At 59.0% G+C, this 57,671-nt stretch carries 48 protein-coding genes, 1 pseudogene and 1 riboswitch (1 of these 50 running past the window's edge); of the genes and pseudogenes, 20 read left to right on the top strand and 29 right to left on the bottom strand.

The annotated features are described in order from the left end of the window. Both PHU01S_RS14165 and PHU01S_RS14160 read left to right on the top strand, forming a co-directional pair. A protein-coding gene (locus PHU01S_RS14165; protein WP_246029231.1) for a S8 family serine peptidase crosses the window boundary here: on the top strand, window positions 1-3,313 show its 3' portion. It extends 809 nt beyond the left edge of the window; the window shows 3,313 of its 4,122 coding nt (coding positions 810-4,122); its start codon lies beyond the left edge, outside the window; it ends in the stop codon at window positions 3,311-3,313. Window positions 3,314-3,384: 71 nt separating this feature from the next. Further along, a pseudogene (locus PHU01S_RS14160) lies at window positions 3,385-4,068 on the top strand (amino acid permease); the annotation flags it as partial. A 347-nt stretch (window positions 4,069-4,415) separates the two neighbouring features. Here the strand turns inward: PHU01S_RS14160 and queF are convergent. Beyond that, the gene (gene queF / locus PHU01S_RS14155; protein WP_021880380.1) at window positions 4,416-4,922 is read right to left on the bottom strand and encodes a preQ(1) synthase; all 507 of its coding nucleotides are present in this window, start codon (window positions 4,920-4,922) and stop codon (window positions 4,416-4,418) included. Window positions 4,923-5,347: 425 nt separating this feature from the next. On the opposite strand from queF, the gene PHU01S_RS14150 reads away from it, so the two are divergent. Next, the gene (locus tag PHU01S_RS14150) at window positions 5,348-6,832 is read left to right on the top strand and encodes a hypothetical protein (protein ID WP_127508080.1); all 1,485 of its coding nucleotides are present in this window, start codon (window positions 5,348-5,350) and stop codon (window positions 6,830-6,832) included. Between the two features lie 239 nt (window positions 6,833-7,071). Here PHU01S_RS14150 and queE read toward each other — a convergent pair whose 3' ends face one another. The 3 genes from queE to queC form a co-directional block, all read right to left on the bottom strand. Then, the gene (gene queE / locus PHU01S_RS14145; protein WP_127508108.1) at window positions 7,072-7,896 is read right to left on the bottom strand and encodes a 7-carboxy-7-deazaguanine synthase QueE; all 825 of its coding nucleotides are present in this window, start codon (window positions 7,894-7,896) and stop codon (window positions 7,072-7,074) included. Window positions 7,897-8,054: 158 nt separating this feature from the next. Continuing rightward, complete coding sequence (locus PHU01S_RS14140; protein WP_307721805.1) at window positions 8,055-8,492, bottom strand: 6-pyruvoyl trahydropterin synthase family protein; 438 nt, start codon at window positions 8,490-8,492, stop codon at window positions 8,055-8,057. Beyond that, on the bottom strand, window positions 8,492-9,256 hold the full coding sequence (queC, locus tag PHU01S_RS14135) for a 7-cyano-7-deazaguanine synthase QueC (RefSeq protein ID WP_127508078.1): 765 nt from the start codon (window positions 9,254-9,256) through the stop codon (window positions 8,492-8,494). The genes PHU01S_RS14140 and queC overlap by 1 nt, the downstream gene beginning before the upstream one ends. A 204-nt stretch (window positions 9,257-9,460) precedes the next feature. Beyond that, window positions 9,461-9,504: riboswitch (PreQ1 riboswitch) on the bottom strand. Window positions 9,505-9,735: 231 nt separating this feature from the next. Here queC and PHU01S_RS14130 point away from each other — a divergent pair. From PHU01S_RS14130 to PHU01S_RS14115, 4 genes are all read left to right on the top strand, one after another. Continuing rightward, window positions 9,736-11,559 carry a sensor histidine kinase gene (locus PHU01S_RS14130; protein WP_232313086.1) on the top strand — a complete coding sequence of 608 codons (1,824 nt, stop codon included), beginning with the start codon at window positions 9,736-9,738 and terminating at the stop codon, window positions 11,557-11,559. After that, window positions 11,559-13,088 (top strand): response regulator transcription factor, encoded by a 1,530-nt coding sequence (locus PHU01S_RS14125; protein ID WP_049868816.1) that lies wholly within the window; start codon window positions 11,559-11,561, stop codon window positions 13,086-13,088. The genes PHU01S_RS14130 and PHU01S_RS14125 overlap by 1 nt, the downstream gene beginning before the upstream one ends. 124 nt (window positions 13,089-13,212) lie before the next feature. After that, complete coding sequence (locus tag PHU01S_RS14120; protein WP_048746815.1) at window positions 13,213-14,679, top strand: ABC transporter substrate-binding protein; 1,467 nt, start codon at window positions 13,213-13,215, stop codon at window positions 14,677-14,679. An 84-nt stretch (window positions 14,680-14,763) separates the two neighbouring features. Beyond that, window positions 14,764-15,702 (top strand): ABC transporter permease, encoded by a 939-nt coding sequence (locus PHU01S_RS14115; RefSeq protein ID WP_021880223.1) that lies wholly within the window; start codon window positions 14,764-14,766, stop codon window positions 15,700-15,702. A gap of 489 nt (window positions 15,703-16,191) precedes the next feature. Here the strand turns inward: PHU01S_RS14115 and PHU01S_RS26340 are convergent, their stop codons facing one another. Further along, a complete protein-coding gene (locus PHU01S_RS26340; RefSeq protein ID WP_218032453.1) occupies window positions 16,192-16,356 on the bottom strand; it encodes a hypothetical protein in 165 nt (54 codons plus the stop codon). Between the two features lie 478 nt (window positions 16,357-16,834). Between PHU01S_RS26340 and PHU01S_RS14110 the strand changes: the two genes are divergently transcribed. From PHU01S_RS14110 to PHU01S_RS14100, 3 genes are all read left to right on the top strand, one after another. After that, entirely contained in the window at window positions 16,835-17,758 is a 924-nt protein-coding gene (locus PHU01S_RS14110) for a carbohydrate ABC transporter permease (protein WP_048746819.1), read from the top strand. A gap of 78 nt (window positions 17,759-17,836) precedes the next feature. Next, window positions 17,837-19,162: a glycoside hydrolase family 125 protein gene (locus PHU01S_RS14105; RefSeq protein WP_127508076.1), complete on the top strand. Its 1,326-nt coding sequence runs from the start codon at window positions 17,837-17,839 to the stop codon at window positions 19,160-19,162. Window positions 19,163-19,239: 77 nt separating this feature from the next. After that, entirely contained in the window at window positions 19,240-21,993 is a 2,754-nt protein-coding gene (locus PHU01S_RS14100) for an alpha-mannosidase (protein ID WP_049868815.1), read from the top strand. A 76-nt stretch (window positions 21,994-22,069) separates the two neighbouring features. Here PHU01S_RS14100 and PHU01S_RS14095 read toward each other — a convergent pair whose 3' ends face one another. The 4 genes from PHU01S_RS14095 to PHU01S_RS14080 all read right to left on the bottom strand — a co-directional run bounded on the left by PHU01S_RS14095 (window position 22,070) and on the right by PHU01S_RS14080 (window position 26,412). After that, on the bottom strand, window positions 22,070-22,621 hold the full coding sequence (locus PHU01S_RS14095; RefSeq protein WP_048746823.1) for a GNAT family N-acetyltransferase: 552 nt from the start codon (window positions 22,619-22,621) through the stop codon (window positions 22,070-22,072). 1 nt (window position 22,622) lies between these two features. Next, a complete protein-coding gene (locus PHU01S_RS14090) occupies window positions 22,623-23,462 on the bottom strand; it encodes a DUF2785 domain-containing protein (RefSeq protein WP_049868814.1) in 840 nt (279 codons plus the stop codon). A gap of 110 nt (window positions 23,463-23,572) precedes the next feature. Then, on the bottom strand, window positions 23,573-24,853 hold the full coding sequence (locus tag PHU01S_RS14085; protein WP_048746827.1) for an ArsB/NhaD family transporter: 1,281 nt from the start codon (window positions 24,851-24,853) through the stop codon (window positions 23,573-23,575). Window positions 24,854-25,041: 188 nt separating this feature from the next. Then, entirely contained in the window at window positions 25,042-26,412 is a 1,371-nt protein-coding gene (locus PHU01S_RS14080) for an MATE family efflux transporter (protein WP_021881909.1), read from the bottom strand. A 245-nt stretch (window positions 26,413-26,657) separates the two neighbouring features. Here PHU01S_RS14080 and PHU01S_RS14075 point away from each other — a divergent pair, with 245 nt between their 5' ends. Continuing rightward, entirely contained in the window at window positions 26,658-27,548 is an 891-nt protein-coding gene (locus PHU01S_RS14075; protein WP_021881908.1) for a helix-turn-helix transcriptional regulator, read from the top strand. A gap of 995 nt (window positions 27,549-28,543) precedes the next feature. Here the strand turns inward: PHU01S_RS14075 and infC are convergent. From infC to PHU01S_RS14050, 5 genes are all read right to left on the bottom strand, one after another. After that, the gene (gene infC / locus PHU01S_RS14070; protein WP_127508074.1) at window positions 28,544-29,065 is read right to left on the bottom strand and encodes a translation initiation factor IF-3; all 522 of its coding nucleotides are present in this window, start codon (window positions 29,063-29,065) and stop codon (window positions 28,544-28,546) included. A gap of 75 nt (window positions 29,066-29,140) precedes the next feature. Continuing rightward, a complete protein-coding gene (locus tag PHU01S_RS26685; protein WP_246029230.1) occupies window positions 29,141-29,986 on the bottom strand; it encodes a GNAT family N-acetyltransferase in 846 nt (281 codons plus the stop codon). Next, a complete protein-coding gene (locus PHU01S_RS14060; protein ID WP_049868810.1) occupies window positions 29,961-30,257 on the bottom strand; it encodes a putative quinol monooxygenase in 297 nt (98 codons plus the stop codon). Before PHU01S_RS14060 ends, PHU01S_RS26685 begins: the two co-directional genes overlap by 26 nt. A 120-nt stretch (window positions 30,258-30,377) precedes the next feature. Continuing rightward, window positions 30,378-31,016 carry a nitroreductase family protein gene (locus tag PHU01S_RS14055; protein WP_048746836.1) on the bottom strand — a complete coding sequence of 213 codons (639 nt, stop codon included), beginning with the start codon at window positions 31,014-31,016 and terminating at the stop codon, window positions 30,378-30,380. 105 nt (window positions 31,017-31,121) lie between these two features. Further along, window positions 31,122-31,553, bottom strand: a complete 432-nt coding sequence (locus PHU01S_RS14050) for a MarR family winged helix-turn-helix transcriptional regulator (RefSeq protein ID WP_232316998.1) — start codon at window positions 31,551-31,553, stop codon at window positions 31,122-31,124. Between the two features lie 215 nt (window positions 31,554-31,768). Between PHU01S_RS14050 and PHU01S_RS14045 the strand changes: the two genes are divergently transcribed. Next, a complete protein-coding gene (locus tag PHU01S_RS14045) occupies window positions 31,769-34,006 on the top strand; it encodes an ATP-dependent helicase (protein WP_049868808.1) in 2,238 nt (745 codons plus the stop codon). A gap of 149 nt (window positions 34,007-34,155) precedes the next feature. On the opposite strand, the gene PHU01S_RS25795 is transcribed toward PHU01S_RS14045, so the two are convergent. Beyond that, window positions 34,156-34,308, bottom strand: coding sequence for a hypothetical protein (locus PHU01S_RS25795; protein ID WP_021879041.1), 153 nt, complete (start codon window positions 34,306-34,308; stop codon window positions 34,156-34,158). Window positions 34,309-34,538: 230 nt separating this feature from the next. On the opposite strand from PHU01S_RS25795, the gene PHU01S_RS14040 reads away from it, so the two are divergent. Together PHU01S_RS14040 and PHU01S_RS14035 are read left to right on the top strand one after the other, a co-directional pair. Then, on the top strand, window positions 34,539-34,772 hold the full coding sequence (locus tag PHU01S_RS14040) for a PspC domain-containing protein (protein WP_232313100.1): 234 nt from the start codon (window positions 34,539-34,541) through the stop codon (window positions 34,770-34,772). Between the two features lie 59 nt (window positions 34,773-34,831). Then, window positions 34,832-35,524, top strand: a complete 693-nt coding sequence (locus PHU01S_RS14035) for a PspA/IM30 family protein (RefSeq protein WP_049868807.1) — start codon at window positions 34,832-34,834, stop codon at window positions 35,522-35,524. Between the two features lie 606 nt (window positions 35,525-36,130). Here the strand turns inward: PHU01S_RS14035 and PHU01S_RS14030 are convergent. From PHU01S_RS14030 to PHU01S_RS13985, 10 genes are all read right to left on the bottom strand, one after another. After that, window positions 36,131-37,102: an ABC transporter ATP-binding protein gene (locus PHU01S_RS14030; RefSeq protein WP_048747126.1), complete on the bottom strand. Its 972-nt coding sequence runs from the start codon at window positions 37,100-37,102 to the stop codon at window positions 36,131-36,133. A gap of 14 nt (window positions 37,103-37,116) precedes the next feature. Next, window positions 37,117-38,094 carry an ABC transporter ATP-binding protein gene (locus tag PHU01S_RS14025; RefSeq protein ID WP_048747125.1) on the bottom strand — a complete coding sequence of 326 codons (978 nt, stop codon included), beginning with the start codon at window positions 38,092-38,094 and terminating at the stop codon, window positions 37,117-37,119. A gap of 294 nt (window positions 38,095-38,388) precedes the next feature. Continuing rightward, window positions 38,389-39,330 (bottom strand): ABC transporter permease, encoded by a 942-nt coding sequence (locus tag PHU01S_RS14020; RefSeq protein ID WP_021879047.1) that lies wholly within the window; start codon window positions 39,328-39,330, stop codon window positions 38,389-38,391. Window positions 39,331-39,337: 7 nt separating this feature from the next. Beyond that, entirely contained in the window at window positions 39,338-40,261 is a 924-nt protein-coding gene (locus PHU01S_RS14015; RefSeq protein ID WP_048747123.1) for an ABC transporter permease, read from the bottom strand. A gap of 135 nt (window positions 40,262-40,396) precedes the next feature. After that, window positions 40,397-42,124 carry a peptide ABC transporter substrate-binding protein gene (locus PHU01S_RS14010; RefSeq protein ID WP_307721804.1) on the bottom strand — a complete coding sequence of 576 codons (1,728 nt, stop codon included), beginning with the start codon at window positions 42,122-42,124 and terminating at the stop codon, window positions 40,397-40,399. A 602-nt stretch (window positions 42,125-42,726) separates the two neighbouring features. Further along, window positions 42,727-43,926, bottom strand: a complete 1,200-nt coding sequence (locus tag PHU01S_RS14005; protein ID WP_021879051.1) for a response regulator — start codon at window positions 43,924-43,926, stop codon at window positions 42,727-42,729. 3 nt (window positions 43,927-43,929) lie between these two features. Further along, window positions 43,930-45,690 (bottom strand): cache domain-containing sensor histidine kinase, encoded by a 1,761-nt coding sequence (locus tag PHU01S_RS14000; protein ID WP_174806369.1) that lies wholly within the window; start codon window positions 45,688-45,690, stop codon window positions 43,930-43,932. Window positions 45,691-45,946: 256 nt separating this feature from the next. Next, the gene (locus PHU01S_RS13995; RefSeq protein ID WP_021879053.1) at window positions 45,947-46,774 is read right to left on the bottom strand and encodes a carbohydrate ABC transporter permease; all 828 of its coding nucleotides are present in this window, start codon (window positions 46,772-46,774) and stop codon (window positions 45,947-45,949) included. A 16-nt stretch (window positions 46,775-46,790) separates the two neighbouring features. After that, entirely contained in the window at window positions 46,791-47,684 is an 894-nt protein-coding gene (locus tag PHU01S_RS13990; protein ID WP_021879054.1) for a carbohydrate ABC transporter permease, read from the bottom strand. Window positions 47,685-47,805: 121 nt separating this feature from the next. Beyond that, complete coding sequence (locus PHU01S_RS13985) at window positions 47,806-49,197, bottom strand: sugar ABC transporter substrate-binding protein (protein WP_232313099.1); 1,392 nt, start codon at window positions 49,195-49,197, stop codon at window positions 47,806-47,808. 260 nt (window positions 49,198-49,457) lie between these two features. Here PHU01S_RS13985 and PHU01S_RS13980 point away from each other — a divergent pair, with 260 nt between their 5' ends. The 3 genes from PHU01S_RS13980 to PHU01S_RS13970 are packed head-to-tail and all read left to right on the top strand — an operon-like array spanning window position 49,458 to window position 51,219. Continuing rightward, window positions 49,458-49,778: a PadR family transcriptional regulator gene (locus PHU01S_RS13980; protein ID WP_021879056.1), complete on the top strand. Its 321-nt coding sequence runs from the start codon at window positions 49,458-49,460 to the stop codon at window positions 49,776-49,778. Further along, window positions 49,775-50,332 carry an HAAS signaling domain-containing protein gene (locus PHU01S_RS13975; RefSeq protein WP_048747119.1) on the top strand — a complete coding sequence of 186 codons (558 nt, stop codon included), beginning with the start codon at window positions 49,775-49,777 and terminating at the stop codon, window positions 50,330-50,332. Before PHU01S_RS13980 ends, PHU01S_RS13975 begins: the two co-directional genes overlap by 4 nt. Then, window positions 50,332-51,219: a DUF4097 family beta strand repeat-containing protein gene (locus tag PHU01S_RS13970; RefSeq protein ID WP_127508064.1), complete on the top strand. Its 888-nt coding sequence runs from the start codon at window positions 50,332-50,334 to the stop codon at window positions 51,217-51,219. Before PHU01S_RS13975 ends, PHU01S_RS13970 begins: the two co-directional genes overlap by 1 nt. A 137-nt stretch (window positions 51,220-51,356) precedes the next feature. On the opposite strand, the gene PHU01S_RS13965 is transcribed toward PHU01S_RS13970, so the two are convergent. From PHU01S_RS13965 to ku, 4 genes are read right to left on the bottom strand one after another with little or no spacing between them, the layout of a single operon-like run. Further along, the gene (locus PHU01S_RS13965; protein WP_021879060.1) at window positions 51,357-51,587 is read right to left on the bottom strand and encodes a DUF2188 domain-containing protein; all 231 of its coding nucleotides are present in this window, start codon (window positions 51,585-51,587) and stop codon (window positions 51,357-51,359) included. Between the two features lie 50 nt (window positions 51,588-51,637). Next, complete coding sequence (ligD, locus tag PHU01S_RS13960) at window positions 51,638-52,528, bottom strand: non-homologous end-joining DNA ligase (RefSeq protein ID WP_232313097.1); 891 nt, start codon at window positions 52,526-52,528, stop codon at window positions 51,638-51,640. Then, complete coding sequence (locus tag PHU01S_RS13955; protein ID WP_246029229.1) at window positions 52,525-53,427, bottom strand: ATP-dependent DNA ligase; 903 nt, start codon at window positions 53,425-53,427, stop codon at window positions 52,525-52,527. The genes ligD and PHU01S_RS13955 overlap by 4 nt, the downstream gene beginning before the upstream one ends. A gap of 21 nt (window positions 53,428-53,448) precedes the next feature. Beyond that, window positions 53,449-54,411, bottom strand: a complete 963-nt coding sequence (gene ku / locus PHU01S_RS13950) for a non-homologous end joining protein Ku (protein WP_048747113.1) — start codon at window positions 54,409-54,411, stop codon at window positions 53,449-53,451. 263 nt (window positions 54,412-54,674) lie between these two features. On the opposite strand from ku, the gene PHU01S_RS13945 reads away from it, so the two are divergent. The 3 genes from PHU01S_RS13945 (at window position 54,675) to PHU01S_RS13935 (ending at window position 57,289) form a co-directional block, all read left to right on the top strand. Continuing rightward, entirely contained in the window at window positions 54,675-55,304 is a 630-nt protein-coding gene (locus PHU01S_RS13945) for a D-glycero-alpha-D-manno-heptose-1,7-bisphosphate 7-phosphatase (RefSeq protein WP_083436472.1), read from the top strand. Window positions 55,305-55,472: 168 nt separating this feature from the next. Further along, window positions 55,473-56,204 (top strand): futalosine hydrolase, encoded by a 732-nt coding sequence (locus PHU01S_RS13940; protein WP_049868805.1) that lies wholly within the window; start codon window positions 55,473-55,475, stop codon window positions 56,202-56,204. Further along, a complete protein-coding gene (locus PHU01S_RS13935; RefSeq protein ID WP_049868804.1) occupies window positions 56,201-57,289 on the top strand; it encodes a 1,4-dihydroxy-6-naphtoate synthase in 1,089 nt (362 codons plus the stop codon). The genes PHU01S_RS13940 and PHU01S_RS13935 overlap by 4 nt, the downstream gene beginning before the upstream one ends. Window positions 57,290-57,671 lie beyond the last annotated feature (382 nt).

The following is a 57,671-nucleotide window of genomic DNA, read 5'->3' as shown; positions in this document are numbered from 1 at the left end:
CTACGAGTCGGATCTGTATGTCTACAAGGTACTCGGCTTCAACAAAGAAACCGGCCGCTCTTCCGGCTCCTCGGCGCAGGTCATCGACGGAATCGAGCATGCCGTGCAGGACGGAATGGATGTCATCAACCTGTCTCTAGGTTCCGATGATGCCAAGGACGCATTTACTCCCGACTCTATCGCAATCAACAACGCGGTCCTGGCCGGCGTCGTAGCTGTCGTGGCTAACGGCAACAATGCCGTTGAATCAGAGCAATACTACTACTCCATGGGCTCCCCCGCTTCCAGCCAGCTGGCTATTTCCGTTGGAGCAGCCACCAGCCCAAGCAACCATTACGGAGCATCGGTCAGCGCTTCGGTCTACAACTCCGCCGGCACGGTTGCGGGCAGCGTGTATACCAACAACGCCCTGAACGTCATGGGCTGGTATACCGGCAAAGAAGACTTCGCCTCCTTGATTGGAAGCGAGGAGCAGGCAGCCGTTTACGCCAATCTCGGAGCCGAGGCGGATTACAAAGGCCTCGACGTAAAAGATAAAATCGTCTTCGTTTCCCGTGGCACGCTGGCGTTTGTCGACAAAATTGCCATCGCCAAGGAGCATCAAGCCAAGGCTATCGTCATCTTCAACGGCAATGCGCTGACAACCGATGCGAATACGGCCAATCTGAGCGAAAGCATTGCGGGACGCGATTCCTGGATCGGCCCGACGGCTTATCTGGGCGACAGCCTGCAATTCATTCCTGCTTTTGATCTCGAAGGATCCAAAGGACGCGCGCTGGCTCGCTTCTTGAAAGCCAACCAAGGCGCCAGCCTCAAGCTCGCATTTGATTCCATCTATCCAAAAACGGTGGATCAAGGCGACCATATGGCCGACTTCAGCTCGCGCGGCCCGAACTCGGACGGCATTCTCGGCATCAAGCCGGACTTCTCCGCCCCGGGCGTGAACATCTTGTCCACTTGGCCGGCATACGGCAAGACGAATCCTGAAGCCAGCTATGCGGAAGCCTACAATCGCATCAGCGGCACCAGCATGGCGACGCCGCATGTTGCCGGGCTCGCTGCCCTGCTCCAGCAGGAGCATCCGGATTGGACTCCATTCGAAATCCGCGCGGCACTCGCCAATACGGCTGATCCGATCTCCGACGCGGAAGGTACCTTGTACGATGTGTATTCCCAAGGAGCAGGACGCGTGAACATCGCGGAAGCGATCAAAACTCCTGCCGTTCTGCAAACGGTGGAGCAGCTTGTTCTCTATGACAAAGAGATGAACCCTGTTCCGACGACGAACTACGGCGACAACGCCAGCTTTGGAGTCATGAAGGCAGGCAGCGATTTCAAGACGATCAATCTGCAGGTCAACAACACCTCCGATGCAGCGGTTACTTACAACGCCACCTACTCGCTTAATAGCGAAGTAACTGGCGATCCTTATTCGGATAAACCGGTCAATACTCCGGACAACAGCAAAATCAAAGTGTCGCTGGATGGTCTCGTCAATGGCACCATTTCCGCCAGCGCAGGAAGCAAATCCGCTTTCTCTCTGAGCGTAGCTCCTCAAGACGATGCGCCCGAAGGCGTCTACGAGGGACAAGTTGTCCTGACGGCTGCAGGCCTGCCGACACTTCATATCCCGTTCGTCGTCCATGTCGGCGATCAGAAGCCGGATACCGGCTACGGCATCCAGGATCTGACGCTGTCGACTCGCCAGCTCTCCCCTAACGGAGACGGCATCAACGACTTCATGGACATCTCGTTCCGCCTTGCTGCGCAAGGCATGAACTATTACGAAATCACCATCAACGACATCAATGACGATACAGTCGGTTATGTTACGTATACCGACGCTTATTCATCCGGTTCCGTCCTCGACTCCAAGGTCTATACAAGCCGCTTCGACGGCACGTACAAGATCGATGACGAGAAAGGAAACACAACGACCGCACAGCTGAAGGACGGCCAGTACGGCATCAACGTTGCCGCATACAAGATCGTCAAAGGCAAAATCGCTGCCCAAACGATCGGCTACCTTCCGTTCTCCGTAGCCCGTACGTCGACCGGCCCGATCTTCTTCCCGGGCACAGGAGCTGCTCCCGCTCCATCGCCAACCCCTGCTCCATCGGATGCAACGGCTTCCCTGAAGGCTGTCGTTGGTCAAGGCCAACAGCAGGTCGCCGTTAAATCCGCGACCGCGTCCGAAGCTTCCGCAACGGTGACTGCAGTAACCTACGCGGATCTGCAAGCCGCAATCGGTACCGGTACGACCAAGCTGGCTCTTGTCGTCAGCGCAGCTGCCGAAGCCGGCAAAGCTTCCAAGCTGAGCCTGCCTGCCGATCAAGTTCAACTGCTGTCCACTGCTCCAGCAGGCAGCTCGCTCTACTTGACGACAGGCACAGAGACGCTTGAGCTTCCGCTCTCGCTCCTGAAATCGGTACCGGCAGGAAGCGGCCTTGAGCTTATCATCCAAAAGGCTGCCGACTCCAAATTTGCAACAGCTAGCGTCGTTGGCACTCCGGTTACGTTCCAAGTGAACGTTGTAACCGGTTCTGTATCCAAAGAAATTAGCGTACCTGCTTCGACCTTCATCAAACGCTCGTTCACGCTGGACAAAGGCGTATCGGCTGACAAAGCCGGCGTCCTGTTCCTCGAGAACGGCAAGGAAGCACCGGCTCCAGCCGTATTCGCTGCCAATGAAGACGGAACGACGACTGTTGTCGTGAACCGCCCTGGCTTCTCCACCTATGCCGTGGCCAAGAAAGCCGTCGCGTTCAACGACATCTCGGCTTCGTGGGCTCAGAGCCGCATCCAGGCTCTGGCTGAGAAGCTGCTGATCAACGGCACGTCTGCGACGAAGTTCTCGCCGAAGTCCTCCGTCACACGCGCTGAATTCGCTGCAATGCTGACGCGCGGCCTCGGCCTCAGCACGACGTCCTCTGCTCCATTCACCGACCTCAAATCCGGCGCATGGTACAGTGATGCTGTAAATGCTGCTTATGCAGCCGGCCTGATTAACGGCTACAACGACGGCACCTTCCGTCCGGACGGCATCATCAGCCGCCAGGAACTGTCCGTCATGCTGGCCAAAGCCTCCACTCTGCTTGATATCAAAGCAACCGGCGGCAAAATCAGCACCTATGGCGACGCTGCAAGCTTCGGCGCCTTTGCGAAGGACAGCATTGCCTTTGTAACGGCGGCAGGTCTCATGGAAGGCTCCTCGGCGAACGGTTCCACCGTGTTCCAGCCGGCAGCTCCTACGACCCGCGAAGCGGCCGCAACCGTCATCTACAAGCTGCTTCAAGGCGGCAAGCTGATCTAAATCCAGCTCTTCCCGGCACCTGATCCCCCACGGGATCAGGTGTTTTTTTCTGTCCGGAAATAAATTCCTTCGTCATCGGCCTGCTCATTCCTTACACCGCTCCCGAGTTGGCCAGCGACGAAGTCCGCATGAGTCCGTTCACGATCGTATTCGAGAAGGCAGGCCTCAGCATCGCAGCATCCGTCATGAACGCTGTCATCCTGACCTCGGTGCTCTCGGCCGGCAACTCCGGCCTGTACGCCTCGACCCGCATGCTGTGGGTGCTTGCCAAGGAGGGCAAAGCTCTTCGCTGGCTGGCTCGCCTTAACCGTCGCGGCGTCCCCTTCGCCGCTCTGCTTGTGACGAGCGCCTTCGGCCTACTCGCGTTCCTCGCATCCCTGTTCGGCGACGGCGTCGTCTACGTCTGGCTGCTCAACGCATCGGGCATGTCCGGGTTCATCGTCTGGCTCGGCATCGCGGTGAGCCATTACCGCTTTCGGCGCGCCTGGAAGGCCCAAAGCCGCTCGCTCGACGAGCTGCCTTACCGGGCCAAATGGTATCCATTCGGCCCGGTTCTCGCCATGATTCTCTGCATCGCCGTCATCGGCGGCCAATTCGTCGGCGGCATCGAGGACGGGAAAGTCGACTGGGCGTTCATCGCCGCCTCCTACTTCGGCTTGCCGCTGTTCCTAGCCATCTGGCTGGGGCATAAGTGGAAACATAAGACCAAGCTCCTCAAGCTGGAGGAATGCGACCTGACACCAAGGCAGGAATAAACGAAGAGAGCGCCCCATCATGGAGCGCTCTCTTTCATTTTGTCCTATAATAAGAAATCAAATTATACGTCAATCCGAATCCAAACCAAGAGATATAAATGAGGCTATTGCCGGCGAGTGGATGAAAGTCGGGGTCCTGTACAAAATGAATTGTCCTGTAATAGAAGGAAAGATAGAAACCGTAGAGCAGAACAGGCGTCACCCACAAACTCAACGAAGTCCAGGTGAAGAATCGTTTCCTTTTCATTTCTTTCCTCCAGGGAAAGCTGTAATCCAAGCATTCCGCCCTCATCTATTCCTTCTATATCCGTATCATCCTGCACCCGCTATTTTTGGCTGTCGATTCCCTACCGGTTGTCTACTTTCTCCGGATACAGATCCAGGTTCATCATGCGGTATTCCGCCATCTGCTCGTATTTCGTGCCCGGCTTGCCCCAGTTGCAGTAGGGATCGATGGAAATGCCGCCGCGCGGAGTGAACTTGCCCCATACTTCGATGTAGCGAGGCTCCATCAGCTTGATGAGGTCGTTCATGATGATGTTCATGCAATCCTCGTGGAAGTCGCCGTGATTGCGGAAGCTGAACAGATACAGCTTGAGCGATTTGCTCTCGACCATCAGCTTGTCGGGAATGTAGGCGATATAGATCGTAGCAAAATCCGGCTGTCCCGTCATCGGGCATAGGCTCGTGAACTCGGGGCAGTTGAATTTGACGCGGTAATCCCGGTCCGGATGTTTGTTGACGAAGCTCTCCAGCACCTCCGGGGCATACGTGGAAGGGTACTTCGTCCCTTGGTTGCCCAGCAGCGTGACGCCGTCCAATTCGGCTTGCGAGCGTCCTTGTTGTTCGTTCATGGATTATCTTCCTTTCTGGATTTCAATTGATCTGCTATGTCTGTGCGGTCTGCTATGGCGGCCTTCTAGTCTTCTTGTCTGCTTGAGGCCATGCTGTTGTGTGCATAGATGCTGCGTTGCTGTGTGCATAGATGCTGCGTTGCTGTGTGCATAGATGCTGCGCTGTTGTGACGCAGGTGCTGCATTGTTGTACACATCGCTGCCGCGTTGTTCCGTACATGGATGTTTCCTTGCCGCTTGCAAAGGACTTCAACCCGTCTCCGCAATTCCTGCTGCCCGCCCTCAGCCCCGCGTACCTGCAACCTCTCTCTTCCCCAACGTTGAAAGGAGGATCCGGAGAGCTCCATTGCCGGAGCATTCCTGCGCCCCTATAATGAAGGGAACTGATTGTCCATTCCAAGACCATACCGGCAAGGAGCATCCCCATGAAAATCCGTATCGCCGCTGCGGCGGTCATCGCCGCGCTCGTTCTATCGGTCATCGTGTTTCTGATGCCGCCGTCCGAATCGTACAACGACCCGGATACGTTCTGGCATATCGAGGTCGGCAAGTCCATGCTGGAGGCCGGCAAGGTTCCGCATACCGCCATCCATACCTTTTACGGCGACGACAAGCTCCCTTATGTTCCGCATGAGGTCGGGTTCCAGGCCGTCATCGCGCTGCTGTACGATGCCTTCGGCTGGGCCGGCACCTACCTGCTTACCGCCGCCTGCATGATTCTGCTCGTGCTCGGCCTCTACCGCATGATGCTCGTCTCGCGCAAGGAGCTCGGCCTGCCGTCCCGGGGCCGCGAGCCGATCCTGATGCTGCTCCTGCTGCCTGTCATGTGGGGCATCTACGACATTTACTTCACGACCCGGCCGCAAATGATCTCCGCGTTTCTCATCGTCTGGTTCTTCGTTTTCCTGCGCGAATTCCAGATCAAGCCGGCTGCCCGCTACATGGTACTGCTCCCGCTCATCTCGCTGCTGATCGCCAATTTCCACTCCGGCGTCTGGCCGGTCATCATCGTGTTCATGGGAATGGCGCTGCTGGAAAGCCTCGTTACCCGCAAGCTGCTGAACCGGCGCATCGGCTGGCGTTGGCTGGTCGTTGCGGTCACGGTCATCGGCGCCGGCTTCCTGAATGCGGCAGGACCGAAAAGCATCTTCTTCATCCTCACGGTGACGCACGGCAACTTCAACCTGCTCATCAACGAGTGGAAGGCCATCCAGTTCAACAGCATGGGCAATCTGGCCGCGACCTGCATGCTGCTGGCATTCGTCGCGCTGCTGCCGTTCTCGATCCACAAGCGGTTTTTCCGCTTCATCTTCATGATGGGCATCTTTTTCCTCGGCGTGTCCAACTACAAGTATCATTTCTTCATGTGGCTGTTCGTCCTGTACTTTGCCGCGGCCGTCATCGAGTCGGTTCCCGGGCTGCGCCGTTTCCGGCTCAGCCTCAGCGTGAAGCCGCTGATCATCGGTCTCGTACTGGGGCTCGGCGTGAACGTCGTCTACAACTTCCAGCATACGCCGCAGCCGAACTCCTACAAGTACCCGGTGAAGGAAATGGACTACATCCTGGAGCATTTCCAAGGCCCTGCGAGGCCCAAGGTCATGACGCTGTACGGCTCCTCCGGTTATGTCATGTTCCGCGGCGGCGACGTGCTGGCGGACGGGCGGCAGGATCCGTTCATTACGGACGCGACCAAAACCGTCTTCGGCTGGACCGCCTTCGAGCAGTCCATGTACGGCTTCCCGGTATACGTCACCGATCTTGTGGACGCCAACCATCCCGACTACGTCATCGTCACACGCAAAAACGCCTCCAGCCGCTTCTACACGACCTGGCTGAGCAAATACGGATCGCCGATCTATTCCGGCGACTACGGCTCCGTGTTCCAGGTGAACGGGAAAAAGCCGACCTGATGCCCGGCCGGCCGAATGTGACTGCCGGCAAAGCCTGAATTTCCCGCATATCGCTTTGGGAGCTATGGCCTCGTCTTGCCGGAATGCCATCCTGCGGAATGAGCTCGACCCGGATTGAATCTGCAGTCTTTTCATGCCGCATCCCATGAACGAAAGCAACCCGAAAGCATCCATGCCCCCCTATCCTGGGGAGGGCATTTTTGCTCTGCCGGGGAGAAGGCTTCCTTCACTCCCTACCGCTAAACGCCCCGCTTGTTGCCCCAAAGCCACGCATGCAACTGAGGCAGCACGCGTACCCGGCTCCACTCCGGATCGTCCATGACCATATCCACCAGCCGCTCGTATCGATCAGCCAAATAATTGCGGAGCGCCGCCGCATCCGGCTCCTCGAGCCGATCGTTGCCGGCTTGCAGGAACATCGGAATCTCCGGGAAGCGCCGATGAACCTCCTTCGCATAAGCGAGGTCCTCCGCGCTCATGACGACGACCTTCAACGACGGCAGCCGGCCGGCCTCCGCCAGTCTCGCCGCGATAGTCTCCAGTACCGTCCAATCCGTGTCCATCCCGGAACTAGGCGGCTTCGGCGACAGGGTGAGCTCGTCAATGTCCGCGAACCAGTCCTGCCAGCGGCTTCCTTGCGTCTCGAGGGCCACAAGCGCTCCGCGCGAATGCAAGAGGTCGATCAACCCGCCGAGAGGACGGAGCAGCGCCGGATTGCCGCCCGAGAGCGTGACGTGGCCGGGCGTCCTGCCGCCTGCCAGCCGTTCGAGCTCCCCGGCGATTTCTTCCGGCTCCATCCAGCGGATCTCGTCCTTCGCCGATCCGTCCCACGTAAAGGCGGAATCGCACCAGGAGCAGCTGTAGTCGCAGCCAGCCGTCCGGACGAACATCGTCTTGACGCCGATGACCATGCCCTCGCCCTGCACGGTAGGGCCGAAAATCTCCAGCACCGGAATTCGTCCGCGAACGGAAGGCTTTCCCGCAGCGCTGGATGCTGCCAAGGCGGGCACCTGCGCCGCGATGCCTGAACCGGAAGGAGGCGCGGATGCAGCCTGCTCCTCCATGCCCGAACCGGCGTCCACGTCGGTTACACCCTGCTCCGCAATTCCCGAACCAGCGGCAGCTGCGGATGCTGCCTGCTCCTCGATGCCCGAACCGGCGCCAGGCGCAAATGCGCCCTGCCCCGCCGCTTCCTCTCGGCCGGCTCCGATCTGAGCCCCGCTCATCGGACGGCCTCGGGACGGTAGATGACGTAGCTGGACGGCGTTTCCCGCAGGAACACCTGCAGGCAGCGGGCGCCGTTGCCGCGCCGGTCCAGCTCTTCCTGCACCAGCTGCCATACCGTTCGCGCCACGACTTCGGTCGTCGGGAACGTCTCCGGATCGTCGGCAGCCTCCGAGCCGAACCGCTCGTCGTCGTTGAGCAGACGGTGGTCGAACCGGTCGCGGACAAGCCGTTTGACCTCGGAGAAATTGACAAGGAAGCCGCAGCCGTCCAGTTTGTCGCCGGCAACCGTCACATCGGCGTAATAGGTATGGCCGTGCACGCGGCTGCAGCTGCCCGCCTCTTCGGCGGGAATATAATGGGCCGCTGCAAAATGAAACTCCTTATGCAGCTCATATCGGAACGAATGGGGCGGAGACGGATAAAGGGTTTGCATTATCGGAGCTCACCGCCAGCATCCGTTCTTGCTTCATCCCGCATGCCTGCAGCGTTTGCTGCTCCGGCTTGCGCGCCAACGCCTGCTGCCGCTGCTGCGCGCCGAGTCAGATAACGCTCCAGGCCATTGCGGCGCAGCTTGCACGCCGGGCACTCCCCGCAGCCGTCGGCAGGCACGCCGTTGTAGCAGGTCAGCGTTTTTTCCCGGACGAATTCAAAGGCTCCCAGCTGATCCGACAGCTCCCATACCTGTTCCTTGTCCAGCCACATGAGCGGCGTCTCGATGACGAAATTCTCCTCCATCGCCAGATTGAGCGTCACGTTCAGCGACTGGATGAAGATGTTCCGGCAATCCGGATATCCGCTGAAGTCCGTCTCGCACACTCCGGTGACAAGCGTGTCCGCTCCGACCCCTTTGGCCAGGACGGCGGCGAACGACAGGAACATCAGGTTGCGTCCCGGCACGAACGTATTCGGGAGTCCTCCCGCTTCGGGAGCGTCCGCTACCGCGAGGTCCTCCCTCGTCAGCGAGCTCGGAGCAAGCTGTCCGAGCAGGCTCATGTCCAGCATATGGTGGCGGATGCCGAGTTCTGCCGCGATGGATGCGGCGCATTGGAGCTCCAGCGCATGGCGCTGTCCGTACCGGAAGGTGACGGCCTCCACTTCCTCATAGCGCTCCAGTGCCCAGAACAGGCAGGTCGTGCTGTCCTGGCCTCCGCTGAAAACGACGACCGCCTTGCCTTTTCTTTTTTCCAATCTCTTCATTTGCTTCAACTTCCCCTCTCCATGATGGCCGAAGAGAGAGCAGCGATTAACTCCATATCTCTGGATCCCGAGCTGTACGGCTCTGCCGCATCGAACAAGCGACGAGCGGCGGCGCGCCAAAGAAAACGGCGGAAAGCATGCCCCACATGACAGAGGCTGCTTTCCGCCGAACGCAAAACACACGGATCCCCCGCGGGAATCGTGCGCCTTGTAGTTTTTTATAGAGGGAGTTCGCGAACCTCTCCCGGGCATGGCCGGCCAGAGCCGCCTTCCCGGACTTCGTCTTCGGTTGTGTTTCTTGCCCAGCTAGCATACCACAGAGCAATCCGGGGCGCTACGCCTTGCAGCGGGTTCTTAAGGCTTCCTCCTCCGAGGGCGGGCATGGCGAAAGGCTGGGAAACGGGCAGACTTGTGCTATAATTAGCCCCATTCAAGCCATGCCGACGCCTGTCCAGGGCCGGGAAAGGAGAGGGCCATCCGTGAAGGCCGGGAGTTTCTACCGCACCTATATCCGCAACAACCTGTTCACCAAGCTGCTCGCCACCTTTTCGGCCATTGCGGTGCTGGCGATCGTGACCCTCTCCTATCTGCTCTACGCCGTCATGGCGGGCTCCATCGAACGCGACATTGTCGGCAACCAGCGGCGCGCCATGGAGAGCGTAAGCGGTTATCTGACCGCCAAAAACGATTCCGTCCAGCGCATGGTCTCCGACATTTACCAGGATACGGCCCTTTCGCAAAACGTATCGTACCTGCTGCAGCATCCATTCGCGGACTATTTCCGCTTCCGCATCGACCGCTATGCGGACGAGCCTCGCGCCGGCTTCGGCAACGCGCTGACTTATTTCGAGCGCAAGGCGGAAGGCGATGCCGACATCCGGCACCTGCTGCTGTACAGCTCCGGCGTCCAGTATCTGTACGCCTACCGGAGGGAGGGCAATCCGCAGCTGCTGCAGCTGAACTCGGCGCTGTCCTACATTCCCGACGCGATGGCGCTGGAAACGCCGCCGGTAAGCCTTCCAAGCCCCTGGGTCCGGTCCGGCCTCGGGCTGGAGGACAAGCGGCTGTACGCGGTCCGGTCCGCGATCAACGATTCGTCCACGCTGCAGAACATCGGGCAGCTGCTCGTCTATTACAGCTCGGACGGCATCCAGCGGGCGCTGGCAACGTACGCGGACGTCCTCAAGGGCTATCTTCTCGTGCTGACGCCGCAGGGCCAGGTCGTGTTCGACTCCTCCGGCGCCTACTACGGCAAGCTCTATCCGTACGCTTCCCGGATCAGCGCCCTCTCCCCCTCTGCAGAGCTGGAAGAAGCGTCGCTCGTATCGGTGCTTCCCGAAAGCGCGGCCGGCTTCAACGTCGTCAGCGTCGTTCCGAAGTCGGAAATTCGCGCTGCGACGGCGAGCGTGCGGCGCACCGTCCTGAGCGTGAGCGCGGTCTGCATCCTGTTCGCGGTCGCCCTTCCCTCCATCGCGGTGTTCAGCGTCGCGCGCCGAACGGGAAGCCTGGTCCGCCTCATGAGACGGGTCGAGACCGGCGACATGGCCGGCCGCATCCACGATCCCCGCGGAGACGAGCTCGGACAGATCGCGAGCGGCTTCAATCGGATGCTCGACCAGCTGGACCGCCATATCGAGCAGGAATACAAAGCGGAAATCAGGCAGCGAAATACAGAGCTGTCCGCCCTGCAGGCGCGCATCAATCCTCATTTCCTCTCCAATACGCTGGAGGTCATCCGGATGAGAGCCGTCTCGCAAGGCGCCGACGACGCCGGGGAGATGATCTACAGCCTGTCCGTGCTGTTCCGCAGCATGGTAAGCAGCCAGAGCATCGTGCCGCTGCGGGAGGAGCTGGAGCTGGGAAGGCAGTACCTGGAGCTGTTCCGGATCCGCTACAAGGACCGGTTCGCCTACAGCATCGAGATGGCGGGAACGATCGGAGGACGCGGGGTCATCAAGCTCTCGCTGCAGCCGATCATCGAAAACTATATCGTGCATGGACTCGATCCGGACCGCAGCGACAACCGGTTTTCGATCCGGGCCGAGGCCGTTCGCGGCATGATCTCGATCACGCTGGAGGACAACGGCAGGGGCATGGATGACCAGCGGCTGGAGGAAGTGGAACGGAGCATGCGGATTCCGCTTCCGGACGAGGCTGAAGGCTCCTTCGGCCTGCACAGCGTCTCGGAGCGGCTTAGGCTCGTCTATGGGCCCGAAGCCGGCCTGTCGATCGCCAGCGAGGCTGGCCAAGGAACGACTGTCATCATCCGGTTTCCGGACGAACTCGAGGAGGAGAGAAGCTGATGTATCGGGTCATGCTCGTCGATGACGAGCCTTTTATTGTGGAAGGCCTGCAGGATGCGATCGACTGGTCCGCCTTCGATCTGGAAATCGCCGCGGTCGCAGGCAGCGGCAAGGCGGCGCTGGAGCAGCTGAAGAGGCAGCCCGTCGATCTGCTCGTCACGGATATTACGATGCCCGGCATGTCCGGACTGGAGCTGATCAGGGAAGCGCGGGGAATACTGCCGGGGCTGAAGGCGATCATCCTGAGCGGCTACAACGAATTCGACTATCTCAAGGAAGGCATGACGCTCGGCATCGAGAACTACCTGCTGAAGCCCGTCAACTTCAAGGAGCTGCGGGCGACGCTGGCTGCGACGGCAGCCAAGCTGGACGCGGAGGAGGAGCCTCCCGAGCTCGCCCTGTCCGAGGAGGAGCTCGGCATCCTGAAGGACCGCATCCTCTACCGCTGGATGCGCGGCGAGATCGATCCCTCCGAGCTCGCCCAGCGGGCGGAGCTGCTCGGCCTGCGCCTGGACCGGCCGTGGCTGACGTCGGCTGTCGTCCGCGGAACCGGCGAGAGCATTTCCGCGTTGAGGAAGCGGGTCCGCTCCCTGCTGCCTGCCGATGCCCGCTCGCTCAGCTTCGCCGACCTCGACGGCGACCTCGTTCTGCTGTTTCCGTCGGATACGGCGGAGGCGGGGAGAGCCTCTGCCCGAAGCGCGATGGAAATTCTGTCCGCAGCCGGAGGCCTGCGCCTCTCGCTCGGGACGGCGGAGCGGATCGGCGAGCTCGAGCAGCGCAGCTACGCGCTTGCCAAGAAGGCGCAGGACTATCATCTGCTGCATGAGGGCAGTCCGATTCTGGACGCCGCCGATCTGCGCGAGCAGCCGGGAAGCGGCGAAGCGCTGGAGATCGGCAGCGGCGACTACTCCCGCATGCTGCTCGCGCGCGACACGGACGGGCTGTACGGCCGCATCGACGAGGACTTTCGGCGTTTCCAGCGGATTGAGGGCGCGACGCCGGAGCTGCTCCAAAGCGCGGCGATCGAGCTGGTCGTCGCGTTCCGCCTGGAGCTGAGGGATATGCGCGGCGGCGAGCAGGCGCAGGAGGTGCTGTTCCGCTTCAAGAAAACGCTGGACCGGATCGGCAAAGCCTCCTCCCTGGAGGAGCTGACGGATGCCGTCAAAGCTTACGCCCATTTCACGATGGAGCAGCTTCAGCGCAGCGACCGCGTGCCGGTCGTGAACCAGGTCATCCAGTACATTGCCGGGCATTACCGCGAGGCGCTGTCGCTCAAGACCCTCGGTGCCGCGCACCGCATCCACCCGGCCTATCTGGGGCAGCTGTTCAGCAAGGAGACCGGCTCCGGCTTCTCGGAGTACCTGAACAAGTACCGGATCGAGAAGGCGAAGGAGCTGCTGAAGGATACCGACGACAAGGTCGCCGATATTTCCCGCGAAGTCGGTTACGTGGAAACGGGATATTTTTACAAGCAATTCAAAAAATATGTGGGCATCTCGCCCAATGAGTACCGGGAGCTGCGACCTTAGCGGCTCTCTTTCTTTAGTTTCGACACCGGATTCATAATTTGTCGCCTATTTGAAACGGCTTTCATCCGGTAAGGTGAGGATAAGCAGTTCAACACAGACAGACGCAAAGGGAGGATTCACCGGCATGAAAAAGAGATCCCCGAAAGCCATGGGCGCGATCGCCCTCATCCTTACCGCAGCCTTGACCGTAACGGCCTGCGGCAAAAGCGGCGGTGCCGCGGAAGGTACGGCGGAGAAGCCCGTCAACCTGATCTGGTACACGATCGGCGCTCCGCAGAAGGACACCGACAAGGTCATGGCTGAAGTCAACAAATACACGGCCGAGAAAATCGGCGCCACCGTTACCCTGAAGCAGATCGACTTCGGCGATTACAACCAGAAGATGGGCGTGATGACCGCTTCCGGCGAACCGATGGACATCCTGTTCACTTCTTCCTGGGCTTTCGATTACGTGCAGAATGCGCGCAAAGGCGCTTTCCTCGCCATCGACGACCTGCTGAAATCCGATGGAAAAGGCATTGTGGACACGCTGGACCCGGCCTTCCTCGAAGGCTCCAAGGTCGACGGCCACAACTACGGCATCCCGGCCAACAAAGAACTGCCGGCCCAAACGGTCTACCGCTTCAACAAGCAGAACCTGGACAAGCTCGGTCTGGATTACAAAAACGTCAAGACGCTTGAGGATCTCGAACCGATCCTGAAAGCGAACAAGGAAAAGAATCCGGGCGTGCTCGGCCTGAAAATGGACAACAACTTCACGCCGTTCGTCCCTTACGATTACATCATCCAAGGCCTGCCGATGGCTGTCGCGCTTGACGGCGACAACAGCAAGATCGTCAACGTGCTCGACACGCCGGAAATGAAGCAGGCTCTGACAACGATGAACAAGTATTACAAAGCGGGCTACATTTCTCCTGAGGCGGCTACGACCACCTCGACCGGCGACGTGGAGAAAACCGGCAAATGGCTGATCGACCTCGCGACGACCCAGCCGCTCGCCGACAACACCTGGAGCGCCAGCCTAGGCTATCCGATCGAATCGACGCCGGCCGGCCCGTCCATCATCTACAACTGGTCCGTCATGGGCTCCATGCAGGCGATCTCGGCCAACTCCGAATATCCGGAGAAAGCGATGCAGTTCCTGAACCTGCTCAACACCGACGCCAAGCTGCGCAACATGGTCGACTCCGGCATCGAGGGCACGCACTACAAGATGACCGGCGACAACCGGATGGAGAACCTGCCTGAATCCAAAAACTACGACATGCCTACCTTCTCTCTCGGCAACGTCATGCTCACCTACCTGAACCCGGGCGACCCGGACAACAAATGGGACGAGTTCAAGAAATTCAACGACGAAGGCAAAAACGCTCCTACGCTCGGCTTCAACTTCGACACCTCCAAGGTCGCGAACGAGATCGCCGCTCTGCAGAACGTCAAAGCCGAGGTATGGGCTCCGCTCATGACCGGCACCGTCGACCCTGCCGGCTACCTGCCGCGCGCCAACGAAAAGCTGAAAGCGGCCGGCCTCGACAAGATCATCGCCGAAGCCCAAGCTCAGCTGGACGCCTGGAAAGCTTCAAAGAAGTAAGATAACGACCATTCCGGGCGAAGGCAGTTTCTTCGCCCGTTTTCTTTTTGCCTGAAAACGCACGCATGAAAAGGAGGCAACCCCATGAAAGGATTGGCCGGCTTCTTCCGCGACCTGGGCCGCAACAAAGCGATTCTGCTGATGGTGCTGCCGGGAGCGCTCTGGTTCCTCATCTTCTCCTACATTCCGATGGCCGGAACCATCCTGGCCTTCAAAGAGTACCGGATCAGCCGCCACGGCTTCCTCCGGAGCGTCCTGGACAGCGACTGGGTCGGACTGTCGAACTTCAAGTTCCTGTTCAGCACCAGCGACGCCTGGGTCATCACCCGCAACACGCTGCTCTACAACATCGTCTTCATCGTCCTCGGCCTCATCGCTTCGGTCGCCATGGCGATCGTGCTGTCCGAAATCGTCAACAAGCGCCTGTCCAAGCTGTACCAGACCGGCATGTTCCTGCCTTATTTCCTCTCCTGGGTCATCGTCGGCTACTTCGCCTTCAGCTTCCTCAGCCTGGACAAAGGCCTGCTCAACCAGATCCTGTCCTCCATCGGAATCGACCCGGTCAACTGGTACAACAACCCCGCCTATTGGCCTTTCATCCTCGTCTTCATCAGCCTGTGGAAGGGGATCGGCTACAACAGCGTCGTTTACCTGGCTTCCATCATGGGCATCGACCGCTCCCTTTACGAGGCCGCGATGATCGACGGCGCGAACAAGTGGCAGCAGATCCGCAACGTCACGATTCCGATGCTGAAGCCGCTCATGACCATTCTGACGCTGCTCGCCATCGGCAAGATCTTCTACGCCGACTTCGGCCTGTTCTACCAGGTGCCCCGCGACTCCGGCACGCTTTACTCCGTCACCAACGTCATCGACACCTACGTCTACCGCGGCTTGAAAACGACCGGCGAATTCGGCATGGTGACAGCCGCCGGCCTGTATCAGAGCTTCGTCGGCTTTACGCTCGTGCTTCTGTCCAACTGGGTCGTACGCCGCTTCGACAAGGACAACTCGCTGTTCTAGAAATTTTTAAAACGCATCGAAACGGACTGCGAAGCCAGCGGGTTCAGTCGTGCTAAAACGCATCGAAGTGGACTGCGAAGCCAGCGGGTTCAGTCGTACTAAAACGCATCGAAGCGGACTGCGAAGCCAGCGGGTTCAGTCGTACTAAAACGCATCGAAGTGGACTGCGAAGCCAGCGGGTTCTTCCGATCGCTCTTGCCCCCAGGTTAGTTGAATTGGATGTTAGCGGCGCTAACCCGGGGGCAAATGCGAACGCTCCGCTTCTACAGAATCCCGCTGCCTTCTCCGTCCCTCATGCGACTTGAGACCTTTCTTGCCTTTTGCAACGGAGCGGCCGCAGACGGCCCCTCCATTGCGGCATCGCATGCATCCTTCTAGCTGCACCTATTGAGGCATTGCATGCTGCCGTTCAGCTTCACCCATTGCGGCATCGCACGCCTGCCTTTCAAGTCACCCATTGCGGCATCGCATGCCTGCCTTTAGCTCCACTCATTGCGGCTTCGCATGCCTGCCCTTCAGGTCCACCCATTGCGGCATCGCTGCCTGCCTCTCAGGTCCCCCATTGCGACATCGCATGTTGCCTTTCAGCTTCACCCATTGCGGCATCGCCTGCCTGCCTTTCAGGCCCAGCCGCTTCGCTGGGACACTTGGCATTGCAGGCTGCGCCGCTGAGCCTCTTCGGTGCTTCCCCGGCTAGGCTTTCAGCCTTTTCCCATTACCGCCTTCCAAGCGATCGGAAGGCGGTTCCCCCTTATAAATAAGGGGGAGGCGGCGGTTGGGCTTTCAAACCGGGAGCGCAGCGGGCAGAATCGTTCTGGAGAAGCTTTGCCGGCGACCGTGACCCCATTGGAGATGGGGTGCGTGAGGGAGGCGGCGAAGCGTTCCCCTTTGAAGACCGGATGCTGACCCTGACAAGGGGTTGGGAGATGCATAGCATCCGGGGTTCAACAGGGATCGGAGGAATGATCTGCCGGCGGAGCGGATGGGGTTTGAAGGGGGTTGCCTTTGCCTTTGCCTTTGCCTTTGCCTTTGCCTTTGCCTTTGCCTTTGCCTTTGCCTTTGCCCCGATCTACCCGCACCACCAAGCACCAACAAGCCGCCCTCCAGGCGGCACGAAAGGAGTTTCCCCCTCATGGCCAAAGCAATGCCCGTCCGGAAACCCCGGGACTTCCAGAAGCTGTCGACCGGCTGGAACGTCGTCTTCAACCTCATCGCAGCCGTTTTCGCCTTGGCTTGCGTGTTCCCGTTCGTCTTCATCGTCATCATCTCGTTCACCAAGGAATCCAGCCTCGCCGAGAACGGCTACCAGATCCTTCCGGAGCATTGGAGCCTTGAGGCTTACCGGTACGTCTTCCAGAACGGCGACGCGCTGCTCCGCTCTTACGGCGTCACCATTCTGGTGACGGTCGTCGGCACCGTGCTCGCGCTGCTTGTCGTCACGCTGTACGCGTACGGCATTTCGCGCAAGACGTTCAAGTACCGGAATTTCTTCGGCTTCTTTGCTTTCTTCACGATGCTGTTCAACGGCGGCCTCGTCCCGACCTACATCGTCGTCACGCAGATGCTGGGACTCAAGGATTCCGTCTGGGCGATGATTCTGCCTCTGATGGTCAACGCCTTCTACATCCTGATCATGCGTACGTTCTTCAGCACGATGGTTCCCGACGCCATTATCGAATCCGGCAAAATCGACGGCGCCGGCGAATTCCAGATCTTCTGGAAACTCGTCCTGCCGCTCGCGCTCCCCGGACTTGCCACGATCGCCCTGTTCAGCACGCTCGGCTACTGGAATGACTGGTTCAACGCCCTGCTGTACATCGAGAATCCCAATCTCGTGCCGCTGCAGTCGATGCTGATGCGCATCGAAACCAACATGCAGTTCCTGCTGTCGCAGGCGGCGAGCAATTCCTCGCTGGCGTCCAATCTCCAGAACATGCCGCAGGATACTTCCCGCATGGCGATGGTCGTGCTCGCCACCGGCCCGATCATCCTCGCCTACCCGTTCTTCCAGCGTTATTTCGTACAAGGATTGACGATCGGAGCGGTCAAGGAGTAAGCTCGCGGCAAAGAAGCCGGACAACCTGCACGATCCCCACTTCCCAATCTCACTTTCGACAAGGAGCCTGATCATTCCATGGAACAATTCCGCCTCCCCAAAATCCCGATGCCGAAGCTGGAGACGCCTGCCGCCGTACAGGCCGTCCTCGAGGAAGCCGGCCAGCGCCTGGCGCATCGTCCGAAGCTGCTCGAGCTTTTCCGCAACTGTTTCCCCAATACGCTGGACACGACGACCAAGCTGATGGCTGACAGCACCACCTTCGTCATCACCGGCGACATTCCGGCCATGTGGCTGCGCGATTCCGTCGAACAGGTCATCCACTACGTTCCGCTTGCCAAGGAGGACCCTTCCCTCCAGCGGATCATCGAAGGCCTCATCAAGCGCCACATGAACATGATCCGGATCGACCCTTACGCCAACGCCTTCAACGAAACCAGCAACGACTGGCACTGGAACACGACCGACGTGACCGACATGGGTCCATGGGTATGGAAGCGCAAGTTCGAGCTCGACTCGATCTGCTTCTCGTTCCGCCTCGCCTATGCCTACTGGAACGAGACGAAGCATACCGCCATCTTCGACACGGACTTCAAGCTGGCGATGAGGACGGCAATCGATCTGTGGAAAACGGAGCAGCGGCACTTGGAGCAGTCCCCCTACCGCTTCACCCGCAACAACGGCATTCCGACCGATTCGCTGCGCAACAGCGGCCTCGGCATGCCGGTCAACTATACGGGCATGATCTGGTCGGGCTTCCGCCCGAGCGACGATGCGTGCGACTTCCACTACAACATTCCGGCCAACATGTTCGCCGTCGTCACGCTGCGGCAGATGCGGGAGATAGCGGAATGGGTATTCCGCGACATGGCGATGGTGCAGGAGCTGGCGGATCTGGAAGCGGACGTCGACCACGGCATCCAGCTGTACGGCGTGTACCGCCATCCCGAGTTCGGTCCCATCTACGCCTACGAGACCGACGGCTTCGGCAACTACTGCCTGATGGACGATGCCGGCACGCCGGGCCTGATGTCGATCCCTTACGTCGGCTATACGTCCGAGGACGATCCGATCTATCTCAACACGCGCCGCTTCGCGCTGAGCAAGGAGAATCCGTTCTATTACGAAGGCGCCAAGGCCAAAGGCATCGGCAGCCCCCACACGCCGCCGGGCTACATCTGGCATATGGCCCTTTCCATGCAGGGCATCACAGCCGTATCCGCCGAGGAAAAGCTCGCCATGATCGACATGCTGGAGTCGACCGATGCGGACACCGGATTCATGCATGAAGGGTTCCATTCCGACGATCCCGCCGTATTTACGCGCAGCTGGTTCGCCTGGTCCAACAGCCTCTTCTCGCAGCTCGTTTACCGGGCGATGAAGGACGGCCTGCTGGACGCCTGATTCCACTTGCCTGTTGGTCAAAGACCGATCGTCAACATCGCTTTCACTCCACTCCGTACTGAAAGGACGTGCTCCCCATGAGCAAGCGCACCGCGCATCTGATCTCGCATACGCACTGGGACCGGGAATGGTACCTCCCCTATGAGAAACATCATGTCCGGCTCGTCGAGCTCGTCGACACCTTGCTGGACACGCTCGAGAACGATCCCGGCTACCGCAGCTTCTTCCTCGACGGCCAGACGATCATCCTGGAGGATTACCTTCAGGTGCGGCCGGACAACCGCGAACGCCTGCAAGCCCTGATCACCGCGGGCCGCATCGGGATCGGTCCGTGGTATATTCTGCAGGACGCCTTCCTCACGAGCGGCGAGGCCAATCTCCGCAACCTGCAGATCGGCCATGAGGATGCCGCCCGCTGGGGTCCGGTATCCAAGATCGGCTATTTCCCCGACACGTTCGGCCTTGTCGGCCAGACGCCGCAGCTGATGGCGCAGGCCGGCATCGACAACGCGCTGTTCGGGCGCGGCGTCAAGCCGACCGGCTTCAACAACGAGGTCGGAGAGTCGACCGCCTTTGAAAGCTCCTTCTCCGAGCTCATCTGGGAAGGGCCCGACGGCTCCCGCGTGCTCGGCATTCTGTTCGCCAACTGGTATTCCAACGGCAACGAGGTGCCGGTTCAAGCCGAGGAAGCCCGCGCCTACTGGCAGCGCAAGCTTTCCGACGCCGGCAAATACGCGTCGACCCCGCATCTGCTCTTCATGAACGGCTGCGACCACCAGCCGATCCAGACGGATCTGGCCGAGGCGATCCGCATGGCCGGCGCGGTAGAGCCGGATGTGACCTTCATCCACTCCAACTTCCCGGACTATCTGCAAGCCGTCCGCGAGTCGGCGGGAGAGCGGCCTCTGTCGGTCGTTCAGGGCGAGCTGCGCAGCCAGCGCACGGACGGCTGGGGAACGCTGGTCAACACCGCCTCCTCGCGCGTCTACCTCAAGCAGATGAACGCCCGCGGCCAAGCTCTGCTGGAGCGCGCGGCGGAGCCGCTTGCGGCCTACGCTCATCTGCACGGCAAGGATTACCCGCATCACTTGCTCACGTACGGCTGGAAGCTGCTCATGCAGAACCATCCGCATGACAGCATCTGCGGCTGCAGCGTGGACGAGGTCCACCGGGAGATGGTCGCCCGCTTCGACAAGAGCCGCCATGTGGCGGAATCCATCCTCGACGAGACGGCGCGTTTCCTCGCCGACGCCGTGGACACCCGGGTATTTGGATCCTACGGCTCCGATGCTCTGCCGTTCGTCGTGAACAACACGACCGGATATGAACGCGGCGGCACCGTGTCGGTAGAACTCGACGCGGCACGGATCTATTTCCGCGATGGCATCCCGATTCCGGAAATGAACTCCCGCATCTCCGAAATCGGCCTCGAAGGCCGAGTACTCGTAGACGATCAGGGGCAGGCTATTCCTTGCACGATGGAAGATCTCGGTCTTCAGTTCGGCTATGACCTGCCGGACGACGCTTTCCGCCAGCCTTACCAGGCCCGCCGAGTGCGCCTGACCTTCCGCGCTGACGCCGTGCCGGCGCTCGGCCACCGCGCTTATGCCTGGGTGAAAGGCGGGCAGGCGCCGACGCAGCAGCCTTCCCTTCTCCAAGGAGGCCGCGTGCTGGACAATGGCCTGCTGCGCGCCGAAGTCGCCGAGGACGGCAGCTTCGCCTTGAGCGATCTCCGCACCGGACGGGTTTACACCGGTCTTGGCGTATATGAGGACAGCGGCGACATCGGCAACGAATACATGTTCATGGCTCCGAAGGGCGTAGAGCCGCTGACCACGAAGGGCTTGCAGGCATCCGTCCGCGTTGCCGAGGACGCTCCGTACCGGGCCGCTCTGGAAATCGTCCACGAATGGGAGCTGCCCGCCTCGGCTGATGAGCTTCTGGAGCGCGAGCAGCGGGAAATCGTCTACTTCCCGGAACGCCAGGCCGGCCGCTCCGAGCAGACGGTCAAGCTGCGCCTGACGACGACCTTGTCGCTGGAGCGGGGAAGCAGAAGGCTGGACATCGTCTCCTCCTTCGACAACCAGGCCAAGGATCACCGGGTGCGCATGCTGTTCCCGACGGATCTCGAGACGTCTGTCCACACGGCGGACTCCATCTTTGAAGCCGCCTTGCGCGACAACGAGCCATCCGCCGAGTGGACCAACCCGAGCAACGCGCAGCATCAGACGGCCTTTGCCGACGTCAGCGGCCTGGCCGCGGCCGGCGCGCGCGCCGGTCTTACCGTGGCGAACAGCGGGCTGAACGAGTACGAGGTGCTCCGCGACGGCCGCAATACGATCGCGGTCACGCTGCTCCGCTCGACGGGAGAGCTCGGAGACTGGGGCTGGTTCCCGACGCCGGAAGCCCAGTGCATCGGTCCGCATGAAGCGCGCTTGGCGCTTATCCCGCATGGCGGCGACGGAGCCGCAGAAGGCGCGTATGCCGAGGCCTACCAGTTCGAAACGCCATGGACGACGGCGCAGACCGGCATCCATGGCGGAACGCTCCGTCCCGTCGATGCCGCCTTGGCCTGGGAAGGCGAGGCGCTGGCGTTCTCAGCCTTCAAGGTCAACGCTGTCGGCGACGTTATGGCCCGCTGGTACAACTTGAAGCGCGAGCCCGCCAAGCTGGCCGTCCAGGCTCCGGCAGGAGCTTCCGGCTGGTACAAGAGCGGCGTGCTTGAGCAGGCCGAAACCGCGTCCGGACTGGACGCCGGCCGCCGCGCCGAGCTTCCGGCCGGTCCTGCGGAGATTATTACGCTCGGCTTCTCGCATCGGCTTCAATCCTAAACCTTAAAGCAACGCCAAAAAAGACCCGGGAGCTTGTCCCGGGTCTTTTTTGGCCTGCCGTTCGGCAGACGGCCCTCTAGCTTTCCAGCGCCGCTTCCCATTCCCGGCGGAGTATGCCCATGCTGATCCGGTCATACAGGCGTCCGTCCCGCCAGACAGCCTCTCTGGCCCTGCCTTCGTGGCGGAAGCCCGCCTTTTCGTACGCCCGGATGCCGCCCGCATTATACTCGATCACATCCAAGCCGACACGGTGCAGATTGAGCTCGTGGAACGCATAGCGCAATAGGATCTTCAGCGCGTCCGAGCCATACCCGCGGCCCCGGTTCTGCGCCTCCCCGATGCCGATCGCGAGCATCCCGGCGCGGTTGTTCCATTCGATGCTGTGGATGGCCGCGAAGCCGATCAGCTCGTCGCCTTCAAGCTCACGCAGACGGAAGTAGACTTCCTTGGAGCCGGGCTCCGACTCCGATTCCATCTGCTTTTCCGTAGCCGGCACCGCGTACTCCGTGTCCACGTTCCGCAAGTAATCGGAATCCTCCATCCAAAGCGCCATTGTGGCGACATCCTCCGGCCTTGGAGCGGCCAGTCGGACGAGCTTTCCTTCAAACAAATTCGGCCTCAGCCCCATATCAAATCCTCCTGTTGGTCTGAAGACGTCGGACCGCTTCCTCTGCGGCAGCCCGGGCTTCGCCAAGCTCCCCGTCAAGCCGGAAATAGAGCGTCTTCAAGAAATAAGCCAGTCCGATACGGGTGTGGAAAGCCGCCAAATAATCCGTTCCTGAAGAAAGGAAGGCTTCATACGCCTCCGGCAGTCCCTGGATCCATCCCGCCAGCGCAGCATCGGCCAGACCGCGTTCCAGCAGCCTGTCGATGACAGTCGTCAGCCTGCTGTCCTCATCGTCGGTATAGACCGTCTCCTTGAAAAAAGCACTCTGCACCGCTGCCAGAATGTCCGGAGCCCGCTCCGGCCGGAACGCCGGATGCCTGACGCAGGCACCAAGCAAATCCGCTCCGTGCGCGATGGCATGGGCCCATCCTTTCTCAGGCACGAAGCCGCGGGTATCCCGCTCTCTTTCCATATAGGACAAGCTTTGGCGGATCGCCTTCTCCGTTTGGGCGCCGCTCAGGACGCCGCTCTTCCTGTCCGCGACGATGACGCATGTCAGCGCCAGAGAGGCGAAGGAGCGCGTGAACACCGTATCGCTCCCTTGTTCCCCGATTCCGCTCATCTGCAGCCCAAGACAGCGCTCCAGCACACGCTCCAGCTGTCCGGGACTCAAATATCCTTCCCCGATCCATTTGGCGAACGCGGAGTAGATGAGCTCGTCCCTCAGCTCCGGGTCTACGGCCCCGATATGATCCAGCATGTCCTCCAAGAGCAGATCGCTATCCTCTTGAAGCCAGTCTCCCTTGCTTGTCTCTGTCATCCGCTGGAGCTTGAGCTTGAGCTCCTCCGATGTCTGTCCCATTTTCACGCCCTCTTTCCTGATTCCTTCAGCTCCCCGTATCTTACCGCTCCGCCGGGAATCCGTCAGGCTCCAGAATGGTTATAGACGTTCTCGACAGCCGTATGCCGCAGCTACAGCAGATACCGCAAATAGACGTACACGCTGGACAGCGCGACCGAGAGCAGCATGAGCGGGAAGCCGTATTTCAGGAACGTCAGGAACCGGATCGGATATCCCTCCCGGGCCGAGATCCCCGCCGCCACGAGATTGGCGCTCGCCCCGATCAAGGTGCCGTTGCCGCCAAGGCAAGCCCCGAGCGCCAGGCTCCACCAGAGCGGCTCCAGGTTGTCGATTCCCATGCTCCCCATGTCCTGGATGAGCGGAATCATCGTGGCGACGAACGGGATATTGTCCAGAAAGGCAGAGGCGATCGCGCTGAGCCATAAAATCAGCATGGACGCGGATTTCATGTCGCCTCCGGTCAGATCCACGGCGTTTTCCGCCAAGCGGCCGATGACGCCCGTGTCGACCAGCCCGCCCACAAGGACGAACAAGCCGATGAAGAAAAACAGCGTCGGCCATTCCACCGCGGCAAGGGATGCCTCCAGCATGCGCTCTCCGGTGAGCAGCAGCAGGATGAACGCTCCTGCCAGCGCCACGGTCGCGGATTCCAGATGCAGCGCCTGATGCAGGAAAAAGCCCGCGATCGTAAGCCCAAGCACCGACAGCGACTTGATGAGCAGCTTCCGGTCATGCAGCAGGCCGTCCTCCTCCATCTCCATCAGTCTCGCCTTCAGCTCCGGCGTCGTGCGCAGCTGCTTGCGGAAGATGAGCATGAAGATCGGCACATAGACCGCCATGATGATGGCGATGATCGGCGCCAGATTTTCGATGAAGGCGAGGAAGGTCAGCTCCTTGACCGCGCTTCCGATCATGATGTTCGGCGGATCGCCGATCAGCGTCGCGGTTCCGCCTGCGTTGGAAGCGATGACCTGGGTAATCAGGAATGGAATCGGGCTGACCTTGAGCCGGCGCGTAATGCTGAACGTGACCGGGACGATGAGCAGGATCGTCGTCACGTTGTCTAGGAAGGCGGAGCCGAGAGCCGTGACGAGCGCCAGCGCGACGAGAATGCGTACCGGCTCGCCCTTGGCCAGCTTGGCGGCCTTTATCGCGGCGTAGGCGAATATGCCGGTCTCGGCGGTGACATGCACGATGATCATCATGCCGATCAGCAGGCCGAGCGTATTGAAGTCGATATGCTCGACCGCCTTATGCTGCTCGACGAGGCCTGCGGCCACGACGATGAGAGCGCCCAGCATGGCGGCGACCGTACGGTGGATTTTTTCGGAAACGATGAACGCGTAGGTAAGCAGAAAAATCGCGACAGCCCATGCAGCCTGCAAAAACAAGACCTCCTGAAGATGACGATAAATGGACAATCATGAAGCTTTCATGATTTTACCATAAAAAAGCGAATCTCTTTAAGCCATCTTCAGCTTCCGATTACTTCCAGCGAACAATCCGGAACGAAAAAAAGGATGTCCTGGAGGCTCGCGCCTTTCGGACATCCTTTTTGGTGCTGTCGATTGCGGCAGGCTCACATCTCCGCAGCGGTGCCGCTCGCGACAGTCGGCACTTCCTGGGCCGCGCCGCGCGTAGCCCACTTGCGGCTGCGCCAGCGCAGCCAGCAGACGAAGCCGCGCAAGTATTCGTCCGCGATCATGCAGGCGTAGATCGCGACCAGCCCCCAGCCGAGATGGATGCTGAAGTAGTAGGCGACGGCTACCGATACGCCCCACATGCTGACTGTCGAGATGACCATCGTGAAGCGGGTATCTCCGACCGCGTTGAGGGAGTCGGCTATCGTCATGTTGAGCATCTTGCCCGGCTGCAGCAGCAGGTTGAGACCGAGCAGGGAAGCGCAGATGGCCAGTATCTCGCTGTCCGAGGTGAACAGCCCCAGCATCTGCCTGCCGAACAGGAACACGAGCAGCGCGTTGCCGATGACGACCAGCTGGCCGATCCAGAGGCCGGTATAGGCGCCCTTGTACGCCTCCCGCATGCGTCCCCCTCCGAACAAGTGGGCGACCCGAATCTGCGTAGCAAGCGCGATCGAGAACCCGATCAGGAAGCAGAACGATTCCAGCGTGTTCATATACGTGCGCGCCGACAGCTCCTTGGCTCCGAGCGAGCCGATGAACGTGAAGATGACGAGCTGGGAGAACACCCAGTTGGCCGAGTATACGCCGAGCGGCCAGCCGATCTTCATGACCTCGGAGAACAGTCCGCGGCTCCAGATCTTGATGTCGCCCCACCAGATGCGGCGCTCGAAGGCGAACAGGAACATGTAGAAGAGCAGCGCCGAGGCGAGCAGGCGGCTGACCAGCGTGCTGACGGCGACTCCCGTCAGTCCCCACTGCGGCAGGCCGAAGGCGCCGAAGATGAAGCCGTAGTTCAAGATGATGTGGATGACATTCATGCCGACGGCCGTGTACATCGGTCCCCGCGTGTTGCCGGTGTTGCGGATCGCCGTGCTCAGCGTGCTCATGACGGCGATCAGGATCATGCCGCCGCCGACGATGGAGATGTAGCGGACCGCCATCGGCACCAGCTCCTCGGGCATCTGCAGCACCCGGGCGATCGGCGCCGGGAACAGGATCAGCACCGCGCTCAGCGCCGCGCCGATGAGGACCGTCGCCTTGAGGGCGATAATGGAAATCGTCCGGGCCTCTTCCTCTTTCCTTGCGCCCAGCTTTTGCGCGATCAGGATGCCTGCGCCGCTGGCGATGACCGTGAAGAGAACCGTCATCGCATTGAACAGCTGATTGGAGAAGCCGACGACCGCTACGGCGTCATCGGACACTTTGCTGACCATCAGCGTATCGGCGGCCCCAAGAAGAAACTGCAGGAACAGCTCGATGAAGATCGGCCACGAGAGCGCCCACAGGGAATAATTACGATTTTTCATTTATGCAACCTCCACCCTGGATAACCTGGTACGGATCGCCCGCACCGGGCTGATGAAAGCCCTTACTTCGCCCAAGCCGCCTAACAACCTAACTTATTAAGGATGATGCGGATTACAAGTGAGTATGGAGCTCATTAGTCAAACCAAATTATAAGTGCTATACTCGCTCTGAGGTATCAAGGATGCAACCTTAACTTTCAAAATTCCAACTTCATTTTCATTCCAAGCAAAGGATAGAGTAGCCCATGAATCTGCTTCAGTTCGCTCTTCCGCCGCTCCCCTTCTATATCAGCAGCGGCCATGAAACGCATGGGCCGGGACTGGTCCATGTCGATCGCCGCAACATCGGCGTGTTCGATCTGCTCGCCGTCAGGCAAGGGACGCTGCACATCGGAGAAGAAGACCGCCGTTATGCCCTCGGCGCGGGAGAAGCGCTCATCCTTCGTCCTGACGCCCATCACTTCGGCACTTCCCCATGCACGGAGACGACCGAGTATTACTGGATGCACTTCGGCCATCAGGGCCATTGGACGGCGACCGACGAGCGGCTGCCGCTCTACCAGAGCCAGCGGGATACGGCCGATTCCTCCGCCAGCGCGGCCTGGAAGATGACCGCGCCGCCCTTCTCCGTCCAGGTTCCGCAGCATTCGGTGCTGCTGCAGCCGGAGCAGGCGTTCGAGCTGCTGGAGCAGCTGACGGCCATCACGCAGAGCGGCCATATGGGCGGCGCTCTCTGGCGCCAGCAGATCCTCTTCCAGGAGCTGCTCCAGCAGCTGTCGGCGGCCATCGACGCCCGCTCCACCTCGCCTTCGGCCGCTTGCGCCACACAGGCGGCCGCCTATCTGCGCCAGCATTACGCCGAGGAGATCAGCGCCCGCGAGATGGCCGACAGCCTCAATTTCCACTCCGTCTATATCGCCCGCTGCATGCAAAAGGAGTTCGGCTGCTCGCCGAAGGAGTACCTGCTCCGCTATCGGATCGGACAGGCCAAGCTGCTGCTTCTGCGCACCGACTATCCGGTCTCCCGCGTCGCGGAAGAGGTCGGCTTCAACCAGGCGGCCTACTTCGCCTCCTGCTTCGCCAAGTACGAGGGCATCTCGCCGCGCAGCTACCGGCTGCGGTTCTCGCATGCCTGAGATTCGCTCCGGTCCATCCCAAGCGAGCCCTACGCGGGAACACGTATGAAACCCCAATGAAACCCCAATGAAACCCCAATGAAACCTTGGTTGCACCCAACTGCGCCAATAATCTTGCGCTGGGATAATGGAGGCCGCCGCTTCCGGAATCGCAGCGCTAGTTTCCTGGCCTTTTTTGGCATCGGCGCTTGAACCTGAAACCGGGCTAGATACTTCCAATCGTCGCTTGAGCTTGTGACCGACTAGATGCTCCTACATCTCCGCTTGAGCTTGTGACCGACTAGAGACTTCTACATCGCCGCTTGAGCCTGAAACCGGGCTAGATACTTCTACTCGCCGCTTGAGCTTGTGACCGACTAGATACTTTTACATCGCCGCTTGAGCTTGTGACCGTTGATATTTCTGCTCGGCCGCTTGGGCAGCCCGACACTTCCACTTCCCGCTTGAGCTTGAACCAGGCTGGTACCTTTACCTGAGAGGGTTTCAAAATAACGGGGTTGCCCAATTGCAAGCGACCCATCCCCGTTTTGGTCTTGTTCGGTGGTTGTATCGGACATACGTTCCGCTATTTAGGCTTTTTCTTCGTTTTCGTGCCTTTATCGGACATACGATCCGTTATTCCATCCATCTAAATCGGTATTCCAATAAGAACGAACAAATAGCGGATCGTATGTCCGATCCGCTTCAATAATGGCCTTTTATCGCAAAATAACGGATCGTATGTCCGATCCGGTTTCCTTTGCCTGAAAACAATCCGAACCCCGGCAAGGAACAAGCGCACCTTCAACTTGAGTCCACACCTGCACAGCATCCTTAATTGTTGCGAATCCTCGACTTGAGGTTCGGCATCTGAACGGCATCCTTAATTGCGCATCCTCGACTTGAGACCCGCACCTGAACGCCACCCATAATGCGCGCATCCTCGGGCACCGGCAAGCCGTCAATCCCCGGCTATTTCCTCAACGATATCGCGGAGGCAGCTCAGCACCTGCAGCCTAGAGCGGATTCACCTTCACCTGCGAGCCTTTGCCGCTCGTCTGGATGCCGCTTTCCTTGCGGCCGGCTTCCTTCAGATCGTCCAGCAGCCGCTCCAGCACCGCTTTGGCGGCGGCGCCTTCCTTGGCTCCGGACGCCTTGACGACAATCTGGACGGCACTGCCTCCCCGCAGCAGCTTGTCCGCCTGCCGCAGCTTCGTGTCGTAATCATGCTCCTCGATATGCGCGGTGAAGCGAAGCTCCTTGACCTTTTCGCCGCTCTTTCCGCTCTTGCCGCCATGGCTTGGCGCGCCCTTCCCGGCCGTCTTGGCATCTTGGCGAGCCTTGTCCTTGCCCTTCCCTTTCGGTGTCAGGCTGCAAGGCGGCGGGCTGCTCATCAGCGAGGTGCAGACGAGATCCGCTCCGGCCGCCTTCGCCAGCGCCAGCGCTTCCTCCCGGCTGACGACGCCGATCTTCTCTCCGTTCAGTCCTGTCAGCATCACCTCGAATGCTTTGATTTGCTCGTTGATCAATACCGCCATAATCGCCTCTTCACAGCCTCTCTTCCGATCTTATTCTGTTAGCATACCCGGCTGGCGGCCTGCATTCAATCCCGTTCATTTGGATTTCGTCAAATAGAGCACCAGATCGTCATCCACGCGCACCTGGCCGCCGGGCTCGACGGGACGGTTGCCGTACATGACTCCTTTTCCGTCCGGGATATATCCCCGTTTGACGTACAGTCTCTGTGCGCTGCCATAATCCGCATACAAGCCGAATCCGATGCCGACTAGATCCGATTTTGCAAAAACCCGCTCCTCCAGCGCTTCGATCAGCCGGCTTCCGACTCCCTGTCTTCTGAACGGCGGGATGACGTCGAAGTTCTGAATTTCAGGGATTCGGTTCTCGGCAAAGTACGGATAATCCGACTTGAATACCACATGTCCCCATCCTGCGAATTCCTTTTCCAGAAAGGCCAGGAATGTTGCTCTTTCTCCCTTTTGGTTCTCTTCCCAGCAGCGCTCGATGTAATCAAGAGGCTTGCCGACGTCGTGGCCGGTCAACCCTTCATAGATGAGCTCGATGTCCTCCCCTGTCATAGGGCGAATTCCGATACCAGTCTCCATGTTCTGCTTCCCTCCCGCGATCAGACGATTCAGGATCATGTTATCACAATGGCGGCAATTCGATTGGTAAAGAACGACTAAGATCAAACCTTCCTGAACGCTTCCTCTTCCCCGGTAAATAGACAAAAAGACCAGCCGAATGGGCTGGCCCTGACATATATCGGGAAGCAGTTTTCCCTGGAACTCTGTTATTTCATGGAACTCTATTATTTCATGGAACTCTGTTTTTCCCTGGAACTCTGTTATTCCCTGGAACTCTGTTATTCCCCGGACCTCCATTATTGAAACTCCATTATTCCCCGAAGCTCCATTATTTCTGAACAGCTTCTCCCGCAAAAGCGCGCACGTCCAGCGGAGCCGCCATATAAGCCTGAGCAGACTTCACAAACGACTGAAAATGCCCGCTGGCATTATGGGCCGCGACAGCCTCCGCATCCTGCCAAAGCTCGACCATCGTGTACGAATGCTCCTGCTCCGTGTTCTTGAGCAGGCTGTACGAAACATTGCCGGCTTCGGCTCGGGAAGCTTCCACCAGCGCCTCGGCGGCGCTTAGGAACTCGCTCTCCGCCTCGCTTTTCACCTTGATGCCTGCATGGATGATAATCATGTCGGTTTCCTCGCTCTCGTGGCCTGATGCCGTTCCATCCGGGCAATCATAGCCTTGTCTTTCTACGCGTATTCCGCTCCGCTATAGCTTCACTCAGCCTGCAGCCTCGTCCTGCTGCGCTTACTTCCACTCCGCTACGCGGTCCACAGCCAAGCGGGTCGTCAGCCGGGCTTCCTTGGCCGCGACGCCGACCGAGATCAGCATGACCGGAACATAGCGGTCCTTCTCCATGCCGAACACGTCGGCGATGCGGCTCTTGTCGTAGCCCCCGATCGGGTTCGTGTCATAACCGCGGGCGCGGGCTGCAAGCATGAGCTGCATCGATACAAGGCCGCTGTCCACCAGAATCATCTCGCGGAAAGCCTGGGCCGGAATCGAAGCGAACAGGCGAGTGTAGTTGGCCATCATCTGGTCCTTCACTTCCTGCGGCAGGAAGCCTCGCTCAACCGCTCCGCCCATGATTTCATCGGCATAATCGAAAGCTTTCATGTCGGCGAAAACGGCAATGACAGCAGACGAAGTGTTGACCTGCGTAGCATTGTTCGGCGCGATCTCGGCCAGAGCCGCTTTCGCCTCCTCGCTTTCAACGACGAGGAATCTCCACGGCTGCAGGTTGACGGAAGATGGAGCCAGGGTCGCTTCCGCCAGAATCTCGGTCATTTCCTCGCGGCTGATTTTGACGGCCGGATCGTATACCCGCACAGAGCGGCGTTCGGAAATGATTTTTTTGTAGTCGTTCGATTTTGTAGATACAGTCATGATTTATCTCTCCCTTGTCTTATCTTCTGTATTTTTATCTCTATCCATCCGTCTTCTTCCCGGAAGCCCGGGTCGCTTTCCAAGCCATGCTTCATTCTAAAAAAATCAGGATGTACCGGCATTTCCGGAACGGCTCAGCGCCGTTTCCACCTGCTGCACCTTGTCGCCGAGCTGCTGCAGCATCCGGACAAGCTCAAGCCGCTCCTCCTCGCGGAGACCGGACTGCAGCTCTTCCATGAAGCGGTCCTTCTGTTCCTGGTGGGAGCGCAGACGGCTGTGGCCCTCTTCCGTCAGCTGAACGAGCGTCAGACGGTTGTCGCTCTCGCATCGGGTACGGGTGACGAGTCCTTCCGCTTCCAGCTGCTGGACATGCCGGGTGACCGCGGCGGGATCGATCGAGACCGCCTTCTGCAGCTCCGCCTGGCTGATCTGACCGCCGGCCAGCTTGAAGAGCAGCTCGAGCCGATTCGGGCTGATGCCGGCGCAGCGCTCGAACCGGGTCGCGATATGCTTGTTCAGATGAAGGAGCAGACACAACAGATCTTCGGTTCGGCAATTCGGAATGGCAAGAACCTCCTTCCATCGTTTGATGGATCAATGGTTGATGGATCAATGATATAACGGCCAGAGTCGGATTGCAACCATTCCGCATATTCCCGTTTGTCCCGGCTCCCAAAATCCGTTATCCTGATAGGACGACGAACAAGCATTCTCCCCCTGAGGGAAGGCATACATTGGAGACGACATCATCTATGAACGCGAATCTACCCATTCCCTACAAAAAGCCGCTCGGAGCAACCGGACGCTCGCTCCCCTACGCCACTCTCGCCTCCGCGGGAGGAAGTCCCCGGCTCGTGCCGGACAGCGATGCCGACAGCGGCTTCTTCCGCGCGCTCGAGAGCCGCGGCCTGAGCCTGAACGGCCCGCAGATCGAGGCGGTCCGCCACGGCGACGGCCCGCTGCTGACGCTGGCGGGCGCCGGCTCCGGCAAGACGAGCGTGCTCGCCGGCAGAACCGGCTATCTGGTCGCCGTGCGCGGCGCCGACCCGCGCTCGATCCTGCTCGTCACCTTCTCGGTCAAGGCCGCGGCCGAGATGAAGGAGCGCATCGCCGCTCTGCCCGGCATGCCGCCCGGCGCGGCCTCCCAAGTGACGGCCCGCACGTTCCACTCCTTCTTCCTGCAGCTCCTCCGCAGCCGCGGTTACCGCCAGGAGATACTCGGCAGCGGACCCTATCCGATGATCGTGCTCAAGGGCATGATCCGCGAGCTCGGCCTCGGCGACCGGATCGAGCCGGAGACTGCGCTCGCCGCTCTGTCCGAAGCCAAGCTGAGCCTCGTTCCGCTCGAGGAGCTGCCGGACAGGACGCAGGCGGACCGGGAGCTCAAGCGGCTGCTGCTTCGCTTCGAGGAATGGAAGGAACGCGAGCAGCGGATGGATTTCGACGACATCCTGCTCTGGTCCCATCGACTTCTAAGGGAGCAGCCCGGGCTGCTCGCGACGCTTCAGCGGCGCTTCCGCTATATCATGATCGACGAGTTCCAGGATACGAGCCTGCTGCAGTACGAGCTCATCCGCATGCTCGCCGGCGGCCACGGCAATCTGATGGCCGTCGGCGACGACGACCAGACCATTTACGGCTTCAACGGAGCGCGCAGCGAATATATTCTCGGCTTCAAGGATGCTTTTCCCCAGGCCAAAATGATTACGCTGGACACCAATTACCGCTCCACGGCCAGCATCGTCGGCCTCGGCAACGAAGTGATCAAGCATAACAAGGCCCGCTTTCCGAAGACGCTGAAGGCCGTGGCCACAAGCCGGGACGTGCCGCTGTACATCCGTCCTTTCACGACCGATCAGGAAGCGCTCGCCGTGACCGCCCATATCCGGGAACGGGTAGAGGAAGGCGCGCGGGCCTATGGCGATTTCGCCATCCTGTACCGTACCGCAAGCAACAGCCGCGCCATGTTCGAGCAGCTCGTCCTCTCGGAGATCCCGTTCCAGATCCAGGATACCGGGGACCTGTTCTACGACCAGTCCGCCGTCAAGCCGCTCGTGGACTATATGAGGCTGTCGGTCAAGCGGCGCGATTTCACCGCTATGGAAGGCGTCCTGCCTTCCATGTATGTCAACCGGCATAAGGGCATGGCCCACATCCGAGCCAAGGACGATCCCCGTCCCAAGAAAGGCCCGCTCATCCATCTGCTCACGATGGAAGGGCTTAAGGATTTCCAGAAGGAGCAGATCCAAGCCCGCATTACGTTCGTCAAAGGACTCAAGGCGCTCAAGCCGGCCGATGCCGTGCGGCGCATGCGCAAGGAGTTTTACGACGCCTACCTCGATGCGGAGCAGGCTGGAGCCTCTTCCGCAGGCTCAATCGCAGCGGGGGCGACAGCGCATAAGGAGACGCTTCGCGAATCGCTGGACGAGCTGGAGTCCTCCGCCGCGCGATTTGCCGACGTCCCGTCATTCCTTACCTTCGTCTCGAAAATGGCGGAGCGCCATGCGCAGATGAAGTCCTTGCCGCCCGATGCGGCCAAGGATGCCGTCAAGCTCATGACGATCCACAAATCGAAGGGCCTTGAATTCCCCGCCGTCGCCATCATCGGGGCTTCGGAAGGCATCCTGCCGCACAGCCTTGCGCTGGAGGCGGACAAGCTGGCCGGCGGCGCCGATTCCGATCCGGCAGCCCGCAAGGAAGCCGCGCTTGAGGAAGAGCGCCGGCTTGCTTACGTGGCGATCACGCGGGCCAAGGAAGAGCTGCTGGTCAGCTCTCCCGCCACCTACCGCGGCCGCAAAATCGACGTCTCCCGGTTTTTGCTGGCTGCCTTCCAGTCTTCTCCGGTTTCCTCCGGCCAGCCTTCGGGCGCGGTGGAGAAGCAAGTCCCTTCAGCCGCATCCAAGCCTGCTGCGCGGGCTGCGGAGAAGCCAGCCGCGGCCGGGGTGCTTGCTTCCCGGGCAGCCGCTGCCAAAGCGTTTAAAAGCAAGTAGGCTTCACAAGCTGGTTCAGCCGCAAACACTCTTGAACTAGCTTTCCAGGCTGCGGCGGTAAAAGCATTCAAGCCGCTTTTCCGGATTTGCCGCCTTACCGGCCGACTCGTTCTATGTACAGTCCCCCGCATCCAGCGGGGGATTTTTGCTTAGCTTTTTTTACGGTTTGCTTTGGTCGCTTTGCCGCTGAAAGCCGCTTTGGCATCCGAAGTGAGCTCATTGGAAAACTCGGTGTCATTTTCAGCAAAAGTGTTCAGCTTCGTGGATTGGACCTCTGCTTTGGATGCTTTGTTCTTGCCCATGAGTGGACCTCCCGGATATCGAAATGTGAAGCGATGTTAGCTTGTGAAGCCGCCGGCCATTTCATTCATCGCACATCCACTAGGCGGCGCTCACATGCCGGGGGCGGAGGCAAGCCCGGTCTCGGGTCCAGGTGCAATTACATTCGGGAGTCCGTGTCGCCGTTTCCGGCAAGGAGGTACAATAAGGACATCAAGCAGCGCCGCAGGGCGCCGCGCCAAGAGGAGAATGCATGAGTATGAGAACCTTGTATCGTTCGCGCACAGATCGCAAGCTTGCGGGGGTATGCGGAGGAATCGGCCGCACATACGGCATTGATCCCGGATTGCTCCGGATCGGCTTCATCGCCGCAGCCGTATTCAGCTGCGGTACGGCCCTCCTGATCTATGCCGCCGCCGCTGTCATCCTTCCCAAGGAGTCCGGCTTCGCGGCACCGCCTCCCCCGGATTCCTACACCTACCGCTAAGCCGAGACGACTGCCGCACGAATAAAGCCCGCCATACCCAATATAAAGGAGTGCATCCCATGAGCGTATTCGACCGGATCATGAACCTGACCAAAGCTACCGCCAACGAAGTCATCAGCAAGCTTGAAAATCCCGTTTTGATGATGAATCAGTATATCCGCAATATGGAAGAGGAAATCGACGGCATGAAAAGCGAGCTCAGCCGCCAGCAATCCGCCTCCCGCGCTTACAAGCAGCGCCTCGATGAATGCGAGCAGCTGTCGCAGCACAACCAGCTCAAAGCCGAAGAGGCATTGGCCGAAGGCCGCGAGTCGGAAGCGCGCCTTGCCCTCGAAACCAAACTCCGTTATTCGGAGCAGGCGGCTGAATACGGCCGCCTGTACGATCAAGCCAAGCATGCTTCTGCCGAGCTCGATATCCGCCTCGAAGGCGCCCAGGAAGAGCTCGCCCGCCTTGTCCAGAAGCGCTCCGATCTGAGCGAGCGCCTGCAAAAAGCGGAAGCTGCCGCAGAGCGCAAGGCGCCGAGCTTCTCTCATGGCTTCGAGCCGGGAATCGCTTCACGCGGATTCGACCGGATCGAGGAGAAAATTCTTCAATGGGAAGCTCAGCTCGGCCTCTCCAGAGACTACAAGCCCGGCTCCGGCACAGCAGCTTCTTCCTATGAGCCGTCTGCGCCAGCCCCGGATTCCGGCCGCGCCTCCGTCATTGACGAGCAGCTCGCCGAACTCCGCCGCAAGATGAAAAGCGAATAACGAACATTAACCTTGAGCCCTTCGAGCGGACTTCTGCCGAAGGGCTTTTCTTGTATTCTTACGGCTCCTTTTACCGGCCGGGGGCTCTTTTTGCATGCCCGCCGAATCTTATGATGCCTATGGACTTTTTTCGATGCCCATGAACTCCTTGAATGCCAAGGGCTTCTTCTCAAGCGGAACGTTTCCTGCAAAATATCCCCGCAGATTCTCAAGCCCTACTTGATTAAGCCTCCCCTGATTGGAACATTTGTTCCTGTCGGTTTCCATTGCTGACAGACTGTTGTCACTCCAAGCTCCTAAGATAAGGAAGTACAGAGCCGGAACGACCACCCTATCATTCCTATCAAAGGAGAGAGCATTGATGACCTACGAACAGATCCACCTCTTTGAAATCGAAATCAGGGAATTCCACAAACGCTCCAGTCGGGGCCTGCCTCCTCTGCTGCCGAATAAAGGAACCGAATTCAACCGATCCGAACACATGGGAACTCCCTCCCGCAAGCGATTGAATCCCATACATTCCGTATTCGCTCTTCGAATCAAACGATAAAAAAACCTCCGGCGTCCATAAAGGATACCAGAGGTTCGTTCTCGATCAAAAAAGCATTAAGCATAATGGCAGGCAGCCAGATGGCCAGGGTTCGGGCCGACTTGGCGCAGCTCCGGCACTTCGGCCGCGCAGCGCTCTGTAGCTGCCGGGCAGCGTGTACGGAAAGGGCAGCCGCTCGGAGGGCTGATCGGGCTCGGCAGATCGCCGCGAAGCACGATGCGCTCCTTGGTCGCCTCGAAGTCCGGATCCGGTACCGGAATGGACGACAGCAGCGCCTGGGTGTACGGATGGCGCGGGTCGGCGTACAGATCGTCGCTCTCCGCGATCTCCACCAGCTTGCCGAGATACATAACCGCGATCCGGTCGCTGATATGCTTGACCATCGCCAGGTCATGCGCGATGAACAGATAGGTCAGGCCCTCCGTCTTCTGCAGGTTTTGCAGAAGGTTGACGACCTGAGCCTGGATGGACACGTCGAGCGCCGAGATCGGCTCGTCCGCCACGATGAACTTCGGATCCACCGCGAGCGAGCGGGCGATGCCGATCCGCTGGCGTTGGCCGCCGGAGAATTCATGCGGGTAACGTGTCAGATGGGACGGATTCAGGCCGACCTTGTCGAGAAGCCTCTCGACGGCCAGCTTGCGCTCCTTTTTGCTCGGCGTCAGGCCGTGCACATCCAGCGGCTCGGCGATGATGTTCTCGACCGTCCAGCGCGGGTTGAGGGAGGCGTAAGGATCCTGGAACACCATCTGCATCTCGCGGCGCAGAGCCTTGAGCTTGGCGCCCTTCATCGAGTAGATGTTCTCGCCGTTGAAATTAACCGATCCGGAGGTCGGCTCGTACAGACGCATGATCGTGCGTCCGGCCGTCGACTTGCCGCAGCCGGATTCGCCGACCATGCCGAGCGTTTCGCCCTTGCGGATGGACAAATTCAGTCCGTTCACGGCTTTCAGCGTTTTGTTCTTGCCGACATCGAAGAACTTGCTGAGGTCGTTTACATCCAGCATCGCATGATTGCTGTTGCTCATACTGTTCGTCCTCCTTACTCCGGCTTGGCGTGAAGCCAGCACTTGGATTCATGGGTCGGGCTGTGCGTGAACATATACGGATCGACTTCGACGCATACTTCCATCGCGTGCGGGCAGCGGGCCGCGAACGGACAGCCGTGAGGCGGGTTGGCCATATCCGGAGGCGTGCCTTCAATCGGGATCAGCGGCTCGTCTTTTCTCTGATCCATGCGCGGCAAGGACTTCAGAAGACCTTGGGTGTAAGGATGCTGAGGGTTTTTAAAGATTTCGAACTTGTTGCCTCGCTCCACGACCTGTCCGGCATACATAACAATAACTTTATCACACATGTCGGCAACGATGCCAAGGTCATGGGTGATAAGAATGATCGACGTGCCGAGCTTCTCCTGCATGTCCTTCATGACCTGAAGGATCTGAGCCTGAATCGTGACGTCGAGAGCGGTCGTCGGCTCATCGGCGATGAGCAGCGTAGGGTCGCAGCTCAGCGCGATGGCGATCATCGCGCGCTGGCGCATGCCGCCGGAGAATTCATGCGGATACTGCTTGACGCGGGCTTCCGGATTCGGAATGCCGACGATCCGCAGCATTTCGACGGCGCGCTTCTCGGCGTCGCCGCGGGACATATTCTGATGGCGGACCAGCACTTCAATAATCTGTCCGCCGATGGTCATCGTCGGATTGAGCGATGTCATGGGATCCTGGAATATCATGCCGATATCGCGGCCGCGTACGGATTCCATTTGCTTCTCGGTCTTCTTCAGCAGGTCGCTGCCTTCGAAAACGATCGAGCCGTCCTTGAAAACGCCCGGAGGCGTAGGAATCAGACGCATAATGGATTGGGCCGTGACGCTCTTGCCGGATCCGGACTCGCCGACGATTGCCAGCGCCTCTCCTTTGTCCATCGAGAAGGAGACGCCGCGTACGGCCTGCACTTCGCCGCCGCGGACGCGGAAAGAGACGCGCAGGCCGTCGACTGTAAGAATCGGTTCCATAAGAGTTTCACCTTCCTCATGTCGGTGGTAGCTAGTAAGTTGAATGTCGCTATCGATGCGCTTCGCAGGTCGGATGTCCCTTTCAATCGCTGTTGAAGCCCGGATTCCTTCATTGTCCATCCCCTTACAGGGTTGGAATCCGGTCTTCAAAGGCGAGCGCTGTCGCTTTTCCGGGGAAATTCCGCCTGCTGCGCCGAACAGCAAGCATTCAACTTCATCTTGTCGGGGTATAGAAGTCATCCGGCTGCCCGTCTCAGCAGCAGCGGAGACAGAGCTTTCGATAGTCGGGTCTTCCTATTCCACCTTGGTTTTCGGATCGAATGCATCGCGCAGGCCATCGCCGAAAATGTTGAAAGCCAGCATGGCGATACAGAGAAGTCCGGCCGGGAACAGAAGCGTCCAAGGGTACAGCTGATAACTTACGATCGAATCGTTGATCATCGTTCCCCATGATGCAGCCGGGGATTGCACGCCTAGACCGAGGAAGCTCAGGAAAGCTTCGGCGAAAATCGCGCTCGGAACGGTCAGCGTCATCGTGACGATGATAGGGCCCATCGTATTCGGAATCAGATGCTTGAAAAGGATGCGGAATCCGCCGGAGCCGACAGCTTGAGCCGCCAGGACGTATTCCTGATTTTTGAGCTGCTTGATCTGGCCTCGCACGATCCAGGCCATGTTGATCCATCCCGTCGCGCTAAGGGCGATGATGATGGTGAGCATGCCTTGTCCCAGCACGACGCCGAGCAGGATAACGACGAGCAGGTAAGGAATCGAATAAAGGATTTCGGTGATCTTGTTGAGCACTTCATCGACTTTGCCGCCGAAGAAGCCCATGATGCCGCCGATGATGATGCCGAGAATGACATCGGCAAGCGCGGCGATGATGCCCACGGTCAGAGAGATTTGCGCGCCTTTCCAGCTCCGCGCGAAGATATCGCGTCCGAGGTCGTCGGTGCCGAAGTAATGATCGGCTCCGGGAGGCAGGAAAGAATTGAGCAGGCTTGTCGTGCGGAAGTCGTATTTGGTCATCATCGGGCCGAAGATGGCCATCAGAATGAGCAGAATCAGAACGACGCCGCCAGCCATGGCGAACTTGTTGGAAGTCAGCTTCATCATCGCGAGCTTCCAGGTCGTGTAGCTTGGCGCCATCTGCTGCTGGATGTTCTCCCGCTTCTTCAGCGGAATGAACTTTTTCGGATCCGGCAAAGGCCGGCGTTGGTCAGTTGTGTTGTCCATGTTGGAATCAGCCTCCTTTGCTCTTCTTCATGCGCGGATCCACCAGCGCGTAGCCGATATCGGCCAGGAACCTTGCCACCATGAGAATGACCGCGTAAAACAGCGTGATGCCCATAATCAGCGGATAATCGCGGTTCGCGATGCTGTCCGTGAAGAATTTGCCCAAGCCTGCGATGGCATAGATTTTCTCGACGACGACGGAGCCGGTGATGACGTTGGCGCTCATCGGGCCGAGATAGGTGACGACCGGCAGAATCGCATTGCGCAATCCGTGGCGCAGCACAATGCGCATAGGAGACAGCCCCTTGGCCTTGGCTGTACGGATGTAATCTGCGGTCAGCACTTCAAGCATGGAAGAGCGTGTCAAGCGGGTGATGAAAGCGATCGGCAGCGCGGAGAGCGCGATCGTAGGCAATACGTAATCCATCGGTCCTGCAAGTCCGGCGACGTTGAACCAGGTGACTTTGACGCCAAGCAGATACTGCATGACGGAACCGACGACGAAGTTCGGAATGGAAATGCCGAGAATGGCGACAAACACGGCAATCTTGTCGATCAGCTTGCGGTTGTACATCGCGGCGATCATGCCGAGCGCCACGCCTACGATGACAGAGACGACAACGGCGACAAGGCCGAGCTTGAGGGAGTTGCCGAACGATTGGGAAATGATGTCGGTAACAAAACGCCCCGGCGTCTTGAGCGACTCGCCCAATTCACCTTGGAACAGGTTTTTCATATAAGTCAGGTATTGCTGCCACAACGGCTTGTCCAGACCGTAATATTTCATCATCGCATCAATGGTGGCCTGCGAGTTTTTTTCGTTAAGGAAAGGGTTGCCCGGAACGGCTTTCATCAGGAAAAACGTCGCTGACGCTAGCACGACGAGCGAGATGACGATATTGATGAGCCTCCGAACGATGAATCGAAACATTCCAGCACCTCTTTTCGTTACCCAGCCCAACCGCAAAGAAAGAAGGGACGGCCGGAGACGGTCCGGTGTCCAGCACCGGACGGCGGCTCCAGCCGCGATCCCTTCTTCTCTCTGTCAGCTGTTCAGCGGTATGGCTTATTTCTCAAAGTAACCGTTGTTGTAGTTGATGTTGCCGGCATAATCCATGATAACGTCTTTGACTTTTGGATTAACCAGTTCGGAGCTCGTGTAGTAGTAGATCGGCATTACAGCCATTTCGTCCTCGATGAGGATTTTTTCGGCTTGCGCCATCATTTTCACGCGATCCGCTTGAACCGGGGAAGCATAAGCGTCCTTGATCAGCTTGTCGTATTCTGGGTTTTTGTGGCCGATGTCGTTGTTGCCGCCGCCCGTTACGTACAGGTCGAGGAACGTCATGGCATCGTTGTAGTCGGCGCCCCAGCCTGCGCGGGCGATGTCGTAGTTAAGAGCGGTACGGTTTTTCAGGAAGACTTTCCACTCTTGGACTTCCGGCTTCACTTCGATGCCGAGGTTCGTTTTCCACATGTCGACTACAGCTTCAGCGATTTGCTTATGCGCATCGGAGGTGTTGAAGAGCAGCGTCGTCGCAGGGAAGGAAGCCATGCCTTCTTCTTTCAGACCTTCGGCAAGCAGCGTTTTCGCTTGAGCGACGTCTTCCTTGAAGTAAGCATCCTGCGTTTCCTCGCGGAAGCTCTTCGATTCGCCCGTGATGCTTGGCGGTACGAAGCCGAAGGCCGGTTTTTGGCCGCCGGATACGACGCGGTCGATCAGCAGCTGGCGGTCGATCGCCATCGAGAGGGCTTTGCGGACCTTGGCGTTGTTGAACGGCTTCTTCGACTGGTTGAAGATATAGAAGTACGTGTTCGCCGTGTCTTTGATTTGCAGCTTGTCGCTGTTCTCTTTGCGCAGCTTGGCCAGTTGCGGCAGCGGAATCGTGCCGGTCGGCGCTCCTGCCCAGTCCAGCTTGCCCGTATTGAAGCTGTTGAACTCGGTGTTGGAGTCTGCGATCATGGAGAACTGGACTTTTTGCAGCTTCACGTCGGCTTTGCCGTAGTAGCCGTCGTTCGGAGTGAGCTCAACGGAATCGTTGTGCTTCCAGGCAGCGAGCTTGAACGGTCCGTTGCTGGAGAACGTTGCCGCTTCGTTGGCCCAGTTCGGATCCTTCTCGGCTGCGACTTTGTCTACAGGGAAGTATGTGTAGAACGTCTGCAGGCTGAGGAAGTAAGTCGTCGGGTTTTTCAGCTTGACTTCCAGCGTGCTGTCGTCGATCGCCTTGACGCCAACGGCATCTACGCTGCCTTTGCCCGTGTTGTACTCTTCAGCGCCGGCCAGGTAGTAAAGCTGGTAAGCGTAAGGAGCTGGTGTAGCCGCTTTCGGATCCAGCGTGCGTTTCCAGGAGAACTCGAAGTCATGAGCCGTGACCGGGTTGCCGGAGGACCATTTGGAGCCTTGGCGAATGTGGAACGTGTACGTTTTGCCGTCTTCGGAAACATCCCATTTCTCGGCCATGCCTCCAACGATCTCGCCGTTCTTATCGGCTTTCGTCAGACCTTCGAACAGGCCGTTTGCAACCGTGCCGGACACGTTGTCCTGCATCAGAGCCGGGTCCAAAGTAGGAGGCTCGGAAGTGAGGTTCATGCGGAAGACTTGATCTGCGGCCAGGTTGCCGGCTGCTTCGCCGCCGGTATTTTCGGCGGTGTTCGTTGCCGTGTTGCCGGCCGCATCTCCGCCGGTGTTGCCGGTATTGCCGGAGTTGCTGTTATTGTTGCCGTCGCCGCATGCTGCAAGCACGCTGCCTGCGATCATCAGTGCTGCCAGTGTCAATCCTGTCTTTTTGTACACTAACCTTACACGCCCCTCACATTAATGGTTGAATAGCATAAATGAATTATACTATTACATAGTAAGAATAACAACTTGCATTATTTTCTTTCGGCCGATAAATTTATTCGCGCCTCAAGGAGAATTCTCAATTTTTTACACTTATAATTATTCAATGTTAATTTCATCACACTGACGCTTCATTCAATTAACGCAATTATTTGATAAAGTATTATTCATAGGAGCCGCAACGGATGAAATGATTTATCGGAAAACTTGCCCTATTCTTTACAATTTCTAAGCAAATCAAGATGAATTTTTATTTATGGATTCTCATCTTTATTTATAAATTCCCCGAGCTGTTCCGGTCTTCTACAACCGGCAAACGACCTCTCCCCGACCAGCCGGCAAAAGCCCCGATAGAACCCGCCGGCTGTTTCCAATCCCGCCACTGTCCTATTCTCACCTGACTTCCCTTCTATATACATGGTTCCCTGGAAGGATTGCCGTTTCCCACACTTCCTTCCAGATCCCGAATCGCCTTTTACATAAATAGGCATCCCGGCCCTCTTGAAGAGGCGGGAAGCCTAATTAGGTGCCACGTCCATGTCAGCTATGGACAGTTACCGCTGTTCCATTTTCTTGCGGGTCCGATATTCCGTCGGCGTCTGCATGAATCTCTTGCGGAATACTTGCGTGAAATGGCGCATGTCCTGATATCCGATCCGCTCCGCGATATCCGCGAGCTTCAGATCCGATTCCCGCAGCAGCAGCTTGGCTTCCTCCAGCCTCAGCCCGATGATGTAGTCCTTGAAGCCCTGCCCGGTCTTCTGCTTGAACAGCTGGCTGAAGTAGACCGGATTGAGGTAAACGACGGAAGCGATCCTCTCGAGCGATAGAGTTTCTTCCTTATAATGCGCCTCAATATACTGGAGCGCGACTTCAATCGCCTTGTTGTCGCTGCCTCCCTTGATCCGGACCGCCTCCTCCTGTCCGGCCGCGGCATGCGATGCCTGGCGGGCAAGCTTCATGATCGTGTCCGGGACGGAACGGATCTCCTTCATGACGCCGCTGCTTGCTATTCGGAAAGGAAGCTTCAGATAATGGCCCAAATATCCCCGCAGCGAAGCGATCAGCTGGGCAAACGCGTCCTCGGTCTCTACGGAAGCGAGCCCGATCAGCGTCAGCCGGTCGTAGCTGACGACGAAGCCTTCGCCGTAACGGCCGATGAGCTCGGAGAACACATTGTCCACGATGAAATGCTCCAGCCCCGCATCGCGGCTGCCCGCCTCCAAACGGACGACGACGAGATAAAATTCCGGATACCGGTCCATGAGCGGCCCGATGTCCAGGTTTCGGATATCATGGCCTGCAGCCAGCCTTTGGAACATGCCTTCCCGCAAGTATTTCAAATTCGTCCTCAGCAGCTCGCTTTGCTTGACCTCCGACCGCTCCCGGCCAAGCTCCGCCTCCAGCTCTTCCAGAAGCTCGACGAGCCGCTTTTTACCGATCGGCTTCAACAGATAGTCCTTGGCCCCCAGCTGCACCGCCTTCTGCGCATAGGAAAATTCCGAATGAGCCGATATGACGACCCATTTGATTCCGGGATGCTTCGCTCTCGACAGCTGCATGAACTCCAGACCGTTCATGCCGGGCATGAGGATGTCCGTCAGCACGATATCGATCGGATGCTCCGTAAGCAGCTTCGCCGCTTGATCGGCGGAATCCGCCAAGTGGATCGTATATCCGGGCCGTGCCTGCTCCAGCGTCCGTCTCACCCCTGTCCGGATGATGCTTTCATCGTCGGCGACCAGAATATGCATGAGTCACTCCTCCTTCTTGGGTAGCGGAATAACCGGCGTCTGGCGCGGCGGAAGCGGGAGCGTGATGGATGCCGTCGTTCCCTCGTCTCTCTCGCTGCTCAGGCGCAGTCCATATTCCGGTCCGAATGTGTGGATGAGGCGGCGGTGCACGTTGGGAAGGCCAATGCCGCCCTTGCGCTTGATCCCCGGCTCCAAGACGTTTCCCGGCGCGTTGATCTCGCTGTCCAGAGAGGCTCTGAGCATGGCCAGCGCGGCCGCATCCATCCCGACTCCGTTATCCTTCACCGTAATCGTCAGCCGCGCCCCCTGGCTGCCGGCGGTGATGACCAGGCATCCTTCACCGCCAAGCGGCTCAAGTCCATGCTTGACAGCATTCTCGATAATCGGCTGCAGCGTCATTTTCGGCAGCGGAACCGAAAGATATTCGGGCGGAACTTCCATGATCACCGAGACTCTGCCTTCGAGCCGGATCGTAATGATCGTCAGATAATCGCGGATCTGCTCCAGCTCCTCGCCCAGCGTCACCAGCGCCCCCTGCTCCCAATGGCTGCTGTAGCGGAACATGCGGGAGAGGGACAGAACGACCTCGCCGAGATGATCCTCTTCCTTTTCGTCGAGCATCCAATAGATCATGTCCAGCGTATTGTACAGGAAATGGGGATTGACCTGGGACTGAAGCGCCAGCAGCTCCGCGTTCTTCTCGCTCATCGAGCTGATCTTCACCCGCTCGACGAGCTGATCGATCTGCCGCACCATTTCATTGAAGGAGCCGGCCAGCGAATTGATTTCCCGGTAGCTCCGGACCTGAACCTGCCCTTGGAAATTGCCGAGCTCGACCTTTTTCATCTCGCGGATGACCCGCTTGAGCGGCGAAGAAATCGTGTTGGACAGTATCGTCGCTACGACGATGGAGACAAGAATGAGGATAAGCCCAACGATAAACAAGTACCGGCGCATCTCCACCAGCTCGACGTTCAAATCCTTTTCCGGCGTGACCGTGATGGCTGTCCAGTCTGCGAACGGAAGGCGCGACGTGACGATGAGCCGGCCGTCCCGGCTGTATACCTCGGTCTCTCCGACGTTATCCGGGCGGCGGACATCGGCGAATGCCGGCAGGTCCTCCGAGCCGTCGGTAGCGCTGACGAGACTGCCGCGCTCATCGAGCAGATAGACCTTGCTGTTGGAGCTGAGCTTGAGATTTTCAAGCGCCTTCAATATCGGGGCCGGGCTTGTTTCGTAGAGAACGACTCCAATCGGCTTGTGCACATCGAGATCATACAGCTGACGCCCGAAGGCCAGGACCGGACGGGTTTCGTTCTCATCGATGACGGATGTTGGAAATAGGCCCAGCCAGACGATTTTCCCGCCTTCGTCGACGATGCTTTTGTACCAGCCGGTCTTGTCGTAGCCCGGCTTGACCTCGTTGATGTAGTTCCCATAGTTGTAGATGCGCTTTTGGTTCGTCATGACATGGATGCCGATCAGGTCGTCGCGGGAAAAGAAGTTCGTTCCGATAATGTTCGTGATCGCCCTCTCATTCGCGAACTGCTCTTGAGGCTCGGTCGGATGGCTGGTCAGCAGGCGGACGAGATCAAAGTTGTTGCTGATCGACTTGGACAGGCTGTCGAAGCCTTTGTCGACCAGATCGAACAGGCCGATTGTCTGGGCGACGTTTTTGCTGGAGAGATCGTGGATCTTTGCCCTCAGCTGCTCTGTCGTCCGGTTGTAGAACAGCAGGCTGACGATGATCACCATGCCTGTCATGCAGCTGAGCAGCACGATGAACAGCCAGGTTTGAAATGAGTTGCTTCCTCGCCGCTTCAAGCTGCATGACCCCTTCCCGTTTTTTAATGACAAATCCCCGTCCGTGAGCGGTTTCACGGACGGGGTTGTCGCGCCGCTTACCAGGCGGCTTTTATCTATTTCGTTCAGCCGTGCTCTGCGGGGCTTCGCCGTCGATGCGCAGATGCTGTTGCTGTCGATGCGCAGCAGCTTTCGGCCGAAGCCGCGCAGCTAGCCTTTACCCTTTGACCGCGCCTGCCACCATGCCCTTCGTAATTCGCTCGGACAGGATGAAGTAGATCAGGATAACCGGAATCGCGCCCATGACGAGGAACGCTCCGATATTGCCGTAGTTGACGGCATATTGGCTGACGAAGCTGTTGACGCCGAAGGGAAGCGTCTTGAGGCTTTCCTTGGAGATGAACGTCGCCGCCAGGATGTATTCGTTCCAGATATTAATGAAGGTAAGGATACACACCGTCATGATCGGAGGAACGGAGATCGGCAGGATGATGCTGCGGAAGATCCGGTAGACGCTCGCTCCGTCCATGAATGCCGATTCCTCGATCTCATGCGGAATGCCTTTCATGAATCCGCTCAGGATGAAAACCGCTACCGGAGTCTGGAAGGCGATATAAGGCAAAATAAGCATGCCGAGCGTGTTTTTCAGGAACGGAATGCCCTTGAAGATCGTCATCAGCGGCAGCAAGGTCGCCTGCATCGGGATCATCAGGCCCAGCATGAAGATGATGAGCGCGACCGGCGCCAGCTTCCAGCGGAACCGGGATATTGCGTAGGCGACCATGCTGGCCAGCACGATGACGCATACCATCGTGACGACCGTGACGATGACGCTGTTCGCAAGATAGCGAAGATAATTGCCTGCCTCGAACGCTTCCGTGTAGTTCGCGAAGCGGGGATTTTGAGGAAGGGCGAAGAAGCTGCCTCCCAAAATCTCCTCGTTGGTCTTGAACGAGTACAGGACGAGCCAGAGCAGCGGGTACAGCTGGGTTACGACAAGGATCGCCAGGAGAAGATAGACGATCCATTTCTTGATAGCGGACATGGATGTTTTTCCTCCCTTAGCTTACCTTATTCTCTACGCGTTTGAAAATCGTGTTGATGAGGACCGTGAACACCAGGCAGATGATGACCAGAACGATGGCCAGCGCGCTGCCGTAACCGTATTTATTGGACATAAACGTATTGTTGTACATGAGCGTGGAGATGACATCCGTCGCATGGGCCGGACCTCCGCCCGTCATGACCATGATGAGGTCGAAAGCCTGGAGCGAACCGATGAAGGCCAGCACGATGGAAATCTTGAACACCGGCACGATCAGCGGAAGCGTGATGTAACGGTCGGCCTTGAAGCCTTCGGCGCCGTCGATCCGGGCGGCCTCGTAAATATCGGCCGGAATATTCTGCACCCCGGTGAACTGGATGAGCAGATGGTAGCCGAAGTATTGCCAGAGCGAAACGATATAAAGGCAGTACATCGCGAACTTGGGCGAGCTCAGCCATGCCTTCATGGACGAGTCCATGCCCAGGAAATGCAGCACGCCGTTGATCATGCCGCCCATATCGAGCGGATTGTAGATCGTCTTCCACAGCTGGCCGATGATGACGACCGAGAGGATGACCGGCATGAAGTAGATGGATACGAGCGTGTTGCCCTTGCGGACGTAGCGGTTGATCAGAATTGCAAAGAGCAGGCAGACCGGAATCTCCACCATGGAGAAGACGGCGTACATGAGCGTGCGCCGGACGGCAGGCCAGAAGTAAGGATCGTTAAGCAGGATATTCTTATAGTTTTCCAGGCCGACGAACTCTTTCACCGAGGAAAGGCCGTCCCACTGGAACGTACTGTTGTAGACGGAAAACAGGATCGGCACGAACACCATGCTGACATACAGCAGCAAGCAAGGCAGAACGAACACGGCAATCGTAAGCTTGGGGACCTTGAGCACATTCATGGTTCTTCAACTCCTCCGTTCTCTATCGCATGGAGCGGGGCAAGGGCGGCTCCATGCCGGAGTCCGCCCTTGCCGCCCATCTCGATCCGGCTTCTGGCGCCGGCATGCGCCTTGCTATCGCTTACTTGTTGGCAGCGAATGCGTCTTGGTGTTCTTTTGCCACTTGCTTGGAGTCTACCTTCTGGACGAAGAGGTTCTGGATGCTGCTCAGATGCGCTTGCGCGACCGCAGGGTTCATCGTGTTGTCGAAGGCGAGGTCTCCGCCGCTGACGTTTTTGAACAGATCCAGGATGTTGATGGCCAGATCCGAGTAGCCTGCCGCCTTGAAGTCGCCTTCAACCACTTGGCCTACGCCGACAGCGTCTTTAAGCTCGAATTTCTTTTTCGGGAACTCCGTCATGAAGAAGTTCAGGAAGTCCTTCGTTTCTTGCAGATGCTTGCTGTTCGCGGAGATCGCGAAGCCGGATCCCGGTGCCAGCATGAACTGGTTCAGGTCGCCTTTGCCGTTTACGGTCGGGAACGTGAAGGCTCCGACTTTGCCCGCTACCGAGGAAGCGTCGATGTTGCCCGTTTCCCACGAACCGATGATGAACATGGCCGCTTTGCCGGTTTTGAAGATGTTGCCGCCGGCATTGGCGTCGATGGAAGTCGCGCCTTCAGGGAACGCTCCGGCTTGAACCAGCTCCTGGAAGGCGTCGACCGCTTCCGTGAACGCCGGATCGTTGAAGTCCTTCTTGCCGTCGAGAACGTCCTGCAGGAAACCAGGGCCGCCGTTCGTGCGGAGCAGGATGTTCATGAACAGGAAGGAGCCGGTCCAGGTGTCCTTCTCGCCGATGGCGATTGGAGTGATGCCTTTGGCCTTGAGCGCCTTCACGTCTGCGATCAGCTCGTCGAACGTTTTCGGAACGTCGCTGATGCCGGCTTGGGTGAACAGGTCCTTGTTGTAGTAGACGACTTCGATATTGTTGCCGTCAGGAAGCGCGTACGTGTTGCCGTCGAAGCTGTAGTAATCGAGCAGGCCTTTTTGGAAGGTATCCTTCAGGCCGTTCTGATCCAGCATATCGTTGAGCGGAGCGAGGAGCTTGGCATCCACGTATGGCTTCATCTGAGCCGCCGGGTTCACAATCGTGATATCCGGAATCTCTTTGTTGCCGGCCTGCGTTTTCAGCTTCAGCTTCTGCTGGTCGGTATTGAGCGAATCCAGCTCGATCTTGATGTTCGGATGCTCGGATTCGTATTGGGCGACGAGCTCCTTCAGCAGCTTGTTGGCCGGAGAAGTCGCGTCCGGATAAATGTTCTGGAATGTAATCGTGACTTTCTTGCCGGAATCCGTCGCGGCGCCTCCGGCATTCGTGCTCGATCCCGTGTTGGCTGCCGTGTTCGTTCCGCCGGAATTGCCCCCGTTATTGTCGTTGCTGCTGCCGCAGGCTGCGAGGCCGACTGCAAGAGCGCCGATAGTCAGGACGCTGACCGTTTTTTTGATGGCGTGGTTTTTCTTTACTTGGTTTTCCACCTGTTGTGTCCCCCTTGCAAAGTTTATAGTCGAATTATCCGCCAAGAAATCGTTTTCAACAATGAGGCATCCTCAAGGTGTGAGGTTTGCTTTTTCAAGGTTTTCGTTTTTTAGGAAACCTCTCCGGGCATCTGCCAATATTTCCAAGTCTATATTGCAAAGCATAATAGTGAGTGGTATAGTATAGCCATCGGACGGTATTCTTCACAGCCAGCTATTCTACATTAATGAATACCTTATTATAGTTAGGAGCAACGCATATGAATGTACAATTCAAAAAAGGTGTGCTGGATCTATGCGTGCTTGCACTTGCGGCATGGGAAGACCGGTACGGTTACGAGCTCGCCGTCGCGATGTCCGCAAAGTTCGAGGTCGCGGTCGGGAGCGTCTATCCGCTGCTCAACCGCCTGACGCAGGAAGGCTATTTCACGACCTATCTCCGGGAATCGACGGAGGGGCCTCCCCGCAAGTACTACAAGCTGACCCCGCAGGGACATTCCCATCTCATGTCTCTCATCAGCGAATGGCGGTCGTTCTCGATCGCGGTGGATGAATTGATCAAGGAAGGTGTCGAACGATGAACAGAGAGCAATATCTTCAGCAATTGTGGAATCTGCTGTCTCCGGTTCCAGAGCGCACCCGCAAGGAATGGATGTACGATTACGAGGAGCATTTCCGGTTGGCGGCCGAGCACGGACGCCTTGAGGAGGAAGCCGCCTCCGAGCTCGGAGATCCGAAGCTGGCCGCCAAGGAGCTGCTGCTCGGATACCGGGTAGCCGAAGCGGAAAGCAAGGGCGGCAGCCTGCCCTCCGTTTCCAGAGCCGTATTTGCCGCCGTCGGCATCGGTTTCTTCAATCTGGTCTTCGTCCTCGGTCCGTATATCGGCCTGCTTGGAGTTCTGTTCGGGTTCTGGGCGGCATCGGCCGCTCTCGTGCTCTCCGTCGTTCCCGTCCTCTATGAAGGCTGGTTCGGAGACGCGCTGACCGGGCCGCAGGCGATCTCCGCCGCCATGGTTCTGCTCTCGCTTGGACTGCTCGCCGGCGCCGGCACCTACAAGCTGACCCGCGGCTTCATGAGGCTGACGCTGAAGTATCTTCAATTGAATACCCGAGTCATGAAAGGGAGGAAATCCTGATGCGCAATCTCGTTGTATTCGCGCTCATCCTGCTTCTGGCCGGCTTGGTCGGCGGGGGCTTCACCTTTGCCGGTTCCGACCTCAGCTTCGGCTTGAAGGAAGTCGATATCCGCAAGGAAATCCCCGCCGTCGGCATTGCCCGCCTCAAGGTTGAATCCGGCAGCATGGACGTCGCCCTGGTCAAAGGAAAGGCGGATGTCATCGAAGCGGCCGCAACCGGCAAGGCGAACGGAAAAGCCCTGAAAAAAATCCGCGTCGAGCTCGTCAAGGAAGGCGATACGGCCATCCTGAAAAGCGATGCCGACACCGGCTTCACGATGGGCCTCAACATCGTCAACGTGAATCTGGAGATCTCCTTGCCGGAGCGTCAATACGACTCCATCATCGTGGACTCCGGCAGCGGCGACATCAACTTCGAAGGGCTGAAAGCCTCCGTTCTGGAGCTTTACAACGGCTCCGGAAACGTTGAAATAAGCGAGGTCGAAGCGGACGGAGCCAAGATCAAAACCAGTTCCGGCAACCTCTCCATCGAAGAGAGCCGCATGAATGAGCTTGAGACGACCGTCGGCAGCGGCAATATCCGCCTGACTGACGTGGAGGGGGCGATCAGGGCGAAGACCAGCAGCGGCAACATCCGCGTCGAGCTCGACGCGCTTATGCATCCGCTCGAGGCCCGCTCCGGCAGCGGCAACGTCACGATCCAGACGAAAAAGGCTCCGGAATCCGCTGCCGTCAGCTATTCCACGGGGTCCGGCACCTTCCGGATCGACTGGGGCGGCGGAGAGAAAAAGGGCGATGCCGACACCGACACGATCGTGTTCGGGAACGGCGAGATCCCGGTCCGCCTCTCGGCCGGGTCAGGGAATATATCCCTCAAGCAGCGTTGACTCAAACCACAAAAAACCGGCTCCGACTGGCCATCAGGCCTGCGGACCGGTATTTTTGCGATTATATTCATGTTTTCAAGGGAATTAAAATAAAGCACGCCTCGAATCGAAACACGCTCGGCAAGCTGCCCCGCCCATCAGCCTCTCGGCGGAAAGGGGTCGTTGCCATAGCTGTGGGATTCGCTTATTCGGCCATCCTTGGTATGGATCTTCAGCTCCGTCTTCGCCTGGCGCGCCTCTGCCCGGCCGCGCTCCTCGGCTTCCGCCTTCGTAGCGTGACGGCTGAGCACGCGTCCTTCGCGCTGGGTTGCCCATCCCTCGTCCCCGTCCGGCGTAATATGCACGTTTCCTTTGCGTTGGTCTTCCATTGCAAATTCCTCCCTGGATTGAATTTCTTGAACCAGCGGCCAAGCGGCATTCAGGCTTCGGCCCGCTTGGCTGTGAATTCCAGCACCGCGTCGAGATTCTGAGGCTCCGCCGCGGCGAGCAGGTCGCCCATCCGCTGCAGGCGATCCCCGATCGTAAGCAGGGTGAACGCTTGCGGATCGGCTTCTCCCCTCACCTCATCCCAAGTTAGCGGCGTGCTCACGGTCGCTACCGCCCGCCCTCTCGGGGTGTAGGGAGCCGAGAGGCTCTTGCCCGCCGCATGCTGGACGTAGTCGATATAGATCCTTCCTCGGCGCGCCCGGATCGAACGCTCGACCGTGAACAGCCGCGGATATTTGTCGGATAAATAATGCCCCAGAAAAGAGCCCAGGCTCCGAAGCTGCCCGAACGTATACGGCTTGGCCAGCGGGGTGACGATCTGGATGCCCGTCGCTCCCGACGTTTTGGGCACGGCGGCGATGCCCATGCCGTCCAGCGCCTCGCCGATCAGGCTCCCCGCCTCCATCAGGCGGGGACGGGTTTCCTCCGACGGGTCGATGTCGAGCACCCACTCGCCCGGCATGCCGTCCCCGATTTTGTCGAAGGAGGGGTGAAACTCCAGCACGCCGAGATTGCCGAGCCACAGCAGCGTCGATAAGGAGTTCAGATTGATGTAGCGGACTCCGTCGACTTCGGCGATCGCCACGAATTCAGGCGTCGGTTCAGGCGCGTTCTTCTGGTAGAAGGACTTGCCGCCTACGCCATCCGGGAACCGGATTGCCGTCAGCCGGCGTCCGCTGCAATAGCGGAGAAGATACGGCGCCAGCTGGACGAGCTTTTGCAAATAATCGGCTTTGCGGATTCCCGGCGCCGGCCACAGCATTTTATCCGGATGGGTGATCTCGATGCGGTTGCCCTCCACTTCCAGCATGCTTCGGCTCATAATACGATCCCCTCCAGCCATTCCAGCTTGGGATGCCGTAGCAGGCCCGACTGCGTCAGCTCCCGGCCGCTCACGCCGGCCGCAATGGGGCTGGCCAGCCAGCGGATATCGGTGCCCCGCAATCCTTCCGGCAGGCTGCCTCCAAATTCACCCTGGCGCCCCGACATCGTCTTCTGCATGGAAAGCTGCCGCTTGGCTCTTTCGTTCAAGCCCGAAGAGATGCGCCCCATGTACCGGCCCTGCCCGCTCATGACCAGACTCGACAGCTTGCCTTCCTTATAAAGCAAAGCCACGATATCGACTTCGCGGTGAAAAAACGTCTTCCGCTTGTACCAGTCACCGTGTTCCTTGCCCTCCGAATACCGGCTGCCGCGCCGCTTGGCGACAACGCCCTCCCAGCCGTTTTCCTCCGCCCACCGCCAGAGCGACTCGCCGTCCTCATACATATCCGCAAGGAAAAAGGGAGGCTGCCAGCTCGAGCAGAGCTTCTTCAGCCGGGCGCTGCGCTCCTCGAACGGCAAGCTGCGCAGATCCTCTCTTCCCACCTGGAGCAGATCGAAAATCAGATAACCGACCGGCTGGCGGCGCGAGGCCCGCTCGATCCGTTCCCGGCCGCGCAGCTTGTCCCGGCCCTGCATCATCTGAAAGCTGGGCTTGGCGGTATGGGGATCCAGGAGAAACGCCTCTCCGTCCAGCATCAGATCCGGAAAGCCTTCGGCGGCACGGTCTTCGAGCGCATGGGCCAGATCAGGATAGGATTCGGTCCTCGGCTTCATCTTCTTCGACCATAGGCTCGCTTCCCCGCTGCGGAGGACAGAGATGATGCGGAAGCCGTCCCACTTCAGCTGATAGGCCCACTCGCCGCCCGCAGGCAGACTATCCGTCAAAATTGGCGACATCGGGACGAAAGGCTTCATCCCTTATGACCCTGTCTCTTTCGGGCGGGTTCCCGAACGGCGCTTCGGCTTGGCGGCAGCCGGCTTCCCCTTGGATTCCGACGGCTTTGCTTTCGAGGAAGAGGATCCGGCTTTGGATGATTTCGGCCTGGCTTTGGAGGCGGCCCCCCTGCGCGGCTTGGACGGCTTGCCCGCGTTCCCGGAATCCGTGCCGCCTGCGGGCTTCAGCTGCTTCAAACTCTTTTGCAGCGCGTCCATCAAGTCCAGCACATTCGGCTCCGACTCCTCTTCGGCGACCTTGACCTCCTTGCCTTCCACCTTGTCCTCGATCGCCTCCAGCAGCCTCTCCCGGTACTCGTCCTTGTATTTCCCCGGCTCGAAGCTTCCCGTCAGTTGCTCGATCAGCGATTTCGCCATGTCCAGCTCCCGCCGGTCGATCTTCTCCTCCTCCGGCAGGCCCGGAATATGGTTTTTCTCGCGGATCTCGTCTTCATAAAACATGGTGACGAGGGAAAGCACTCCGTCGACGACGCGGATAGCCGCAAGGCTGCTCTTCTGCCGGATCGTCACGTTGGCCACGCCGATTTTCTTGGTGCTTTTCAGCGCCTCGACGAGCAGCCGATAGGCGTGCTTGCCGGTTTCCTCCGGAGAAAGATAATAGGTTTTCTGAAAATAGATGGGGTCTATTTCCTCCAAATCCACAAAATCGAGGATACGGATCTCACGCGAGGTTTTCGAGGCGAGCTGCTCCAGCTCGTCCTTCTCGAAGGTGACAAAGCGGCCATCCTCATACTCGTATCCTTTGACGATGTCGCTCCAGGAAACGTCCTCCTCGCATTTGGGACAGGTACGGTGGTATTTGATCGGCTGGTTGTATTTCTTGTGGAGCATCCGCATCGGGATGTCATTGTCCTCGGTCGCTGCGTACAGCCGCACCGGAACGTTGACGAGGCCGAAGCCGACCGCTCCCCTCCAGATCGTTTGCATGGACGGTATGCCTCCTTGCCGGATAGTCTGGTCTCTTTTACCCTCAGTCCGGGAGCAGCCAATCAAGATGGGAAGCTGAGGAGCGGGGTAAGATAAGGAAATAGGAAGCGGGACGACAGCGGGGCGGCAGCGGGGCGGGGGCGAAGCGGACAAGGCAAAGGGGCCTAAAGCCACTCGGAAGGTACGGCTCCGGTGCGCTTACGCTCCGCTCTGGGCATAGCCTGAATGCCCGGGGCAGGAAATTCGGAAGAGGAGGATGCGGAATGAAATCAGCGAAAGCGGTCTTTCTGGACCGGGACGGCGTCGTCAACGAGATGAATACGGGGCGTGTACGCCAGGTGAACGGTCCGGACGATGTCCATCTATTGCCTGGAACCGCCGAAGCGATCCGCGGGCTGGCGGAAGCGGGCTACCGGGTGTATGTGGTGACGAATCAAGGCGGCGTCGGCCTCGGCTACATGTCCTTGGCGGATCTGGAGGCGGTGCATAAACGGCTGGAGGAGCTGCTGGCGAAAAAAGGGGCCCGGCTGGACGGCATCGCCTTCTGCCCGCATAAGCCTGATTACGGATGTGCCTGCCGCAAGCCGCAGCCCGGCATGCTGCTGGAGCTGGCGAAGCGGCATCGCCTCTCGCTGAGCGAGAGCTACATGATCGGAGACCGCGAGAGCGATATCGCAGCCGGCCGGGCTGCCGGCACGCGGACAATTCGAGTGAACGGTGCGGCGGACAGGAGCAAGGGAAGGGCGGACGGCAGCCGGGAGGGAGCCGGTTCTGCACGAAGGCCGCGTAGACATGGTAGAGCTTCGTTCACGGCGGACTGGAATGTCTCCTCTCTGCTCGAGGCGGCGGTGCTTATCGTGCATAGACTGGCGGAAGAGAGGGGGCTTCCTTGAACGGACGCCCGCATAGGAGTATGGTTAGAGATGAACCGTCCATCACGGACCCGGACGAGCTCCTGCCCATGCGCATTCGAGTTCTCGCCCTTCACCAGCGGGCTGCATGCCCTTGACTATTAACGGGCTTTTTCTACGAGAAGAAGCCCCCCGGGAGAGATACTATTCATGATCAAAAAGCTGGATCCAACGCCGCATTACGTCCTGGTCGTCACCGCCGTGGAGGCCGAGCGGGACGCCGTCGTCCGCGGCCTGCTCAAAGCCTGTCCCTCCGAAGTATGCGGCGAGGTCGAAGGTCCGCTGCGGCGGGTCGGCCGCTATATCGTGCTCGCGGGCGGCGTAGGCCCGGCCGCCGCAGCCGCCAGCGCCGCCCTCGCCATTGCTGGCGGCCCTTCCTTCCGCTATGTCATCAGCGCCGGCATCGGCGGAGGCTTCTCCCCGATTGCGCCCGTCGGCTCCGTCGTCATCGCGACGGATATCATCGCGGCGGATTTGGGCGCCGAGACGGCAGACGGCTTCGCAAGCGTGGATCAGCTCGGCTTCGGCTCGTGGCGCGTTGCGGCCGACCGCGAGCTGGCGGAGCGCATCGCCGAAGCTCTGCGCACGGCGAATGAGCCTGTCGCAGCCGCCGCCGGCCCCGTGCTGACGCTCTCCACCGTCACGGGATCGGCCGAGTCGGCAGCCGAGCTTCAGGCAAGGGTGCCGGGAGCTGCCGCTGAAGCGATGGAGGGCTATGGCGTCGCCATAGCCGCCGCTATGCAAGGCATCGAGGCGCTGGAAATCCGGGCAATCTCCAATGCGGTCGGTCCGCGCGACCGCGAAGCCTGGCGGATCGGCGACGCGCTCCAGGCGCTTGAAAAGACGGGATTTTTACTGCCGGAGGTGCTTGGAATCCAATGAAAATCGCTTATTCCCCTTGTCCCAACGATACCTTTGTCTTTCACGCTTGGTCGCATGGCCTTATCGAAGGCGCGCCTGAGCTGGAGGTGACTTATGCCGATATCGACATCACCAACGGCTGGGCAGCCGACCGCATCGGGCCCGAGGTCATGAAAATTTCCTATGCCGCCCTGCCCTGGGTTCTGGAAGACTACGCGCTCATCCCTTGCGGCGGCGCTCTCGGCCGCGGCTGCGGTCCGCTCGTGCTGACCGCCGGCGGCGGAACCTCGCGCAGCCATGCTGACGCCATGCCGGGAGCACCTATCGCCGCTGGCGGCACGGTTGCTGCTGGCGGTACGCTTGCTGGCGGTACGGATGCTGCCGGCGGCACGCTTGCTGGCGGTACGGATGCTGCGGCAAAGCCGTATGTCTCGGCAGGCCTCGATGTCCCGTATGGACAGCAGGATCAAGCCTCCGATAAGGCCCTCGTTCCTGCTGCCGGCTCCGCCCATGCCCACAGCGGAGCTGCCGCTCCCGGCGCGGATCCATCGTGGCTGAGCGGCAAGCGGGTCGCTGTGCCGAGCGAACGGTCGACCGCCTACCTGCTGTTCCGGCTCTGGGCGGCGCAGAATGTTCCTGGAGGCGTCGGGGAGATCGTCGTCATGCCTTTCCACGAAATCATGCCCGCCGTTCGAGACGGCCGTATCGATGCCGGGCTCGTCATTCACGAAGCGCGCTTCACTTATCCCGAATACGGGCTGTCGCTGATGGCCGACATGGGCGCATGGTGGGAAGCCGATACGGGCCTCCCGATTCCGCTGGGCGCCATCATCGCCAAGCGCTCCCTCGACCGCAGCTCCATCGCGGCATGGGCCCGCTCTTCCGTCGAATACGCCTGGGAGCATCCCGCTCAATCTGCCGATTACGTACGATCCCATGCCCAGGAAATGTCCCCCGAGGTCACCAGCGCCCACATCGCCCTCTATGTGAACGAGTTCACCCGCGAGCTTGGCGAGGACGGCTACAACGCCGTCGAGTCCTTGCTCGGACGAGCGGCGAGGGAAGGCCTCGTTCCGGAGTTCGACCTGGCTTTGCTGCGAAAATAATGTCCGGCACTGCTCGAGAAGCCTAGGCCGGACCGAACTTGAATCAGGCCAGCCGGTTTTCCCGGCTGGCCCCTTTCAGGTCAGGCGCTTCGCTATCGGACCATACGTCCGCTATACTCGTAATTCGTGCTATTATGCTGTCTATCGGACATACGTTCCGCTGTTTCTCGTAATTCGCGCTATTCTGCTCGCTTTCGGACATAAGTTCCGATATTTCTCGTAATTCGCGCTATTCTGCTCGCTATCGGACATACGTTCCGCTATTTCTCTTAATTCGCGCTATTCTGCTCCCTATCGGACATACGTTCCGCTATTTCTCGTAAATCGCGCTATTCTGCTCGCTTTCGGACATACAATCCGCTATTTCTTGTAATTCGCGCTG

Origin of the sequence: Paenibacillus humicus NBRC 102415 (assembly GCF_004000905.1) — a bacterium.
GTDB classification, from domain to species: domain Bacteria; phylum Bacillota; class Bacilli; order Paenibacillales; family Paenibacillaceae; genus Paenibacillus_O; species Paenibacillus_O humicus.
The sequence above is the reverse complement of the archived record's forward strand: the minus strand, read 5'-3'. Positions and strand labels throughout refer to the sequence as shown.

Bases quoted from the DNA above. Each gene is read 5' to 3' on its own strand.
- PHU01S_RS14140 (WP_307721805.1), bottom strand. From the start codon at position 8,492: ATGCAAACCCTTTATCCGTCTCCGCCCCATTCGTTCCGATATGAGCTG.
- PHU01S_RS13995 (WP_021879053.1), bottom strand. From the start codon at position 46,774: ATGTCCGCTATCAAGAAATGGATCGTCTATCTTCTCCTGGCGATCCTT.
- PHU01S_RS14100 (WP_049868815.1), top strand. From the start codon at position 19,240: ATGAGCAAGCGCACCGCGCATCTGATCTCGCATACGCACTGGGACCGG.
- PHU01S_RS13955 (WP_246029229.1), bottom strand. From the start codon at position 53,427: ATGTCGCCAATTTTGACGGATAGTCTGCCTGCGGGCGGCGAGTGGGCC.
- PHU01S_RS13935 (WP_049868804.1), top strand. From the start codon at position 56,201: ATGAAAATCGCTTATTCCCCTTGTCCCAACGATACCTTTGTCTTTCAC.
- PHU01S_RS14060 (WP_049868810.1), bottom strand. From the start codon at position 30,257: ATGATTATCATCCATGCAGGCATCAAGGTGAAAAGCGAGGCGGAGAGC.
- queC (WP_127508078.1), bottom strand. From the start codon at position 9,256: ATGAAGAGATTGGAAAAAAGAAAAGGCAAGGCGGTCGTCGTTTTCAGC.
- PHU01S_RS14125 (WP_049868816.1), top strand. From the start codon at position 11,559: ATGTATCGGGTCATGCTCGTCGATGACGAGCCTTTTATTGTGGAAGGC.
- PHU01S_RS14015 (WP_048747123.1), bottom strand. From the start codon at position 40,261: ATGTTTCGATTCATCGTTCGGAGGCTCATCAATATCGTCATCTCGCTC.
- queF (WP_021880380.1), bottom strand. From the start codon at position 4,922: ATGAACGAACAACAAGGACGCTCGCAAGCCGAATTGGACGGCGTCACG.
- infC (WP_127508074.1), bottom strand. From the start codon at position 29,065: ATGGCGGTATTGATCAACGAGCAAATCAAAGCATTCGAGGTGATGCTG.
- PHU01S_RS14075 (WP_021881908.1), top strand. From the start codon at position 26,658: ATGAATCTGCTTCAGTTCGCTCTTCCGCCGCTCCCCTTCTATATCAGC.
- PHU01S_RS14095 (WP_048746823.1), bottom strand. From the start codon at position 22,621: ATGGGGCTGAGGCCGAATTTGTTTGAAGGAAAGCTCGTCCGACTGGCC.
- PHU01S_RS14105 (WP_127508076.1), top strand. From the start codon at position 17,837: ATGGAACAATTCCGCCTCCCCAAAATCCCGATGCCGAAGCTGGAGACG.
- PHU01S_RS13965 (WP_021879060.1), bottom strand. From the start codon at position 51,587: ATGGAAGACCAACGCAAAGGAAACGTGCATATTACGCCGGACGGGGAC.
- PHU01S_RS14090 (WP_049868814.1), bottom strand. From the start codon at position 23,462: ATGGGACAGACATCGGAGGAGCTCAAGCTCAAGCTCCAGCGGATGACA.
- PHU01S_RS13980 (WP_021879056.1), top strand. From the start codon at position 49,458: ATGAATGTACAATTCAAAAAAGGTGTGCTGGATCTATGCGTGCTTGCA.
- PHU01S_RS14005 (WP_021879051.1), bottom strand. From the start codon at position 43,926: ATGCATATTCTGGTCGCCGACGATGAAAGCATCATCCGGACAGGGGTG.
- queE (WP_127508108.1), bottom strand. From the start codon at position 7,896: ATGGAGGAGCAGGCTGCATCCGCGCCTCCTTCCGGTTCAGGCATCGCG.
- PHU01S_RS13940 (WP_049868805.1), top strand. From the start codon at position 55,473: ATGATCAAAAAGCTGGATCCAACGCCGCATTACGTCCTGGTCGTCACC.
- PHU01S_RS14150 (WP_127508080.1), top strand. From the start codon at position 5,348: ATGAAAATCCGTATCGCCGCTGCGGCGGTCATCGCCGCGCTCGTTCTA.
- PHU01S_RS13975 (WP_048747119.1), top strand. From the start codon at position 49,775: ATGAACAGAGAGCAATATCTTCAGCAATTGTGGAATCTGCTGTCTCCG.
- PHU01S_RS14045 (WP_049868808.1), top strand. From the start codon at position 31,769: ATGAACGCGAATCTACCCATTCCCTACAAAAAGCCGCTCGGAGCAACC.
- PHU01S_RS14025 (WP_048747125.1), bottom strand. From the start codon at position 38,094: ATGGAACCGATTCTTACAGTCGACGGCCTGCGCGTCTCTTTCCGCGTC.
- PHU01S_RS14000 (WP_174806369.1), bottom strand. From the start codon at position 45,690: ATGACAGGCATGGTGATCATCGTCAGCCTGCTGTTCTACAACCGGACG.
- PHU01S_RS26340 (WP_218032453.1), bottom strand. From the start codon at position 16,356: ATGCCAAGTGTCCCAGCGAAGCGGCTGGGCCTGAAAGGCAGGCAGGCG.
- PHU01S_RS14120 (WP_048746815.1), top strand. From the start codon at position 13,213: ATGAAAAAGAGATCCCCGAAAGCCATGGGCGCGATCGCCCTCATCCTT.
- PHU01S_RS14040 (WP_232313100.1), top strand. From the start codon at position 34,539: ATGAGTATGAGAACCTTGTATCGTTCGCGCACAGATCGCAAGCTTGCG.
- PHU01S_RS14115 (WP_021880223.1), top strand. From the start codon at position 14,764: ATGAAAGGATTGGCCGGCTTCTTCCGCGACCTGGGCCGCAACAAAGCG.
- PHU01S_RS14020 (WP_021879047.1), bottom strand. From the start codon at position 39,330: ATGGACAACACAACTGACCAACGCCGGCCTTTGCCGGATCCGAAAAAG.
- PHU01S_RS14110 (WP_048746819.1), top strand. From the start codon at position 16,835: ATGGCCAAAGCAATGCCCGTCCGGAAACCCCGGGACTTCCAGAAGCTG.
- PHU01S_RS14055 (WP_048746836.1), bottom strand. From the start codon at position 31,016: ATGACTGTATCTACAAAATCGAACGACTACAAAAAAATCATTTCCGAA.
- PHU01S_RS14030 (WP_048747126.1), bottom strand. From the start codon at position 37,102: ATGAGCAACAGCAATCATGCGATGCTGGATGTAAACGACCTCAGCAAG.
- PHU01S_RS14080 (WP_021881909.1), bottom strand. From the start codon at position 26,412: ATGAAAAATCGTAATTATTCCCTGTGGGCGCTCTCGTGGCCGATCTTC.
- PHU01S_RS13990 (WP_021879054.1), bottom strand. From the start codon at position 47,684: ATGAATGTGCTCAAGGTCCCCAAGCTTACGATTGCCGTGTTCGTTCTG.
- PHU01S_RS13970 (WP_127508064.1), top strand. From the start codon at position 50,332: ATGCGCAATCTCGTTGTATTCGCGCTCATCCTGCTTCTGGCCGGCTTG.
- ligD (WP_232313097.1), bottom strand. From the start codon at position 52,528: ATGAGCCGAAGCATGCTGGAAGTGGAGGGCAACCGCATCGAGATCACC.
- PHU01S_RS14035 (WP_049868807.1), top strand. From the start codon at position 34,832: ATGAGCGTATTCGACCGGATCATGAACCTGACCAAAGCTACCGCCAAC.
- PHU01S_RS13945 (WP_083436472.1), top strand. From the start codon at position 54,675: ATGAAATCAGCGAAAGCGGTCTTTCTGGACCGGGACGGCGTCGTCAAC.
- ku (WP_048747113.1), bottom strand. From the start codon at position 54,411: ATGCAAACGATCTGGAGGGGAGCGGTCGGCTTCGGCCTCGTCAACGTT.
- PHU01S_RS25795 (WP_021879041.1), bottom strand. From the start codon at position 34,308: ATGGGCAAGAACAAAGCATCCAAAGCAGAGGTCCAATCCACGAAGCTG.